The 57,671-nt window shown below is 28.2% G+C and carries 54 protein-coding genes, 1 tRNA gene, 1 other RNA gene, 1 pseudogene, 1 riboswitch and 1 other annotated feature (1 of these 59 running past the window's edge); of the genes and pseudogenes, 14 read left to right on the top strand and 43 right to left on the bottom strand.

What is annotated here, in order from left to right; all coding sequences use genetic code 11:
- Together rocF and HCG70_RS09565 are read left to right on the top strand one after the other, a co-directional pair.
- A protein-coding gene (rocF, locus tag HCG70_RS09570) for an arginase (protein WP_195951060.1) crosses the window boundary here: on the top strand, nucleotides 1–431 show its 3' portion. Its footprint begins 469 nt before the window's first position; 431 of the gene's 900 nt are visible here — the last part of the coding sequence; its start codon lies beyond the left edge, outside the window; the stop codon is at nucleotides 429–431.
- Between the two features lie 111 nt (nucleotides 432–542).
- Nucleotides 543–1,169: a 3'-5' exonuclease gene (locus HCG70_RS09565; protein WP_221697695.1), complete on the top strand. Its 627-nt coding sequence runs from the start codon at nucleotides 543–545 to the stop codon at nucleotides 1,167–1,169.
- 54 nt (nucleotides 1,170–1,223) lie between these two features.
- Here HCG70_RS09565 and pflA read toward each other — a convergent pair whose 3' ends face one another.
- Nucleotides 1,224–1,937 carry a pyruvate formate-lyase-activating protein gene (pflA, locus tag HCG70_RS09560; protein ID WP_042396321.1) on the bottom strand — a complete coding sequence of 238 codons (714 nt, stop codon included), beginning with the start codon at nucleotides 1,935–1,937 and terminating at the stop codon, nucleotides 1,224–1,226.
- A gap of 553 nt (nucleotides 1,938–2,490) precedes the next feature.
- Between pflA and HCG70_RS09555 the strand changes: the two genes are divergently transcribed.
- The 6 genes from HCG70_RS09555 to HCG70_RS09530 all read left to right on the top strand — a co-directional run bounded on the left by HCG70_RS09555 (nucleotide 2,491) and on the right by HCG70_RS09530 (nucleotide 7,292).
- Nucleotides 2,491–3,030, top strand: a complete 540-nt coding sequence (locus tag HCG70_RS09555; RefSeq protein WP_042396324.1) for a helix-turn-helix domain-containing protein — start codon at nucleotides 2,491–2,493, stop codon at nucleotides 3,028–3,030.
- Between the two features lie 74 nt (nucleotides 3,031–3,104).
- Entirely contained in the window at nucleotides 3,105–4,163 is a 1,059-nt protein-coding gene (gene potA, locus HCG70_RS09550) for a spermidine/putrescine ABC transporter ATP-binding protein (protein ID WP_055275772.1), read from the top strand.
- Nucleotides 4,147–4,974, top strand: a complete 828-nt coding sequence (locus HCG70_RS09545; protein WP_042396329.1) for an ABC transporter permease — start codon at nucleotides 4,147–4,149, stop codon at nucleotides 4,972–4,974. Before potA ends, HCG70_RS09545 begins: the two co-directional genes overlap by 17 nt.
- Nucleotides 4,975–4,991: 17 nt before the next feature.
- Nucleotides 4,992–5,804 carry an ABC transporter permease gene (locus HCG70_RS09540; RefSeq protein WP_042396331.1) on the top strand — a complete coding sequence of 271 codons (813 nt, stop codon included), beginning with the start codon at nucleotides 4,992–4,994 and terminating at the stop codon, nucleotides 5,802–5,804.
- Between the two features lies 1 nt (nucleotide 5,805).
- Entirely contained in the window at nucleotides 5,806–6,867 is a 1,062-nt protein-coding gene (locus HCG70_RS09535) for a PotD/PotF family extracellular solute-binding protein (protein ID WP_042396333.1), read from the top strand.
- A gap of 152 nt (nucleotides 6,868–7,019) precedes the next feature.
- Entirely contained in the window at nucleotides 7,020–7,292 is a 273-nt protein-coding gene (locus tag HCG70_RS09530) for an acylphosphatase (protein ID WP_042396335.1), read from the top strand.
- Between the two features lie 69 nt (nucleotides 7,293–7,361).
- On the opposite strand, the gene HCG70_RS09525 is transcribed toward HCG70_RS09530, so the two are convergent.
- The 16 genes from HCG70_RS09525 to HCG70_RS09450 all read right to left on the bottom strand — a co-directional run bounded on the left by HCG70_RS09525 (nucleotide 7,362) and on the right by HCG70_RS09450 (nucleotide 24,794).
- On the bottom strand, nucleotides 7,362–8,132 hold the full coding sequence (locus tag HCG70_RS09525) for a glycoside hydrolase family 73 protein (RefSeq protein WP_055291496.1): 771 nt from the start codon (nucleotides 8,130–8,132) through the stop codon (nucleotides 7,362–7,364).
- A 236-nt stretch (nucleotides 8,133–8,368) separates the two neighbouring features.
- A complete protein-coding gene (locus HCG70_RS09520; protein ID WP_042396338.1) occupies nucleotides 8,369–9,775 on the bottom strand; it encodes a sodium:alanine symporter family protein in 1,407 nt (468 codons plus the stop codon).
- Nucleotides 9,776–10,081: 306 nt separating this feature from the next.
- Nucleotides 10,082–10,178, bottom strand: a riboswitch (glycine riboswitch).
- 134 nt (nucleotides 10,179–10,312) lie between these two features.
- The gene (gene leuA, locus HCG70_RS09515; protein ID WP_042396339.1) at nucleotides 10,313–11,983 is read right to left on the bottom strand and encodes a 2-isopropylmalate synthase; all 1,671 of its coding nucleotides are present in this window, start codon (nucleotides 11,981–11,983) and stop codon (nucleotides 10,313–10,315) included.
- An 84-nt stretch (nucleotides 11,984–12,067) separates the two neighbouring features.
- Nucleotides 12,068–12,261 (bottom strand) — a binding site (T-box leader).
- Between the two features lie 59 nt (nucleotides 12,262–12,320).
- Nucleotides 12,321–13,280 carry a D-2-hydroxyacid dehydrogenase gene (locus tag HCG70_RS09510; protein ID WP_042396341.1) on the bottom strand — a complete coding sequence of 320 codons (960 nt, stop codon included), beginning with the start codon at nucleotides 13,278–13,280 and terminating at the stop codon, nucleotides 12,321–12,323.
- A gap of 83 nt (nucleotides 13,281–13,363) precedes the next feature.
- Nucleotides 13,364–13,450, bottom strand: a tRNA-Leu gene (locus HCG70_RS09505).
- A gap of 67 nt (nucleotides 13,451–13,517) precedes the next feature.
- On the bottom strand, nucleotides 13,518–14,282 hold the full coding sequence (locus HCG70_RS09500; protein WP_042396343.1) for a potassium channel family protein: 765 nt from the start codon (nucleotides 14,280–14,282) through the stop codon (nucleotides 13,518–13,520).
- Between the two features lie 116 nt (nucleotides 14,283–14,398).
- Nucleotides 14,399–15,895, bottom strand: a complete 1,497-nt coding sequence (malQ, locus tag HCG70_RS09495) for a 4-alpha-glucanotransferase (protein ID WP_042396345.1) — start codon at nucleotides 15,893–15,895, stop codon at nucleotides 14,399–14,401.
- 65 nt (nucleotides 15,896–15,960) lie between these two features.
- Nucleotides 15,961–16,980 (bottom strand): LacI family DNA-binding transcriptional regulator, encoded by a 1,020-nt coding sequence (locus HCG70_RS09490; protein ID WP_042396347.1) that lies wholly within the window; start codon nucleotides 16,978–16,980, stop codon nucleotides 15,961–15,963.
- A 251-nt stretch (nucleotides 16,981–17,231) separates the two neighbouring features.
- A complete protein-coding gene (locus tag HCG70_RS09485) occupies nucleotides 17,232–18,176 on the bottom strand; it encodes a CdaR family transcriptional regulator (protein ID WP_055275778.1) in 945 nt (314 codons plus the stop codon).
- Nucleotides 18,177–18,355: 179 nt separating this feature from the next.
- Nucleotides 18,356–19,297 (bottom strand): CdaR family transcriptional regulator, encoded by a 942-nt coding sequence (locus HCG70_RS17665; protein ID WP_042396349.1) that lies wholly within the window; start codon nucleotides 19,295–19,297, stop codon nucleotides 18,356–18,358.
- Nucleotides 19,298–19,322: 25 nt separating this feature from the next.
- A complete protein-coding gene (locus HCG70_RS09475; protein ID WP_055291494.1) occupies nucleotides 19,323–20,432 on the bottom strand; it encodes an ABC transporter ATP-binding protein in 1,110 nt (369 codons plus the stop codon).
- Nucleotides 20,433–20,658: 226 nt separating this feature from the next.
- On the bottom strand, nucleotides 20,659–20,976 hold the full coding sequence (locus HCG70_RS09470; RefSeq protein WP_042396353.1) for a hypothetical protein: 318 nt from the start codon (nucleotides 20,974–20,976) through the stop codon (nucleotides 20,659–20,661).
- Between the two features lie 23 nt (nucleotides 20,977–20,999).
- Nucleotides 21,000–21,485, bottom strand: a complete 486-nt coding sequence (tpx, locus tag HCG70_RS09465; protein ID WP_042396355.1) for a thiol peroxidase — start codon at nucleotides 21,483–21,485, stop codon at nucleotides 21,000–21,002.
- Nucleotides 21,486–21,612: 127 nt separating this feature from the next.
- Entirely contained in the window at nucleotides 21,613–21,759 is a 147-nt protein-coding gene (locus HCG70_RS09460) for a hypothetical protein (RefSeq protein WP_207743371.1), read from the bottom strand.
- An 18-nt stretch (nucleotides 21,760–21,777) separates the two neighbouring features.
- Nucleotides 21,778–22,548: a DUF2087 domain-containing protein gene (locus tag HCG70_RS09455; protein ID WP_055291493.1), complete on the bottom strand. Its 771-nt coding sequence runs from the start codon at nucleotides 22,546–22,548 to the stop codon at nucleotides 21,778–21,780.
- A 236-nt stretch (nucleotides 22,549–22,784) separates the two neighbouring features.
- Entirely contained in the window at nucleotides 22,785–24,794 is a 2,010-nt protein-coding gene (locus tag HCG70_RS09450; protein ID WP_055291492.1) for a molybdopterin-dependent oxidoreductase, read from the bottom strand.
- A 278-nt stretch (nucleotides 24,795–25,072) separates the two neighbouring features.
- Between HCG70_RS09450 and HCG70_RS09445 the strand changes: the two genes are divergently transcribed.
- Nucleotides 25,073–26,623: a ClC family H(+)/Cl(-) exchange transporter gene (locus HCG70_RS09445; RefSeq protein WP_221697694.1), complete on the top strand. Its 1,551-nt coding sequence runs from the start codon at nucleotides 25,073–25,075 to the stop codon at nucleotides 26,621–26,623.
- A 43-nt stretch (nucleotides 26,624–26,666) separates the two neighbouring features.
- On the opposite strand, the gene HCG70_RS09440 is transcribed toward HCG70_RS09445, so the two are convergent.
- Complete coding sequence (locus tag HCG70_RS09440) at nucleotides 26,667–27,329, bottom strand: TVP38/TMEM64 family protein (RefSeq protein ID WP_052330621.1); 663 nt, start codon at nucleotides 27,327–27,329, stop codon at nucleotides 26,667–26,669.
- A gap of 190 nt (nucleotides 27,330–27,519) precedes the next feature.
- On the opposite strand from HCG70_RS09440, the gene HCG70_RS09435 reads away from it, so the two are divergent.
- Together HCG70_RS09435 and rnpB are read left to right on the top strand one after the other, a co-directional pair.
- A complete protein-coding gene (locus tag HCG70_RS09435) occupies nucleotides 27,520–27,744 on the top strand; it encodes a hypothetical protein (protein ID WP_042396364.1) in 225 nt (74 codons plus the stop codon).
- A gap of 45 nt (nucleotides 27,745–27,789) precedes the next feature.
- An RNA gene (gene rnpB, locus HCG70_RS09430) (RNase P RNA component class A) lies at nucleotides 27,790–28,154 on the top strand.
- A gap of 122 nt (nucleotides 28,155–28,276) precedes the next feature.
- Here rnpB and HCG70_RS09425 read toward each other — a convergent pair.
- The 5 genes from HCG70_RS09425 to HCG70_RS09405 form a co-directional block, all read right to left on the bottom strand.
- Nucleotides 28,277–29,059: a Nif3-like dinuclear metal center hexameric protein gene (locus HCG70_RS09425; protein WP_172676148.1), complete on the bottom strand. Its 783-nt coding sequence runs from the start codon at nucleotides 29,057–29,059 to the stop codon at nucleotides 28,277–28,279.
- Between the two features lie 12 nt (nucleotides 29,060–29,071).
- Nucleotides 29,072–29,764 (bottom strand): class I SAM-dependent methyltransferase, encoded by a 693-nt coding sequence (locus HCG70_RS09420; RefSeq protein WP_042396367.1) that lies wholly within the window; start codon nucleotides 29,762–29,764, stop codon nucleotides 29,072–29,074.
- A 321-nt stretch (nucleotides 29,765–30,085) separates the two neighbouring features.
- A complete protein-coding gene (gene rpoD, locus HCG70_RS09415) occupies nucleotides 30,086–31,216 on the bottom strand; it encodes an RNA polymerase sigma factor RpoD (protein ID WP_042396369.1) in 1,131 nt (376 codons plus the stop codon).
- 8 nt (nucleotides 31,217–31,224) lie between these two features.
- On the bottom strand, nucleotides 31,225–33,006 hold the full coding sequence (gene dnaG / locus HCG70_RS09410; RefSeq protein ID WP_042396371.1) for a DNA primase: 1,782 nt from the start codon (nucleotides 33,004–33,006) through the stop codon (nucleotides 31,225–31,227).
- Between the two features lie 224 nt (nucleotides 33,007–33,230).
- Nucleotides 33,231–34,259, bottom strand: a complete 1,029-nt coding sequence (locus HCG70_RS09405) for a deoxyguanosinetriphosphate triphosphohydrolase (RefSeq protein ID WP_042396373.1) — start codon at nucleotides 34,257–34,259, stop codon at nucleotides 33,231–33,233.
- 160 nt (nucleotides 34,260–34,419) lie between these two features.
- On the opposite strand from HCG70_RS09405, the gene HCG70_RS09400 reads away from it, so the two are divergent.
- Nucleotides 34,420–35,472, top strand: coding sequence for a CotS family spore coat protein (locus tag HCG70_RS09400; RefSeq protein WP_042396375.1), 1,053 nt, complete (start codon nucleotides 34,420–34,422; stop codon nucleotides 35,470–35,472).
- A 56-nt stretch (nucleotides 35,473–35,528) separates the two neighbouring features.
- On the opposite strand, the gene ppdK is transcribed toward HCG70_RS09400, so the two are convergent.
- The 18 genes and pseudogenes from ppdK to HCG70_RS09310 all read right to left on the bottom strand — a co-directional run bounded on the left by ppdK (nucleotide 35,529) and on the right by HCG70_RS09310 (nucleotide 52,405).
- Nucleotides 35,529–38,162 carry a pyruvate, phosphate dikinase gene (ppdK, locus tag HCG70_RS09395; protein ID WP_221697693.1) on the bottom strand — a complete coding sequence of 878 codons (2,634 nt, stop codon included), beginning with the start codon at nucleotides 38,160–38,162 and terminating at the stop codon, nucleotides 35,529–35,531.
- Nucleotides 38,163–38,231: 69 nt separating this feature from the next.
- Nucleotides 38,232–38,870, bottom strand: coding sequence for a helix-turn-helix transcriptional regulator (locus HCG70_RS09390; RefSeq protein ID WP_042396378.1), 639 nt, complete (start codon nucleotides 38,868–38,870; stop codon nucleotides 38,232–38,234).
- A 187-nt stretch (nucleotides 38,871–39,057) separates the two neighbouring features.
- The gene (locus HCG70_RS09385; protein ID WP_042396380.1) at nucleotides 39,058–39,669 is read right to left on the bottom strand and encodes a DUF4342 domain-containing protein; all 612 of its coding nucleotides are present in this window, start codon (nucleotides 39,667–39,669) and stop codon (nucleotides 39,058–39,060) included.
- Between the two features lie 7 nt (nucleotides 39,670–39,676).
- Entirely contained in the window at nucleotides 39,677–40,426 is a 750-nt protein-coding gene (recO, locus tag HCG70_RS09380) for a DNA repair protein RecO (RefSeq protein WP_042396381.1), read from the bottom strand.
- Nucleotides 40,427–40,433: 7 nt separating this feature from the next.
- Complete coding sequence (era, locus tag HCG70_RS09375; protein ID WP_042396383.1) at nucleotides 40,434–41,324, bottom strand: GTPase Era; 891 nt, start codon at nucleotides 41,322–41,324, stop codon at nucleotides 40,434–40,436.
- Nucleotides 41,325–41,333: 9 nt separating this feature from the next.
- Nucleotides 41,334–41,735: a cytidine deaminase gene (locus tag HCG70_RS09370; RefSeq protein WP_042396384.1), complete on the bottom strand. Its 402-nt coding sequence runs from the start codon at nucleotides 41,733–41,735 to the stop codon at nucleotides 41,334–41,336.
- A gap of 78 nt (nucleotides 41,736–41,813) precedes the next feature.
- Nucleotides 41,814–42,515 carry a diacylglycerol kinase gene (locus tag HCG70_RS09365; protein WP_042396386.1) on the bottom strand — a complete coding sequence of 234 codons (702 nt, stop codon included), beginning with the start codon at nucleotides 42,513–42,515 and terminating at the stop codon, nucleotides 41,814–41,816.
- 21 nt (nucleotides 42,516–42,536) lie between these two features.
- Nucleotides 42,537–43,037 carry an rRNA maturation RNase YbeY gene (gene ybeY / locus HCG70_RS09360; protein ID WP_042396387.1) on the bottom strand — a complete coding sequence of 167 codons (501 nt, stop codon included), beginning with the start codon at nucleotides 43,035–43,037 and terminating at the stop codon, nucleotides 42,537–42,539.
- Nucleotides 43,038–43,158: 121 nt separating this feature from the next.
- Nucleotides 43,159–45,222, bottom strand: coding sequence for an HD family phosphohydrolase (locus tag HCG70_RS09355; RefSeq protein ID WP_221697692.1), 2,064 nt, complete (start codon nucleotides 45,220–45,222; stop codon nucleotides 43,159–43,161).
- 29 nt (nucleotides 45,223–45,251) lie between these two features.
- Nucleotides 45,252–46,391 (bottom strand): sporulation protein YqfD, encoded by a 1,140-nt coding sequence (yqfD, locus tag HCG70_RS09350; protein ID WP_042396390.1) that lies wholly within the window; start codon nucleotides 46,389–46,391, stop codon nucleotides 45,252–45,254.
- A 7-nt stretch (nucleotides 46,392–46,398) separates the two neighbouring features.
- The gene (gene yqfC, locus HCG70_RS09345) at nucleotides 46,399–46,677 is read right to left on the bottom strand and encodes a sporulation protein YqfC (RefSeq protein WP_042396392.1); all 279 of its coding nucleotides are present in this window, start codon (nucleotides 46,675–46,677) and stop codon (nucleotides 46,399–46,401) included.
- Nucleotides 46,678–46,737: 60 nt separating this feature from the next.
- Nucleotides 46,738–47,171 (bottom strand): annotated as a pseudogene (locus tag HCG70_RS09340) (GatB/YqeY domain-containing protein).
- Nucleotides 47,172–47,253: 82 nt separating this feature from the next.
- The gene (gene rpsU, locus HCG70_RS09335; protein ID WP_003441547.1) at nucleotides 47,254–47,430 is read right to left on the bottom strand and encodes a 30S ribosomal protein S21; all 177 of its coding nucleotides are present in this window, start codon (nucleotides 47,428–47,430) and stop codon (nucleotides 47,254–47,256) included.
- A 123-nt stretch (nucleotides 47,431–47,553) separates the two neighbouring features.
- Nucleotides 47,554–47,898: a histidine triad nucleotide-binding protein gene (locus HCG70_RS09330; RefSeq protein ID WP_042396394.1), complete on the bottom strand. Its 345-nt coding sequence runs from the start codon at nucleotides 47,896–47,898 to the stop codon at nucleotides 47,554–47,556.
- Nucleotides 47,899–48,057: 159 nt separating this feature from the next.
- Nucleotides 48,058–49,362, bottom strand: a complete 1,305-nt coding sequence (gene mtaB / locus HCG70_RS09325; RefSeq protein ID WP_042396395.1) for a tRNA (N(6)-L-threonylcarbamoyladenosine(37)-C(2))-methylthiotransferase MtaB — start codon at nucleotides 49,360–49,362, stop codon at nucleotides 48,058–48,060.
- The gene (locus HCG70_RS09320) at nucleotides 49,362–50,123 is read right to left on the bottom strand and encodes a 16S rRNA (uracil(1498)-N(3))-methyltransferase (RefSeq protein ID WP_042396396.1); all 762 of its coding nucleotides are present in this window, start codon (nucleotides 50,121–50,123) and stop codon (nucleotides 49,362–49,364) included. Before HCG70_RS09320 ends, mtaB begins: the two co-directional genes overlap by 1 nt.
- 21 nt (nucleotides 50,124–50,144) lie before the next feature.
- Nucleotides 50,145–51,086, bottom strand: a complete 942-nt coding sequence (gene prmA / locus HCG70_RS09315) for a 50S ribosomal protein L11 methyltransferase (protein ID WP_042396398.1) — start codon at nucleotides 51,084–51,086, stop codon at nucleotides 50,145–50,147.
- A gap of 140 nt (nucleotides 51,087–51,226) precedes the next feature.
- Nucleotides 51,227–52,405 (bottom strand): O-antigen ligase, encoded by a 1,179-nt coding sequence (locus HCG70_RS09310; protein ID WP_042396401.1) that lies wholly within the window; start codon nucleotides 52,403–52,405, stop codon nucleotides 51,227–51,229.
- Nucleotides 52,406–52,748: 343 nt separating this feature from the next.
- Here HCG70_RS09310 and HCG70_RS09305 point away from each other — a divergent pair, with 343 nt between their 5' ends.
- Complete coding sequence (locus HCG70_RS09305; RefSeq protein WP_221697691.1) at nucleotides 52,749–54,026, top strand: 4Fe-4S binding protein; 1,278 nt, start codon at nucleotides 52,749–52,751, stop codon at nucleotides 54,024–54,026.
- A 117-nt stretch (nucleotides 54,027–54,143) separates the two neighbouring features.
- On the opposite strand, the gene trmB is transcribed toward HCG70_RS09305, so the two are convergent.
- Nucleotides 54,144–54,800, bottom strand: coding sequence for a tRNA (guanosine(46)-N7)-methyltransferase TrmB (trmB, locus tag HCG70_RS09300; RefSeq protein WP_055275803.1), 657 nt, complete (start codon nucleotides 54,798–54,800; stop codon nucleotides 54,144–54,146).
- A gap of 328 nt (nucleotides 54,801–55,128) precedes the next feature.
- Nucleotides 55,129–56,679 carry a nitrite/sulfite reductase gene (locus HCG70_RS09295; RefSeq protein WP_042396407.1) on the bottom strand — a complete coding sequence of 517 codons (1,551 nt, stop codon included), beginning with the start codon at nucleotides 56,677–56,679 and terminating at the stop codon, nucleotides 55,129–55,131.
- A gap of 236 nt (nucleotides 56,680–56,915) precedes the next feature.
- On the opposite strand from HCG70_RS09295, the gene HCG70_RS09290 reads away from it, so the two are divergent.
- Nucleotides 56,916–57,590: a hypothetical protein gene (locus HCG70_RS09290; protein WP_042396409.1), complete on the top strand. Its 675-nt coding sequence runs from the start codon at nucleotides 56,916–56,918 to the stop codon at nucleotides 57,588–57,590.
- The last annotated feature ends 81 nt before the right edge of the window (nucleotides 57,591–57,671 follow it).

The following is a 57,671-nucleotide window of genomic DNA, read 5'->3' as shown; positions in this document are numbered from 1 at the left end:
TTTTCTTTGATAAAGCTAAAATCAAACCAGAAAATGTTTTTATTTTGGCTTGTCGTGATTTAGACAAAGGTGAAGTAGATTTAATAAATGAATTAAATATGCATGTATGGACTAATGAACAAATCAATAACTTAGGTACAAAAGAAGTATTAAATCAATTATTATCATTAATTAAAGAAAAGAATATAAAAAATATTCATCTCTCTTATGATATTGATTGTTTAGATCCTGATTATGTTCCTGGGACAGGAACTCCTGTAAGCGATGGATTAAGTTATTCACAAAGTAAAGAACTTCTTCAAGGAATTATGAGTACAAGCTTAGTAAGTTCTATGGATTTTGTAGAATATAATCCTGATTTAGATAAAAATAATAAAACAAAAGAAACATGTGTTGAATTACTAAAGTTAATCTCAAGTGAATTGAATTAATAAAAATGCTTTTTACTTTCAAGTAAGTAAAAAGCATTTTTTTATGAAAAATTGTTAATTAACATAACTTATGATATTATAAAATCAATAAAAATATTTTTGGAGGCACAGATGAAACTTTTATTTTTTGATACTGAAACAACTAGTGTAAGACCTGGCCATATATGTCAGTTAAGTTATATAACAGTTGATACTTCAACTAAACCCCAAACTACAACAGGGAAAAATTTCTTCTTTACAGTGGATGAAATGGATCCGGCAGCCGAAGAAGTTCATGGTTTTTCATTAGAAAAATTGTATGAATTATCAAATGGTTTAGAATTTCTTGAACAAATTCAAGATTTTATGTCTGACTTCTTTGATGCTGATTTTGTAATTGGTCATAATGTTCAGTTTGATGTTAAATTCTTAAAGCACGAAGTTAATTCTCTATATGAAGCTGGTATGATTGATTGTTCTTGGGAACCTAAAAAGACATTTTGTACTATGGCTTACTATAAAAACATTTGTCAAATTCCTTCTCCAAGTGGCAATGGCATAAAAAACCCTAAGCTTTCTGAAGTAATAAACTTCTTAGGAATCTCTGACGATACTATTGCAAAAAAAGCTAATGAATTATTCCAAGGTAGTGGGAATTATCATGATGCAAGATTTGATACTGCTGCCGTTTATCTTTTAGTTATAGAAGGTATGAAAAAGAAATATATTAAACCTGGATTTTTTTCTAGTCAACTTTAATTATAAACCTAAAAAGAGGATGTTAATTAAAACATCCTCTTTTATACATATTTTTTATATATCTAATAACTTGTATAGTTCTTTACATTTTTCTTTGTCCATTGCTGGAGTTCCCTCTAATCTATACTTTATTCCCATAGTTTCATACTTATTTACTCCTAATAAGTGATATGGTAATAATTCAACTTTTTCTACGTTATTTAAAGTTTTTATAAACTTACCTAATTCAGTAATATATTCTTCATTATCTGTTAAACCTGGAACAACTACTTGTCTTATCCATAATTTAGTATCACATTTTTTACATGCCTCAAGGAATTTTAAACTTTCATCAATATTAATTCCTGTCATATACTTGTACCCTTCTGCTGTTAAATGCTTAACATCAAAAAGAACTAAATCTGTATATTTTAATATTTCTTCATAATTTCCAGCCCCTACACCTGAAGTATCTAAAGTTGTATGTATTCCTTTTTCTTTACATAGCTTTAAACATTCCTTTAAAAACTCTGGTTGTCTTAAAGGATCTCCACCTGAAAAAGTAACTCCACCACCTGATCTTTCAAAGTAAGATCTAAATCTAACTATTCTATTAACTAATTCTTCTGGTGTTAATTCTAAATTATCTTCACCTTTATCGCTCCATGTATCAGGGTTATGACAATATTGACATCTTAGTGCACATCCTTGCATAAATACTACAACTCTTATTCCTGGTCCATCCACAAGGCCCATTGTTTCTATTGAATGTATTCTTCCTTTTAGCATTATACTTCCTCCAATTTATCTATAAGTTATTAACCAATTAATTTTACTTATATCTTTTTATTTAATTATTAAATTTTTTCTTTCTTTCATTATACACCTTAACCTTATATTTGTTAATACTTCATCATAATCATTATTTATTCATAATAATTATTATTTGTTTAAAATAATAATTCACATAATAATTAATTTAATATTTATTTATTATATTAGTATTTTTTTTGCTTAGTTTACTCATTATAACTTTATATAGTATTAGTTAAAGTAATTATTGTACTATCACTACAATTCTTTTTTTAAAATTTTTTATTTAAATTCTACAATTCTTAGTTTTACTAAACTTTTAATGTATAAATGTTAAACTTATGTTTATTTCTTTTACTTTAACCCCTTATTTTAAAAGGAAAATTCAAAATTATATTTTTAACATTTTTTTTAAAAATTATTGATTTTTTGTTTATATGTCTATATAATAACATTGTTTGTTTAGTAATTTTAAACCTTTAGTTTAGTAATAGTTATTATCAAACAAAATGAAAGGCAAGGTGAAATTGTGCAAATTGGTGATAAAATTAAACGAATGAGAATTGAAAAAGGATTAACACAAGAAGAACTTGCTAATAGATGTGAATTATCTAAGGGATTTATATCTCAAGTAGAAAATGATTTAACTTCTCCCTCTATAGCAACACTAATAGACATTCTTGAAATACTAGGGACAAACCTAAAAGAATTTTTTAGTGACGATAAGGATGAAAAAATAACTTATACATACGAAGATATGTTTGAAACTGAAAATTCTGACTTGAAATATAAATTAATGTGGCTAGTTCCTAATGCACAAAAAAATGAAATGGAACCTATAATGATAACAATTGAATCTGGTGGGAAATATCTAGAAGAAGAACCTCATGAAGGCGAAGAATTTGGATATGTATTATCTGGAAGTATAACTCTACATTTAGGAGATAAATCTTATAAAGTCCGTAAAAACGAAAGTTTTTATTTTAAACCTAGAGCAAATCACTATATCAGTAATGATGGTAAAACTACAGCTAAGGTTATTTGGATTTCTACTCCCCCATCATTTTAGATAAATTTATATATACTCATTAGAAAAATGTGATAAGGTGTTTCCTTTTAATATTAAAGAAAGAGGTGTTTTTTTTGAGTCAAAATATTATAGAAATACAAGGTGTATCTAAAGTTTATGGTGATAATACTGTCTTAGATAATCTTTCGCTGAATATAAGAAAAAATGAATTTTTAACATTGCTTGGTCCTAGTGGCTGTGGTAAAACTACGACTCTTAAAATAATAGCAGGATTTGAAACTGCTGACAGTGGAAAGGTTGTCTTTGCCGGAAATGATATTTCTGATGTACCTCCTTACAAAAGACAATTAAATACAGTATTCCAAAAGTATGCTTTATTTCCTCATATGAATATTTATGAAAATATTGCTTTTGGTCTAAAAATTAAAAAACTACCTAAAAATGAAATTGATAAAAAAGTTCATGAAATGCTAAAAATGGTAGCATTAGAAGGTTTTGAAAAAAGATCTGTAGACTCACTTAGTGGTGGTCAGCAACAAAGAGTTGCAATTGCAAGAGCATTAGTTAATGAACCTCAAGTTCTTTTATTAGATGAGCCTCTTGGTGCATTAGACTTAAAGCTTAGAAAAGAAATGCAATTAGAACTTAAAAAAATTCAAAAAAGACTTGGTATTACTTTTATCTTTGTAACTCACGATCAGGAAGAAGCTCTTACTATGTCTGATACAATAGTTGTAATGAACAAGGGAAAAATACAACAAATGGGATCTCCTGAAGATATTTATAATGAACCAGCAAATGCTTTTGTTGCTGACTTTATTGGAGAAAGTAACATCTTAGATGGAATAATGCTTGAGGATTATAAAGTTAAATTTGCAGATACTATATTTAAATGTGTAGACAGTGGTTTTAATCCATCTGAGGACATTGACGTTGTAATTAGACCTGAAGATATAGAAATAACTACTGCCGATAAAGGAATGTTAACTGGTAAAGTTAACTCTGTTACCTTCAAAGGAGTTCATTACGAAATTGAAGTTATTACAGAAAATAATACTTGGATTATTCATAATATAAAAAGCGCAACTGTCGGAAACACTGTTGGTTTAATAATAGATCCAGAATCAATACATATAATGAGAAAGGTGAAAGACTATGAGAAAGAAAAATAATCAAAGTGCTTTACCTGCAGCACCTTATGTTGTGTGGAGTTCACTTTTTATTGTTATTCCACTATTAATAGTAGTATTTTTTGGTTTCACAATAAAATCTGGAGATAGTTATCATTTTTCACTAGAGAATTTTCAAAGATTAATGGACCCTAAATACTTAAAAGTTTTTGGAAGAAGTATTCTTTTAGCTGTAGAAGCTACTTTAGGTTGCCTTATTTTAGGTTATCCCGTTGCGTATTTAATTTCAAAAATGCGTGAAGGTAAAAGAAATATTTTAATTATGCTATTTATAATACCAATGTGGATGAATTTCTTATTAAGAACCTATGCTTGGCTACCTATTCTAGGTAAAAACGGATTAATTAATTCTCTTTTAGTTACCCTAGGCTTTGCACGCGCTAATCTTCTTTATAATGATTTTGCAGTTTTATTAGGTATGATTTATAACTTTTTACCATTTATGATTTTACCTATTTATACTGTATTAATAAAGATGGATACTGATTTAATTAATGCAGCTTCAGATTTAGGTGCAAGTAGAAAGGAAATTTTCACAAAAATAATTTTCCCTCTAAGTATGCCTGGAATAATTTCTGGTATTACTATGGTATTTATGCCTGCTGTTTCTACCTTTGTTATTTCAAGAATATTAGGTGGAGGCCAATACATGCTACTTGGTAATTTAATTGAAACTCAATATACTTCAATGGATGATTGGAACTTTGGATCTGCAATTGCAATTTTCATGATGATAATAATTTTAATATCTATGGCCTTCATGAATAAATTTGAAGGTACTGATGATAAATAATAAGGAGGACGTATATTATGGTTAAAAAGCTTGAATCTTTCATTAAAAGATTTTATCTACTAATTATTTTTGTGTTTTTATATACACCAATAGTTACCTTAATGATATTCTCCTTTAATGATTCAAAATCAACTGCAAAATGGAATGGATTCACATTAAGATGGTATAGTGAGCTTTTCCAAAACACAAGAATAATGGATGCATTAAAGTATACATTAATAATTGCTGTACTTGCTTCAATTATAGCAACTATAATTGGAACTTTAGCTGCAATAGGAATTCATAGAATGAAAGGTGTTCCTAAAAAAACACTACTAAATATAAATAATCTACCTGTATTAAATCCTGATATAGTTACAGGTATTTCACTTATGAGTTTATTTATTTTTATATTTCCTATTTTAAATAAAATAGGGATAAATGCTCAATTTGGATTTGGAACAATGCTTTTAGCACATATTACTTTTAATATTCCTTATGTAATATTATCAGTATTACCAAAATTAAAGCAATTACCTCATAATATAACTGAAGCAGCTTTAGATTTAGGTGCAACACCTGGTTATGCAATGTGGAAAATAATACTTCCTCAAATAAAGCCGGGGATATTTGCAGGATTATTAATGGCATTTACTATGTCTATTGATGATTTTGTAATAAGTTTCTTTACAACAGGTCCTGGAGTTACTAATCTTTCTATAGAAATATACTCCATGGCTAGAAAAGGTATCAATCCATCAATAAATGCATTATCAACTTTAATGTTTATTACAGTATTAATTTTATTATTAATTGTTAATAGAAAAGAATTTACTTCAAGGGGTGTGTAGATTGAAAAAATTAAAATCTTTAGTTGCATTAGCAGCTGCTGCAATATTAACTGCTTCTCTTTTCACTGGCTGTGGAAATAGTAATGTTGGTGAAAATGGAACAATAAATTTCTTTAATGTAGGAGACTATATTGATGAAGCTCTAATTAGAAAATTTGAAAAAGAAACTGGAATTAAAGTTAATTACTCAACTTATGATACTAATGAAATCATGTATCAAAAGGTAAAAACTAATCCTGGTACATACGACTTAGTAGTTCCTTCTGATTATATGATTGAAAAAATGATACAAGAAGATTTGCTAGAAACAATAGATTATAACAATATTCCTAACTATCAATATATAGGTGAAAATTATAAAAACTTATCTTACGATCCAACAAATGAATACTCTGTGCCATATATGTGGGGTACTATTGGTATTATCTATGACAGTTCTAGAATTACAGAACCTGTAACTAGTTGGGATATACTTTGGGATAGCAAATATAAAGATGAAGTATATATGTTTAATTCTTTAAGAGATTCTTTAGCTATAGCTTTAATTAAAGCTGGATATTCTATTAATTCAGATGTTCCTAGTGAAATAGATGCAGCTAAAGATGAATTATTAGAACAAAGAAAATTAACAAATCCTGTTTACGTTGTTGATGAAGTCAAAGATAATATGATTACAGGTGAAAAAATGCTTGCTGCTGTTTGGTCTGGAGATGCAATATATATAATGAATGAAAATCCTGACATGAAATATGTTATTCCAGAAGAAGGCTCAAATAAATGGGTTGATGCTTTATGTATTCCTAAGGATGCTCCTAATAAAGCTGGTGCTGAAGCATTTATCAACTTCTTATGCGATCCTGAAAACGCAAAAGAAAATGTTGATTATATAGGATATTCTACTCCTAATACTGCAGCATATGATTTACTTGATGATGAAACTAAAAATAATCCAGCTGCATATCCTTCTGATTCTATATTAGATAAATGTGTCTTATTTACTAATTTAAATCAAGAAACTTTAAAATTATACGAATCAGCATTTACTGAAGTGCTTTCTCAATAGTATTATAAAAAACAGAATTATATACATTCATAGTATATAATTCTGTTTTTTTATAAATATTATAATTTAAAATTATAAATAAACATATTATTAACATCAAAATCACATATGATATAATCTATAATAGATTATATTATTTTTAGGAGGATTTTATGGTTAGATATTACATAATAGTAGATGGTCGTGTCCAAGGTGTTGGATTTAGATTTTTTTGTACTATGACTGCAAGAAAGTATGATTTAACTGGTTGGGTAAGAAATATGGAAAATGGTATGGTTGAAATGGAAGTTCAAGGAGATGATTCTTCTATAACTAAATATATTAAAGATATAAAAAAAGGTAATAGGTTCATTAGAGTTGATGAACTTTACCAAAAGAAAATTGAAATTCTTCCAAATGAGCGTACATTTACAGAAAAATATTAATTATATTCACATAAAATAAGAGTTAAATGTTTATAAATCCTTAATCATTTAACTCTTTTATTAATATTACTATTTAACTTTATTATCATATTCCATTAAATTATATTTTTCTATTAATGCAATTAATTTATCTGCATAAACTGCTACCCCATCTGCATTTCTAACTGTACTATACCCTGCATTTTCTAATGCTTGCGCCTGTTCTTTATAATTCTTTCCTGAAAATAATCCTGATTCCGCATATCTTGAATTTTCATATAGAAATCTTCCATGATCTTCAATTGAATCTTCAATATTATCATACTTTCTAAAGTTAGCTATAGTAGTATCATTATAATTTTCACTTGTAGAGACTGTTGCAATGGCTCCGCTCCATCTAGAATCTGCTTTTATTCCAAATAAATTATTATGGGTAACTGCAAGGTCTGATTGCCCCCATCCTGATTCTAATATGGCTTGAGCTATAGTAATTGATGGTAAAATCCCATACTCCTCATAACTTTTAATAGCGCCATGAGATATTTTATTTAAAAATTCTATCTTATCATCATCCAAATTAACATTCAAATTTACCTCTACTACTTTTTCATTACTTATATCTGAATTTACATCTGCACTATTTTCCTCTTCAATACTATCGTTTATGTTATCATTTCCTGTTTCTTCACTTATATATCTTACATTTGTAACACTTTGAGAAATTTTAATTTTTATTGTACTAAATATAGTTACAATCATCAATGAAGATAAAATAATTATCATAGCAAATTTATAAAGCATAGTTTTCTTATCAGATAAAACATAACTATTTAAACCTCTGTATTTAATATTACTTTTCATCTTAAACTCTCCTATAATTTTAAAATACTCTTTAGTGGCTTCACTTTTCCATCTATATTTTAAAGCTACACCTTTGGATATTTATAAATCATATTTACCTCCTATACTTTATTTTACCTTTTTAAGTATATTTTTATTACTAAAGTAACCATAATTTTAAAAATACATATATAATAAAAAAATCTGTTATAGGCTAAATTTATAATCTAAAACCTATAACAGATTCAACTTTTTCATTATTCTATTTCATAAACTTTCTCTAAAGCATTACTTTGTTCCCTCTTAAATTCTTGAAAAAACTCATTAGTTTCATTTATTACTACATTTCTTAATCCAATTAATCCAACTAAATTAGGTAATGCCATCAATCCATTTACTATATCAGCTATTATAAATACTAAATCTAGTGATAAGAATGGACCTACTGCTACAAAAACAATAAATATTATCTTATAAAATATAATGCCCTTTACACCTGTTAAATATTGAATACATCTTTCTCCATAATAATTCCATCCTATTATAGTAGTAAATGCAAAGAAAATTAATCCTATATTTACTATATACTTTCCTATAACTGCAAATGGTAATCCTTGTTGAAATGCAAATGTAGTCATTTCAGCACCCTCAAGACCACTGTTAAAGCTTCCTGTTAATACAATTGCAAGACCTGTCATAGTACATATTATTATTGTGTCAATAAATGTACCCGTCATTGAAATTAAACCTTGCTTAACTGGTGATTTTGTTTTAGCCGCAGCAGCTGCTATTGGTGCACTACCAAGACCTGCTTCATTTGAAAACACGCCTCTTCCAACACCTCTTTGAATGGCTAAAGCTACAGTAATACCTGCTGTACCACCTAATGCTGCCTTTGGATTAAATGCACTATTTATTATTAACATTATTGCTGAAGGTATTTCTTTTAAATTAAATCCTAATACTAATAATGCACCTAATATATATAATATAGCCATTGATGGTACAATCTTTTCAGCAACATTTGATATTCTTTTTATACCACCTAAAGTTACTAATGCAACTAATACAGTTACTATAATAGCAGTACACCATAAAGGAATATTAAAAGATATTAATGCTGCTTTAGATATAGAATTTACTTGTCCAAATGTACCTATTCCAAGAAGTGCTACCCCTACGCCAAACACAGCAAACATTTTAGCTAAAAATTTATTACCAAGACCTTTTTCTATATAATACATAGGTCCACCTGACATTTGTCCATTTTCATCTACTTCCCTATATTTTATAGCTAAAACTCCTTCTGCATATTTAGTTGCCATTCCAAAAAATGCAGCAATCCACATCCAAAATAAAGCTCCTGGTCCCCCTGCTGCAATAGCCGTTGCTACACCAACGATGTTTCCTGTCCCTATTGTAGCTGATAAAGCAGTACATAATGCCGCAAAACTTGATACATCACCTTTTGCCTCTTCATCACCTTCTTCATCATCTTTAACAAATAAATATTTAAGTGCTAGTGGTAATTTAAATACTTGTATTAACTTTAATTTAAAAGTAAAGTATATTCCTGTTCCTACTAATAATATTAGCAAAGGTGGCCCCCATACTATCCCATCAATACTATTTAATACTTTTTCAACTCCATTTAAAAATTCCATAAAAAAATCCTCCTTAAAATTATAAATTTATAGGAGGAGATTAGAGTTAGTTTTTAGTTAAGAGTTTTTAGTTAGGCGCTAAGGTAAAATTCAGGTAACCTGAATTTTTTAATATAAAGTGAATTTCTAATATTAAGATTAAATTTTTATGCAATCTTAATATTAGAATTCGTTATCTAAATCTTATTCCTTGTTATCTCTAACCTAAAAATTGGTTGTAAATTACTATCCATAAGATAAAACTAATAAACTCAATAATGAGTTTAAACCTTAACTACTAACTATTAACTATTAACTTTTAACTAATCTTAATCCCCTGTCCTTTTACCTGAGAGTTTCAGTTTAACTTTAAATTAAACCTTGCTCCTTCGGTGCTCTTATGAGTCTCTCCAGAGGCTCGTCCAGTAACGGTCCTAATACCTGAAAGATTTACTTCTTCGGTGGATCTAAATCGCTCTCCCATTACCTTCAACCGAACATATTAACTTATAAAGCTTATTATATACATAAATTTCAAATCAATCAATATAAAAATTTTTATTTACTTCCATACAATCTATTTAAAGCACTTATTATAGACTTTATTGAAGCTCTCGTAATATTACTATCAACTCCAACACCAAATGTCTTTTTGTTAGTATCATTTCTACTCATATAAACATATGCTGCTGCTTCAGCTTCAGAACCTGTACTCAATGCATGTTCCTTATAATCAATTATACTAACATCTATTAATTTACTATTAGATAATGCTTTACCTAATGAATCTATTGGTCCATTACCTATACCTTCTATTTCACGTTCTTCTCCTTTATAATTAATAACAGCATTTACTTTCGTTGTTTTCTCTGTATCACTATTGATATCTGATATAGAAATACTTATTAATTTAAAAGGTTCCTGTAAAGATAAATACTGCTCTTTAAATGCATCCATAATTTCGTTTGGCTGAACTTCACCTTTTTTCTCAGAAATTTTTTGTACCACTTCTGCAAATTCCTGTTGCATTGATTTAGGTAATTTAAATCCAAAACAATGATCCATTACAAATGCAACTCCACCTTTACCTGATTGACTATTAATTCTAACTAATGGTTCATATTCTCTTCCAAGATCACTTGGATCAACAGGCAAATATGGTACTTGCCATATTTTTGAGCCTCTTTCTTCATATTTCTTCATCCCTTTATTTATTGCATCTTGATGTGAACCTGAAAATGCAGTAAATACTAAATTTCCTGCATAAGGATGTCTAACCGGTACTGGTATTTTTACACATCTTTCATAAATCTCAATTATATCATTTATATTTTCAAGATTTAACATTGGATTAACTCCATGTGAAAACATATTATATGCAACCGTTAATATATCTACATTACCTGTTCTTTCTCCATTACCAAATAATGTTCCTTCAACTCTATCTGCTCCTGCTAATAAAGCTAACTCAGCATCAGCAACACCTGTACCTCTATCATTATGCGGATGAACACTAACAATAATTCTATCTCTATTCTTAAAATTTTGACACATATATTCTATTTGATCAGCAAATACATTTGGTGTATCCATTTGTACTGTTGATGGTAAATTTATAATAATCTTATTTTCACTAGTTGCACCCCAAGCATCAGCAACTGCATCACAAACTTCTAATGCATATTCTACTTCTGTTCCAGTAAAACTTTCAGGTGAATATTCTAAAAATATTTTCCCCTCAAAATCAGAAGTATATTTTTTTACAAGCTTTGTCCCCTCAACTGCAATATTCTTTATTTCTTCTTTACTCATATTGAATACTACATCTCTTTGTAAAACTGAAGTTGAATTATATATATGAACTATAGCTTGTTTTACTCCTTGTAAAGCTTCAAAAGTTCTTTCTATTAAATGTGGCCTTGCCTGAGTTAATACTTGTACTACTACATCATCAGGAATACAATTATCCTCTACTAATCTTCTTAAAAAATCAAATTCAATCTGAGATGATGAAGGGAAACCAACTTCAATTTCTTTAAACCCCAATTTAACTAACATATTAAAGAATTCTACTTTTTCATCTATATTCATTGGATTTATAAGAGCTTGATTTCCATCTCTTAAATCAACACTACACCAAATTGGTGCTTTTTCAATAACATTATTTGGCCATGTTCTTTCCTTCAAACTGATTGTTTCAAATCTCCTATACTTACTGTAATTTAACATGTATAAATGCCCCCTTATATATAAATAAAATAAATTAGTAACATATTATTGTAATAAATAAAAAAAACGCGTAATATTACCCTCCATTGGAGCGTATTTACGCGGTACCATCCAAAATTTATACTTAATTAAAATAACGGTATTAACCGATAAGAGCTACTAAAAGTTCACCCTTATAGCTCATGAGCGAGTTCAAAAATATAATTTATAGACTCGCAGCAACCGTCTACTCTCTGAAAAACCATGGATTCTTTACTACTCTCATTCCTAGCAATATTTATTTTATTTTCTATAATATTACTATATTGCTTTATATTTGTCAATGAGCATAATTATTTTATTTATCAACTCTATTTCTATCTTTTCCATTATAAAAAGCTTTAATATTTTCTACAACTTCATTAAATAATCTTTCACGCGCCTCTATGCTTGCCCATGCAATATGTGGTGATAAAAGAAGCTTATCTTTATTTTTTATTGATAATAAAATATTATCTTCACCAACTGGCTCTGTCTCATAGACATCTAGCGCAGCCCCTCTTATTTGCTCTTCCTCAATAGCCCTAGCTAAATCCTTTTCTACAACAATAGGCCCTCTGCCCATATTTACTAGTATTGCACTACTCTTCATCTTAATTAATGCTTCATAATTAATTAATCCCTTTGTATTTTCATTTAATGGAGCATGTATAGAAATAATATCACTTTTTTCTAATAACTCTTCAAAAGATACTTTTTTAAATTGAGTAGAAGAGTTTTTGCCAGAAGTAGAATAATATATTACCTCCGCACCAAAAGCTTCTGCTATCTTTCCTACCCTATTTCCTATTGCTCCTAGACCTATAATTCCCCATACTTTATTTTCAATTTCATAATAAGGTTTATTTAAACATGTAAAAGATCCTGATTTTGAATATTCACCCTCCTTTACATACCTATCATAATATACTACTTGATCTAATAGTCCTAGTGCACTAGCAAATGTATGTTGAACTACAGCATTTGTTGAATATCCAGCTACATTAGCTACCCCTATTTTATGCTCTTTAGCATAATCTATATCTATGTTATTAAATCCTGTAGCTGTTTCTGCAATGAATTCAAGATTTTTTGCATCTTTCATGTTATTTCTATTTAACACTACTTTATTAGTTAATATTATATTAGCATCCTTTATTCTTTCAACTACTTGACTTTCATCTGTAGCTTCATAATATTGCACTTCTCCAATTTCATTAAGTTTTTCTATACTAATATCTCCTAAAGTTTTACCATCAAGTATTACTATTTTTTTCATTTATAAATCCTCCCGAAAATTTCTATAAAAAAAGAGCCACATCAAAAATATATTCACATATACCTTTGATGCAGTTCTATTATTGGTGCAGATGGTGGGACTTGAACCCACACGAGGAATCCCTCAATAGACCCTCAATCTATCCTGTCTGCCTATTCCAGCACACCTGCGCAAAATTTAAAAACTATAATATAATTTTATGTTATTAATAAATTAATTTCAAGTATATTTTTCCATTTATTTCTTTAAAGCCTTTAGTATCTTTACAATATTGTCTAAATCCTCATTACTTAAATCATCAAAATTATCAAGCATACTCTTAATATCTTCAATGACTTTTTCCTCATATGTTTTTTCTATCTTTTTACCGCCATTTATTATGTATAATGTAATACTAGTTGTTATAACTCCTATAACACCTATACCTATAATCATTAATAAAACAGCAATTGCTTTACCTAATTGAGTTTTTAATAAAATATCACCATACCCAACCGTAGTAAATGTTACAAAACTCCACCATAAAGCATCTCCTATTGACATACCTTCAACTATAGATATTAATACAGCCCCTATTACTATAAAAATAGTAGAAACAACTAATAAAAAATTTAACCTACTTTTTCTAATTTCATCCTTGACTCTTATTTTAAATTTTATTGCACAAATAATTAACATAATAGATTTAATAGCTTTTATACAATATGAAGAATTAACTTTTGAAGGAATAATAGTAAAACCTAAAACTCTAACATAAAATCTTATAGAAAATATTGAAAACAAATCTATTAAATTTTCTTTTATAAATTTCCTTTTTTCTTTACTTATTGCAAGTCTTGTAACGTAATCACCTATAAATATCAATCTGACTATATTATCAATATAATAAAATGTCCAACTTACCTCTTTGGGAATATTAATGAAAATTTCTATAATCAACATTAACGTTAACATAAGCGCAAGCAATCCTATAAAAAAATCATATACACATTTCTTATTCATACCCTTGCCTCATAAAATATAAATTTATATATTTATATTTATGTTATATGTAACTGATATATGATGAATAAAAAATCAAAGGACTATTGCATTTACGCAATAGTCCTTTATTATAATTAACATCTTCCATACATTTTTGTATACTTGTAAATTTTATCTGCTAATTCAGTATTATAACTACCTTCTTTAGCTCTCCATTTCCAGTTATTTCCTAAAGTTGATGGGAAGTTAACCCTTGTCTCATTTCCAAGATTTAAGAAGTCTTGCATTAATGCTACTGAAACATTTGCAACACTACTCCATGCTCCTCTTATAAAGCCCCAGTTATATCCTTCTTCTTCTGATAATGCTAAATACTCTTTACAATACTCAACATCACTCTTACTTCCTGTTAACTCAAACCATCCTCTAAAAGTATCATTATCATGTGTTCCTGTATATGCTATACAATTTCTTGTATAAGTATGAGGTAAATAATTACTTTCTTCTCTTGCATCAAAAGCAAATTGTAATACTTTCATTCCTGGGAATCCTGTTTCTTGTAAGAAATCAATAACCTCATCTGTTAAATACCCTAAATCTTCTGCAATAACATTTATTTCACCTAATGTTTCTTTAATTGCCTTAAATAATTTAATTCCAGGTCCTTTAACCCACTTACCATTAATAGCAGTATCTTCACCATAAGGAATTTCCCAATAGCTTTCAAAACCTCTAAAGTGATCAATTCTAACTACATCATAAAGCTTTAAGCTTTCTTCTACTCTTTTAATCCACCACTTATAGCCTGTCTTCTCCATATAGTTCCAATCGTAAAGAGGATTCCCCCATAGTTGTCCTGTTTCTGAAAAAGCATCTGGTGGACATCCAGCTACTGATATTGGTTTTAACGTATCTTCATATATTAAATATGCTTCTGGATTACTCCATACATCAGCACTATCTTCTGCCACATATATAGGAATATCACCTATAATATTTATTCCTTTTTCATTAGCATAACTCTTTAATTCATTCCATTGTCTAAAGAATAGGAATTGAATAAAAGACCAAAATCCTATTTCATCAGACAATTCGTCTTTGTATCTATTAATTGCTTCTGGTTCTCTCTTCTTGATATCTTCATCCCATTCTTGCCAACTAACTAGTCCAAATCTACCCTTAACTGCCATATAAAGCGAGTAATCATCTAACCATGAATCATTTTCTTTTGTAAACTCTTCAAATTTGGCTTTTAAATCTATATTATTTAGCTTTTTAAAATTTTCATAAGCTCTTTTTAATACTATATATTTAACTTCATATAAACGCCCATAATCAATATATTCTTCATTATCTCCATAATTTTCATTTACATAATCTTCTTTATTAAGAATTCCTTCTTTATTTAAAATATCAAAGTCTATGAAATATGGGTTTCCAGCAAATGCTGAAAATGATTGATAAGGTGAATCCCCATATCCAGTTTGTCCTAAAGGCAATATCTGCCAGTATTTTAACCCTGATTTAAATAAAAATTCAACATATTCATACGCTTCTTTACCAAAAGTACCAATACCAAACTTCCCTGGTAAAGATGCAATATGCATTATAACCCCTGCACTTCTTTCCATATAATTCTGCTCCTTTTATCACGATAATTTTAATTGATTATATTATATTTACGTTAATAAATATTTTATTTTTTATTAATACAAGAACTTGATTCTCTCTCTAAAAGTTCTGTATCTAATAAAATATGTTTATTCTCTCCGTTGCCCTTTAAAAGTTCGAATAATATCTCTACACTCTTCTCAGCCATTTCTTTTTTAGGTTGCTTTATAGTTGAAATTCCTGGGTTATAATAACAACTAATATCCATACCATCAAACCCTAATATAGATACATCCTTACCTACAACTAATCCACTATCTACAACTGCTCTAGCTGCACCTATAGCCATAAAATCTGAAATTGCAAAAATTGCAGTAATATCTTTTCTACGTTTTAAAAACTTTAATGTTTCTTCGTAAGCTTTTTTAGTGTCATAATCTCCAATAAGTAAATTATCATCATTTACTTCAATATCATATTCCCGTAAAGCCTTTATATATCCCTTATATCTCCACCAACTAACACAAAAGTCATTTTCCTCACCTATCATTAATGCTATGTTTGTATGGCCTTTTTTTATAAGATATTCTGTAGCAGAATAGGAAGCTTGAAGATTATCTATCCCCACAGTAGAATATTTATCTCTACCTAAAGGTGATACAGTATTAACTGACGTTAAGACTACTGGAACATCAATATTCTTGAAACTATCTTCATCTAAATCAATAAAGTTACCTCCAAGGCAAATTATCCCTTGTAATCTCTTTTCTTTTACAAATGAAATTATGTTTTCTACTTCATGCTCTAACACATAATCATTTTGTTGTAAAATCATTGTATAATTTTTTTCGTTAATTTTGCTTCCAATAACATTAATAAGCTCAGAGAAAAATGGATTAAAAACCCCTTTTACTAAAACACCTATATTTTTAGTATTATTTTGTTTTAATATTCTAGCACTATTATTGGGTACATAATTACTTTCTCTAATAACTGCTAAAACTCTTTCACGAGTACTTTCTTTAACATCAGGATGATTATTTAAAACACGGGATACAGTACTAACTCCAACCCCGGATATTTTCGCGATATCCCTTATATTCATCAATATACCTCCTCAAAAAAATATTTATGGTATCGTTACCTGTAAAATCTAAAAAAATACGATATGGACCACACCAAAAACATTTTTTATATTGGAGTGATTCATTAATCTTACTAAATATTACACCAATGAGTCACTTATGTCTATACATGATTAAATAATACTTTCACTAAATATATTTGTTTTAAATACCCTCCATTCGGTACCGTTTCCAAATATAATTGTATCTTATAATTTTAATATTTTCAATATTAAAATTGCTTTTTTATTCCTAAATAAAAAAACATTATCCTCATTAACATTGCATTGTTAAATTCCCTTATATCATAGGACGTTATTTTTTGTATCTTATCTAATCTATATAACAAAGTATTTCTATGAATAAACAATTCTTTAGCTGCTTCACTTGTATTTAAACCACACTTGAAATACGTTTCTATAGTTCTTATCATTTCTCCATCTAAATTCGATATTTTCGATGCAAATTTGTCATACATTCTAAGTTTCATCTCATCTGAAATTGAATCAACTATCACTTCTAATATTAATTCATTGTCATCAAAAATTTCACAATTAACTTTATACTTAATTGCTATTTGAATTTTTTTAAGATTTTCAATATATGCTTGTCTTATCTTTTTGTAATTACTTACTTCACAATAACTAATATAGCATTTTTTATTAAATTGTGTATTTATAATTTCTTTTATTTTTTTTGCATGATTAATAGTCTCTTGTAAATCACCTATTACTATTATATTTCCATTATATAATACAACTTCTACTTCGGTATTTATATAACTTTTCTTAATACATGCTAATATATTGTTAGTGTCTCCTTCAACAAATATATTCATTAATTGAAATGTTCCATTTAACCGTGGCCATATATCTAATATTATTGACTTTTCCACCTCATTATCATCTAAGAGCATAGAAATTAAATTTTCTTTTTCAATAATTATGCTTTTAAGTGCACTTTGTAAACAAAACATTAATAAATCAATTGCTAAATTGTGTTGATTATTTACCATAACCTTATAATCTACACCTTTATATTTAATAGCTTTTTCCACAGTACTATTTGCATTTTTAAATTTTGGTGTAGTATATTTACCAATTCCTTCAATATTCAATTGAAATGGTATTTGTGAATTATTATATATTTCATTAACTAAGGTATCAATATTTCTCAAACTATCTCCTCCTAATACCCCATATACTATTGGTGTTTTGATAAATAATTCCCACTCATTTTAAGGATATTTCCACCAATTAAATAAATTGGTAGAAATATTAGGAGATTCTAATTACCCTTAAATTTACAGTTTCGGTATCGTTTTCAATGTTATTATATACTATTTTCAAAATATTCTCAAGATTTTTTTTCTTTCCAAATAAAGAATATGATCTTTAATAGTACAGCATCATTAAAATCTCTTATATCATAATTTGTATACTTTTGAATCTTATCTAATCTATAAATTAATGTATTTCTATGAATATATAATTCTTTTGCAGCTTCACTTAAATTTAATCCACATTTAAAGAAAACTTCCATAGTTCTTATCATTTCATTATCTAACTTTGATATTCCTTTTTCAAACCTATCATATACATCTTTTTTCATTTCTTCCGAAACTGAGTCTATTATACCCTCTAAAATAATCTTGTTTGCATCAAATATTCCATCAATAATATTATATTTAAATGCTAAATCAATTTTATATCTTGTATCGTCATAATGTTTTTTTAATGTTAAATAATTTTCAACATTGCAATAACTAATATAACACTTACAAGTAATTACACTTTGTATAGTATCCTTAATGCTTTTAGCATGTTCTAGCATGTCTTCAAATTTTCCAAACATAAGGATTTGACCTTTATAATTTATAATATCTACTTTACTACATGAATATCCCTGTTTAAGATATGATATTATTTCATCCTTATAATTATCAATATATATATTTATTAAATCAAAATCTTTTGTTAGCACTGGCCAACTAGCTTTAATTATTTCTTCTTCAATTTCCTTACCATCTAACAATGCTGAAATAATACTCTTTTTACTTAAAAATACTTTATTTAACCTTTCTTCTACATAAAGTTGTAATAAATCAAGTGTAACACTAAATGCTGCATTTATTTTGATGCAGCACTCAGTGTTATTATAAATAAATCTCTTATTAACTTCATTTTGAGCAATTTCAAATTGCGGTGTAGAATATTCCCCTACATCGTGCATTATTAATTGGAAAGGTATTTTACAACTGTTATACACTTCATTTACCAGTTTCTCAATACATTTCACAATATCTCCTCCAACGAATTAATTATTATACAACTCTTAATTCTGTTTCCTTATCAAATACATGTAACTTTTCTGCCTTTAAGTAAAGACTTGCTACTTCACCAATCTTTAATTCTGTACTACCTTCAATTTTAATGTTCAGCGGATTATTTCCACATTTTGTATATATATAACTTTCTGAACCCATAAGTTCAATAACTTCTACATGCCCTTTTACAATGCTTCCTGGATTAGCTGCAATTAAATCTGCATCATCACTCAAGTGTTCTGGTCTAATACCAAATGTTACTGACTTACCAACATATCCAGATTTTGTTAATATTTGAGCCTTTTCAGCTGGTAATATTATTTTATTTTCACCAAATACCGCACAAACATCATTTCCATATTTTTCTACTTTTCCTTCTAAGAAGTTCATTTGAGGGCTTCCTATGAATCCAGCTACAAAAAGGTTAGCTGGATTATTGTAAATATTTATTGGAGAATCGACTTGTTGAATAACTCCATCCTTCATTACAACGATTCTAGTACCCATTGTCATAGCTTCTACTTGGTCATGTGTTACATATATAAATGTAGTTTGTAACTTTCTATATAACTTAGTTATTTCTGTTCTCATTTGAACTCTTAATTTAGCATCTAAGTTTGATAAAGGCTCATCCATTAAGAATACTTTTGGATGTCTTACGATAGCTCTTCCTAATGCAACTCTTTGTCTTTGACCTCCTGATAAAGCTTTTGGCTTTCTCTTTAATAGGTGTTCAATATCTAATATTTTAGCTGCTTCAGTTACTTTTTGTTCTATTTCAGCTTTTGGAACTTTTCTTAATTTTAATGCAAATGCCATGTTATCGAATACTGTCATGTGTGGATATAATGCGTAGTTTTGGAAAACCATTGCTATATCTCTTTCCTTTGGTTCAACATCGTTAACTAGCTTGTCCCCTATATATAATTCCCCTTTAGAAATATCTTCTAGCCCTGCAATCATTCTTAAAGTTGTTGACTTACCACATCCTGATGGTCCAACGAATACAATAAACTCTTTGTCTTCAATTTCTAAATTAAAATCTTTAACTGCTGTTACATCCCCTGGATATATTTTATAAATATGTTGTAATGATAAATTTGCCATTTTTTATTCCTCCCATAAATCAACTTCTAAATTTATTAACTTCATTTGATATATTTATTGTACAACCTGTAACTGTTTTCATCCATATGCAATATTTACAAATATGTTACCTTTATTTTGTATATTTATCTAAAACTATTATTAAAATGATATTTTTTACATAATATATAATAAACTAAAAGACATATAGAAAACAACTCTCTATATGCCTTTATGCTAATTTCTTTTATTCAGTTTCTTTTTCCATTTGCTTTTTTAATTCATGAGCAAATTCTTTTTGTTCCTTTCTTTCTTCTTTTTCATACTTTCTTATTTCTTTATCTAAATCCTTTGCTATCTTTTCAGCTCCTTTTTCTTCTTCTTTAAATTCCTTCTTTAATTCATGTTGTTTTTCTCTTTGTGCCTTTTTTTCTTCTCTTTCCTCTTCTTTCATTTGATGTTTTATTTCATGAGCAAATTTTTTCTCTTCATGTCTTTCATGTCTCTCTTCTTTTCTTTCTTCATGATGAATTTTCATTTCTTCGATTGATTCTTTTATACTCATAATAAAATCTCCTTTTATAAAAATTATTTTACAGCATCCAATACCTTTTCATAATTGGGTTCATTTATTACATCATTACAATATTCAACATATGTAATTTTATTATTTTCATCTACTACAAATATAGCCCTAGTTAAAAATCCAAACTCTTGTATCAATGTTCCATATTGTTTACCAAAGCTTTTTTGTTTAAAATCTGATACTGTTTTTACTCTATCAACACCAGCATTTCCACACCATCTTACTTGTGCAAATGGTAAATCCATTGATACTACATATACTGTAACATCATTTAATTTTGAAGCTTCTTCATTAAATTTTCTTACCTCCATATCGCATACAGAAGTATCTATTGATGGTACAGTTACAAATATTCTTTTTCCTTTTGTGTCATTCAACTTTACATCTTTTAAAGTGTTATCTACCACTAAGAAATCAGGTGCATCATCTCCTACTTTAAGCATGTTTCCAACAAGAGTAATAGGATCACCATTAAATGTTATTTGCATAAATTACACCTCCCTTAAACTTATTAATACTTGCTACATTAATATAGTTCCCCAATAGTATGTAATTTAATTATTTCAATAACAAAATCCAAAGATATATTAATTACATCTTTGGATTTTATTATATTTATAGTTCTATCCACTCAATTATGGTATTTTCTTTTATAAATCCTCTCTTTTTATATAGTTCATAAGCTACCTTATTTTTCTCAATTACTATTAGTCCTATTTTATCAACATTTTTATCAACTAGAAATTTTATAGCAGTTTCCAAAAGTTTTTTCCTAATCCTTTATTCCTTTACCCAATACTTGCTACAATCCTTTGATCTATCTAAAAATCCATATTCAATTAAATATCTTCTTATAGTAGCATTATCTTCATATATTCTTTTTAATGTTTTATTTATATCTTTTTCAGAATAGATTTTACCCTTACGAAAATTTTTCATTATTTCTTCTAAAATTATAATTTTCTTTTTTTCCTTTGCAGGGAAATTTTTAAGTGCTCCTTCTTCTGTCATATAACTTTTAACAGTTTGTAATTTTTCTTTATCTGTAATGTTATACCTATCATCTAATGTTGTTGCACCAGCATGTGAATCACATATTTCTTCATTATCCATTTTACAAATATTTTTACTTGTATGAGACGCTAATAATTCCATCATTGATAAGAATAATTTTGCTTGCTTTTCCTTTTCTCTTAGCTTATATCTATGATTTCTAACTGTAGATGCAGCTACACCAAGTTTATTAGCTATTTCTTTATCACTTAATCCTTGTACAATTAAAACAATTAACTCTCTCTGCACTTCAGTAATACCTGTATATGCTGTATTCATATTTAACAAATAATCTAACATAGACTTATGATATTCTTTTATATGCAGTTCCATAGCTTTTTTAGCTTCATATAAATATGAATTAACTTCATAAATCCTCCCCTTTGTATAAACTTCATTACAAATTAAACATTTATAATACTCATCTCTTTCTATATAGCCCTTTTTTATATCTTCTATCTTTGAATCCCATAACTCATTTTTATTTTCATTGCTCATTTTCTCTTACTCCTTTTCTTGCTCTTAAAATTATTATATAGATACTTTCTATTTTTGTCTATTATTTTATAGATATTTTTATCTTTTGTTTATTATATTGTTGCTTTATATTGATTTCATAGAGAAGCTCATAATCATATTGAACCATATTAGTAATTTCAATTATCAAAATTATAAATTTGCAACTTTACTTAAAAGAAAAAGTCAGCATAAAATGCTGACTCATAAATTAATCACTATATTTTAATTATATCCACAAAAGTTTCATTATAAGTAATTTGTCCACCAATATCTGAAATACCACTATTAGTTAAAACATTAGGATTACCATGTTTTTCCCACCAACCAACAAACATCATTACAACTTTATCACTAATTGAACTATCTATTTTTATCCTTACTTTTATTTGTCCATTCTCTGACTTTAAATATACTATTTCATCATTATCTATATCTAAACTTTTTGACATATTTTCATTAATATATGCAATAGACATTCCCTCTTCATCTATAAAATGTTGACTTGATAAACTATCTCTTCCATGATTAGTTAATAATCTTATCTTTGCTTTATTTTCACTACATTTAACTTTATTATTAAGATCATATAATCTTATAATTTCAAATTTCCTACTTTTAGTCATAAACTTTTTATCTTCCCAAGCAATATTTTTATGTAAAGTAAGATAGTTACTTTTTATAAACTCTAAATTTATATTACTATTAATATGTTTTAATGGCTCTATTACTTTTTCTAAATAATCTGTCTTTTCTACATAGGGATAATCATTTAAGTTCATTTCCTTTGCTAATTCCATGAAGAAATAATATTCATCCATTAATTTTTCCCTAGGTTCTATTAATTTCTCATTGTATATTAAATAAGGATTCATCATTGAACTAAATAATAAATCTTCACTTTCAAGTTGACTACTCGTTGGTATAATCAAATCGCATACCTTTGCAGTATCAGTCATAAACATATCAAAGCACACCTTAAAATCTATCTTAGATAGGGACTTTTTCAATTTATTTACATTTGGAAGCTGATTTACTAAATTGCTTTTAGTTATTACAGCCATTTTTATTGGAATGTTTAAGTCATAATCACTTTCCTTATCTTTATTACAGATAAAAATATCATTCTTGTAATATGTTTTACCTAAAGAACATTTTTCTATAAACTCATTAATCTCACTAGTATAAAAATATCTATTAGAAGCTGCTTTTTCACTATTATAAGGATCACTATTTAATATTTTAGGATAAACTTTATTAGCATAATTTACTCCCCCACCACTAAATCCTATTTGTCCTGTTATAGCGCCTAAAGCATCTATTGCTCTAATAGTAATTCCGCCATTTTTATATTTCTGCATTCCAAAACCTAATAAAATAGTAGAATACTTTTCACAATATAATCTTACTAATTCATTAATTTCATTAATTTCTACTCCACATTCAAGACTTAACTCTTCAATATTTAAAGATAAAACATATTCTTTATATTCTTCAAATCCATTAACATATGATTTTATATACTTTTCATCAAAAAATTCATTTTCAATTATTACCTTTCCTATTGCTAATGCTAGGGCTAAATCTCCATTTGGCTTAATTCTAATATATTTATCACTTAAGGTTGCAGTTGCAGTTTCTATTGGATCTATAACTATTATTTTGCTTCCATTTGCTTTAGCTTTTCTTATCATTTGCATAGTATGTATTGTTGTATTAGCAGGGTTTTTACCCCATACAAAAATATTATTACTATTCATCATATCTTCTAATGAATGACTTTTAGAATCTCCAAAATCTAATTTTTGTGCCGCAATTCCTGCACTCCAACAAGGTCCACCCTTGGCTAAACTAACACCACCATAAAAATTAAAGAATTTTTCACCTATACTTTTTAATAATGAACCATTTCCATATTGCTCATAATATAAAATAGATCTGCTTCCAAATTCATTTTTATAATCTTTTAATCTTTTTGCCATAATATCTATGGCCTCCTTAAAAGATATTTCTTTCCATTCTCCATTTACTTTCAATAAAGGATTATATAATCTTTTCTCATGATTTACTCTTTTTAAATGCGCTAAACCTTTCTTACATATAAATCCCTTAGTATAAGGATGTCCTTCATCTCCTTCTATTTTTACTACTTCATTTTTATCTATATATACATTAAATTTACAACAATCTGCACAATCTAATGTACAACCATGACTTAATTTTTTCATTTGCTTCCCCCTCAATTATTGCTTAATTAATGGCCTTTATTCAGAAATTCTAATTATACTTTATTTATTTTTATTATAACCTTTATTATTTATATAAAAAACTTTTTTATTATTAATAGTATTTCTTTATCCAATAACTGATAATAATAAAACTATTGAAGTTGCAATAATTTATATTCTAATAATTTCCTCTTATATTTATTTTATTTATATTTTCATGAAAACTTTTACTAATGCTATACTAGTATTATATCAATTTAATTGGAGGTGATAATAAAATGAAAAACTTTGATATAATCACTAACGATAGAGAACATCATTCTAAACTAGTCCTTAAAGGTCTTCTCGTTGGAATTATTGCTGCTTTTGTAGTTGTATTATATAGATTTGCATTATCCTATGCAGAAGATTTTTCATTTTTTATTTATTCATTTATTAAAGATAAAAAATATCTTATACCAATATGGTTCATCATTTTAATACTATTAGCCTTTTTTATAGGAAAACTAATAGATAAAGAACCCTACATAAGTGGAAGTGGTATTCCACAAGTTAAAGGTGTAATGGGAGGATATATAAAAAATAGACCTCTCTCAATTATAATCAATAAATTTATTGGAGGCACACTTTGTATTGTCTCTGGTTTATCTCTAGGAAGAGAAGGTCCTTCTGTACAACTTGGCTCCAGCGTAGGTGATATAGTAAGTAAAAAATTCAAAAGTACAAGACTTGAAAGAAGACTTCTTATAAGCAGTGGTGCTACTGCTGGATTAGCTGCAGCATTTAATGCCCCATTATCAGGTGTCTTATTTTCTCTAGAGGAAATTTATAAATATTTTTCACCTCTTGTATTAATATCAACAATCACGGCTGCGGTTGTTGCTGATTTTATTTCAAAACAGTTTTTCGGATTAAATCCAGTATTTAACTTCTCAACCTCTCAAGCTATTCCTTTAAATAATTATTGGATATTATTAATATTAGGAATTTGCTTAGGAATTTTCGGTGCTTTTTATAACTGGATAACATTAAAGACGCAAGATTTATATACTAAATTAAAATGTTCTACTTCAATAAAGCTAATGATACCTTTTTTACTTGCAGGAATCTTAGGCTTATTATTTCCTATAGTTTTATGTGGTGGTCATGCAATAGTTGAAGAATTGTCTTTAACAACAACTTTAAGCTTACTTTTATTAATGCTTGTAGCAAAATTTTTATTTTCTATTATATCCTTTGGTTCTGGTGCTCCTGGTGGTATTTTCTTTCCACTTCTAATTATTGGTGGAACCTTTGGTGCAGTATTTGGTTATATTGCAATTAATTATCTTGGAATAAGTCCTACACTATTTAATAATTTTATTATAATTTCTATGGCTGGGTACTTTACTGCAATAGTTAGAGCTCCTATTACAGGAATAATTCTTATTACAGAAATGACTGGGTCATTTACACATTTATTATCACTTTCAGTGGTATCTATAATTTCATATATAGTTGCTGATTTACTAAAAAGTACTCCTATATATGACTCATTACTTAAAAGACTTTTACTTAAAAATAATATTAATGAATATCACAGTAAAAGTACAAAAAAAATTATTATTACTAACGTAGTTCACTTTGGTTCCAAAATAGAAAAAACATACTTAAATAATCTTAAACTACCTGAAAACACTCTTATTGTTTCAATTAAGCGTGATGAAGTTTCTATTGTTCCAAAAGGAAATACTCTTATTAAAGCTGGCGATACGATTCTTACTATGACTGATTTAAAGAATGAATGGAAAGTTAGAGAGCTAATGGATTCATTAACAACTATAGAATAGAAAAAGGCAAATTAATCTTTATAAGGTTAACTTGCCTTTTATATCAATTATCTTTTATTAATTTATATTTCATTTCATTCCATAACTTTATAGAAAAAACTCCTGTTATTATCAAAGTAATAACTATCATTACAGTATTAATAATAGAGCCATCAAAACTTTCCCCTAAATAACTATATAAAAATATAGCAGGCATATTTGACACTGTAAATATTAAGGTAAATTTCTTAAAACTAATCCCCATATATGATGATACAAACACTATTATATCTGTAGGCGCCACAGGGCACAAAACACCTACTGCAAGTATCTTATAATTGTATGAATCAATAAGTTCTATTATTTCTGGATGCTTTTCGCTGATTTTTTCTTTCAATCCTTTAAATAAATTAATTCTCGCAACAAAAAAAACTATTATATCACTTATTAAAACTCCCACTAATGATAGTATAACTGCCTTTTCTGGTTCAAAAATCAATCCTCCTAATATCATTAATGTAACACCGGGAATAAGACTAATTAATCTAATACACCATAATATTACAAATATAAATTCTGAATATTTCATAGAATCAATCAACTGCCTTAAAGAATCTACACTAAAATCTATATTTAAATTACTAGCTAAAGTTTTAACCCCTATAATACTCAATGCAATTGCTATAATAATAAAAATAGCTATATAGGATTTTTTATTTTTATTCACTATTTATAATCCACTCCTCTTATATGAATTAACTTTCTTATCATTTATTTATTATAAAATAACTTTTCATAATTTCATATTAATTTACTATTAAATTTCTATTAACGTAATAAAGTATTAATAATTTTTTGTTATTGTCACAATAAAAATGCATATATTATAGTAATATAAATTTCTGGAGTTGAAATAATTGTCAAAGAAAACTGATTGGGGTAAAGTAGTCAGGGAAACTGTTAATGATATAATTTGTGCTATTAAAACACCTTCTTCAAAACCTAAACAACCGAATTGTCCAAATCCTAAAGCTCGAATATGTATTTTAATACTTATTGGAATTACATTACTTTTTTCTGGAATTGGTATCTATAGTTGGATAATAATAATCATGTTGTTTATTATTTTATCTTTTGTCTAAAAAAAAATTTGTATTATTAAAAAATTTATGTTATTATAAATCCTGCGAGTAATACATGCAATCGCTGCTAGCTTTAAGCTAGGAGAGGAAAGTCGGAGCTCCATAGGGCAGGGTGCTGGTTAACGGCCAGTCAAGGCGACTTGAAGGATAGTGCAACAGAGATATACCGCCAGAAGTTTTTTAACTGAGTTCATTTTATATGACTGGTAAGGGTGGAAAGGCGAGGTAAGAGCTCACCAGCATGGTGGTGACATCATGGCTATGTAAACCCCACCTGGAGCAAGACCGAGTAATGGCATTATGGGATTGCCCGTCCCGCCATGTGGTGTGTCGCTTGAGCTTACTGGTAACAGTAAGCCTAGATAGATGATTGCTTAATACAGAACTCCGCTTACGGATTATCTCGCATCATGAAAAACACTAGGTTTGAGTCTAGTGTTTTTTCTTTTTTACTATAAAACTGACAATTTAATTTCAAATAAAGAAAAAAGGTATAAGTCTTACATTTTAGTAAAACTTATACCTTATATTTTTAATAAAAACTAAATGGATCCTCTTCAACTTTAGAAGTTATGAATTCAACATCAGAAAACTTTTCCTTTAATCTTTCCATTACGTTAAAGAAAGTAACTTGCTCAGATGCGAAATGTCCAACATCTAATATGTTTATTCCCATTTCCTTATAATCAGAAGCAAAATGATATGTTGTATCACCAGTAATAATACAATCAGCTCCCTTTGAAACTGCTTTAGCAATAAAATCTTGACCACTACCATTTATTATTGCAATTTTAGAAACTTTATCTTTACCTTTAACAACTCTTAAATTAGATATATTTAAAGCACCTTTAATTTTACTTACTAGCTCTTCTAAAGATATTTCTTCATCTAAAGATACTAATCTCCCTAATCCAGCACTATCATCTCTATTATTCTTTTCTAATATTATAGAGTCATTAAATCCTAATATAGAAACAATAGTATGATTTAATCCATTTTCTACTGAATCTAAATTGGTATGGCTTGCATAAAGAGAAATATCATTTTTTATAAGTTCTATTATTTTTTTACCTTGCAAAGTATCAGTTGTAATACTACTAGGCTTTCTAAAAATAAGAGGATGATGAGTTATAATTAAATCAACATTTTCGTCTTTTGCTTCTTCAATTACCTTTAAAGTACAATCTAATGCTAATAACACTTTTTTAACTTCTTTATTTCTATCCCCAACCATTAAACCAACATTATCGAAATCTTCTTTTAAGCATATTGGTGCTAATGTTTCCATTTCTTTAATAACATTATTTACTTTTATCATAAAATCACCTTATAAATAATTTAACATACTAGTTATAATACTAATTTTCTCTTTTATTTCTTCTCTTCTCTTATTTGCACTTACAGTTGCTTCAGTTATAAATCCTAAAATTTTATTATATTCATCTATTTTATTTTGTAAGAAATCTTTCATTAATGAATGTTTACTTCTTAATAATATTGGACTTATTTCATAATATATACTATCAAGTTCAGTTGTTTGACCTTCTGCACTTCTTACTTTAAATAATTCATAATATATTCCTTCATCAAGGCATAAGTCTTCCTTTATAATCTCATAATTATTTTTATATAAATACTCTCTTAATACCTCTGGATTTTGTGCTGGCACTAAAATTAAATATTCAGCAGATTTTACTTTTTCTAAATCAGCTTCTAATATATCTCTGATTAAATTACCACCCATACCTGCTATTACAACTTCATTAGCTTCATTTACTTCTAGTGGCTCAAACCCTCCACCTAATCTAAATTCTAATTCGTCTCCAGCACCTTCAAGTATTGCATTTAATCTCGCCTTATCTAATGGGTCTTTATTAATATCACAAGCAATAGCTTTATTACATATTCCTCTTTCTAGTGCTATTAACGGAACATATCCATGATCAGTCCCTATATCTGCAAGTACTTCTACATTTTCTAAATTTTCGATTATAAATTCTATTCTATTACTAACTTCCATTTTAACTACCTCTATATATATTATTTAATCATTTGCTCTAATATTTTATATTATTTTTAAATCCAAGCTTATTATTTATATTATGGCTAGCTCTTATAACACTTCTACCTGTTTTTAGGTTGGATGTAATAACAGATAAGCCACTAGACTAGTTTCCTTGGGACATAACAAATTTCAATCTTCACATAGAGTTAACACTCTATGCTAAAGCTAAAAATTCAGTTTATCTTGACTTTATTAAGTTATGCTATTTTAAAAATTTTATTTAATTAAATTTACCTACTTAATGCAAAAATTAGCACCAACTCTGGTGCTAATTAACTAATCTAAGTAATCTTTTAACTTCTTACTTCTAGATGGATGTCTAAGCTTTCTTAATGCTTTTGCTTCTATTTGTCTAATTCTTTCTCTTGTAACATTAAACTCTTTACCAACTTCTTCAAGTGTTCTTGCTCTTCCATCATCTAATCCAAATCTTAATCTTAATACTTTTTCTTCTCTAGGAGTTAATGTATCTAAAACGTTAATTAATTGTTCTTTAAGCATAGTAAATGCGGCTGCTTCAGCTGGTGCAGGAGCATCATCATCAGGTATAAAGTCTCCTAAGTGAGAATCTTCTTCTTCACCAATAGGTGTTTCAAGTGAAACTGGCTCTTGAGCAATCTTTTGAATTTCTCTTACCTTCTCTACTGGAAGATCCATAACTTTAGAAATTTCCTCAGGGAAAGGATCTCTACCTAATTCTTGTAATAATTGTCTTTGAACTCTTATTAACTTGTTAATAGTTTCTACCATATGAACTGGTATTCTTATTGTTCTTGCTTGATCAGCTATGGCTCTAGTAATCGCTTGTCTTATCCACCATGTAGCATAAGTAGAAAATTTAAATCCCTTTCTAAAGTCAAACTTTTCTACCGCTTTAATTAATCCAAGGTTTCCTTCTTGAATTAAGTCTAAGAATAACATTCCTCTACCAACATATCTTTTAGCTATACTAACAACAAGTCTTAGATTGGCTTCAGCAAGCTTCTTTTTAGCATACTGACTTCCTTCTTCAATTTGCTTAGCAAGCTCCATTTCTTCTTCAGATGATAATAGTGGAACTTTACCTATTTCCTTTAAATACATTCTTACTGGGTCATCAATTGCAATACCCTCTGGTACTGATAAATCAATCTCCTCTTCAATAATGTCAACATCATTGGCTACACCTTGAACTTCGATTCCCATTGATTCAAGTACCTCATAAATTTTTTCAATTTGTTCTGGACTTAAATCTATATTTTCTACCTCATCTAATATTTCTTGATATGTTAGTACCCCATTCTTTTTACCTTTGTCAAGTAAATTCTTTACGATACTCATTCTATTATTTCTATCTTGACCATCCTTAGGCTTATTCTTATTTACTTTTGTTTTTTCTTCCACTAGCTGACTACCTCCTTTCGTTATATGACCAACTACACTCTCTTACTCTCTTTCAACTTTTTTGTAATACTTGCTAATTCAATGGCTAATTTAATTGATTCTTCAATTTTACCTTGATTCTCAAGTTCTTTTTGCTCTTTTCTCAGTTGATCGATTCTTTGCTTCAATTTATACGAATGTATTTCATTAATTAAATCATCAATTTGTACTTTTATATTATCAGCAAAGAATATATTCTCTTCTTTAATCTTAACTAATTCTCCAATACTTTTTGCATTGCTTAGTCTTGATTCTATAAATGATTCTATGTTATTTATATTTTCCCCTTTTCCCAATATAATAACAGTGAAAATTTCTTTATGTTCTAGCAAAATAAAGTCGTTTTCTGATATTCTTTCCTCTATATACTGTAAATACTCTTCATTTTCAAGCATCATTTTTAATAGTGTTCTTTCTGCTTTTAAAAATCCAGGTTCTACATATAATTTTGACCTATCTTCTTCCTTATTATTCCTAAAATCATTTTCTCTATTATCTTTCATTTTAATTTTAAGGATATCATACAACGCCTGCTCTTTTATGCCAGTATTTTCAGATGCCTTTTTAATATAAACATCTTTTTCTATAGGATCCAAATCTGAAATTATATCCATTATTCTCTTTGAATATAAAATTACGGATTGACTATTTTTAAAATCAATTCCTTCTTCAGCCTTCTTAATTCTATAGTCTATTAATGGCTCCGCATTATTTATTAATTTTAAAAATGCCTCTCTTCCATTACTTCTGACATATTCATCAGGGTCTTTTCCTTGAGGGATACTTAATACCCTAACATCAAAACCTGCAGTCCTTAAAATTTCAAGACCTCTTAATGTTGCCATCTGCCCTGCTAAATCAGCATCGTAAGAAATTACAACCTTATCTGCATATCTCTTTAGTAATCTTGCTTGATTAATTGTTAAAGCAGTTCCTAAAGATGCAACGACATTAGTTATACCATATTGATGCAATGATATTAAATCCATATATCCTTCTACGATAACAAAATACCTCTCGCTCATATTATGCTTTAAAGCAAAATTTAATCCATATAAATTAGTACCTTTTTGGAAAACTAAAGTTTCAGGTGAATTTAAATACTTAGGCTTTGAATCATCTAATACTCTTCCACCAAATCCAATTACCTTACCTTGATAATCAAACACCGGGAACATAACCCTATTTCTAAACCTATCATATTTTCTACCTTTTTCTTTATTAACAGAAATAAGACCTGCTTCTTCTAATAACCCATCATTAATGCCTTTTTTTCTTAAATAGAACATTAAACTATTCCAACTATCATTGGCATATCCTAAGCCAAACTTTTTAATTGTTTCTTCTTTAATTCCCCTATTTAAAAAGTATTCTTTTGCATTTTGGTTATTCATAAGATTTGAAAAGAAGAACTTTGCTGCCTCAACATTTACTTTATATAACAACTCTTTTTTTCTATTACTTTGGCTTTGTTCTCCATTTCCTAATTTCAAAGGAATATTCGCCCTATTAGCTAAATATTTAACAGCTTCAATAAAAGGTAAATTTTTATCTTTCATCACAAAGGAAATGACATTTCCAGCTTCTCCACATCCAAAACACTTATAAATTTGCTTTTCTTGAGATACTGAGAAAGAAGGTGTTTTTTCATTATGAAAAGGGCATAGTCCCGTGAAGTTTCTACCAGCCTTCTTTAGTCTAACCCTTTCAGAAATTACATCTACAATATCATTTTGTGATTTTATTTTTTCTAAAATCTCTTCAGAAATCTGCAAGGAGATCCCTCCTTACCTAATATTTTTTCCCACTCTATACATTTCGACATATTATTATAAATTCCTTCTAACTTTTTTAATTAAATTTATTTTATTATGTCATACTCATAGAATTTTTATTGTTATTCTACCCTAATATTATTAATTCTATCTCAATTCTTAAAATCCTTTTTCTTCTACAAAATTTATTGTTCCCAATTTTTTTGTATTATACAACTTTTTTACTAATAAATTACAAACTTTGGAACATATATTTTATTAAATGTTGAAATACAATAATCATCTGTCATTCCTGCTATATAATCTGCAACGCCTCTTTTTAATCCTTCTTCATTTGCAATTTCTTTATAAAGATTAGGCAATTCTTCACTATGTTTATAAAAATAATCTATTACATGTGTCAATATAAATTTTGCTTTACCACGCTCCTCCTTTAAAACATCGGCTAAATAAATATTTTTAAACATATATCTTCTTAATTCAATCATTGCTTCCTTAACTTCATCACTTTGCTTAATATCGTATTTACCATTTTTTAAATTTTCTGTTGTTTCATTTATCATATCATTAATAAGTACATGTATTCTCTCCGAATGATTTTTCCCTAATACTTTAATAATCTCCTTAGGTAATTGTTCTTCATGTAATAATCCTGCCCTAATTGAATCATCAATATCATGATTTAAATATGCAATCTTATCACTATACTTTACTATTCGACCTTCTAATGTTTTTGCTATATTTTCTTTTTGTCCTAATCCACTATGATTAAGTATACCATCTATAACTTCTTCAGTAAGATTTAATCCTTTTCCATCTTTCTCTAGCTTCTTTACCACTCTTACACTTTGTTCATTATGCCTAAATCCACCATCTAAAAATTCATTAAGTACCTCTTCACCATTATGGGCAAAAGCAACATGTCCTAAATCATGGCCTAATGCAATTGCTTCAATAAGCATTTCATTTAATCCTATACCTGCACCTATAGTTCTTCCTATTTGTGCAACTTCTAAAGTGTGAGTAAGTCTAGTTCTATAGTGATCTCCAAAAGTTCGTATGTATACTTGTGTCTTATGCTTCAATCTTCTAAAGGATTTACAATGTATAATTCTATCCCTATCCACCATAAAACAAGTTCTAATATTATCAGCTTCTTCTTTTATCTCTCTCCCCATACTTTTATTACTATGAATAGCTTCTGGAATTAATGTCAAGTCTTCGTTATTTTCTATTCTTTCTCTTATTTCCATATAACTCACCTCAAAATAATCTATTCTATATTTTTCTCATAAATCCTCTATTTTATAATAGGTATCACATTATTATATTTTATTCTCTCTCCTAGCTATGTATATTTATATATTTTCCATAATATTATTATAATAAGAAAATTTAATAAGGAGATTTATAATGAACAATGAAAATAACGTCATTGATATTGATAATATAAGGAAAAATATACTTCCTAAATTTTTTTTAGATAATGCTGATATTACTATGATTAAATTTAAAGATACTGACAAGCAAAGAGCGGTATTTAAAATAAGCTCAAATAATAAGAATTATTGTTTAAAAAAAGTATATTATGATGAAAGGAATTTACTATTTGTTTATTCAGCAATGGAATGGTTATATAGAAATAATATCAAGGTCCCTAAATTGCTACCTTCATATGATAAGTGCAGATATATTATTTATGAAGGTATGCTTTTTATTTTAACTCCTTGGGTTGAAGGTGAAAAATGCGATTTTGATTCACTAAGTGACTTAAATTTGTCTATTGAAACTCTTGCAAAATTACATAAATGTTCTAAAGACTTCAGCCCAATTGATGGTAGTGAAAAAAGAATTGGATTAGAAGATTATTATCTTTCTGTAAATAAACACTTTAATGAACTCCTAGAAAATGCAAATTTAGCTTTTTCATATAAAGATAAATTTTCTAAAATATATTTAAAAAACTTTGATAATAACTTAGCACTTGCAAAATTATCTCTTGAAATATCTTCATCAATAAACAATAATGATTTAAGTATATCCCTATGTCATGGTGATTATGTAAATAAAAATATATTAATAAATAAATCTAATAATGATGTTTGGATTATTGACTTTGATAAATGTAAAATAGATTATTCCGCTCATGATATTTCTTATTTTTTGAGAAGATTACTTAAGCGTAACACAACTAACTGGAATTCCGCTTTAACTGTTAATATTCTTAATACTTATAGAAAGTATAATAATTTGAGCAAATCAGATTTAAAGTATATTTTAGCTTATTTAGCATTTCCTCAAAAATACTGGAAAATTTCTAGAGATTACTATAAAAACATTGATAAGTGTAATAAAAATTCATTTATTTCTTTATTGACCAAAGGGTTAAATCATTCAGAAGCGCAACTTGATTATATTAATAATATGATTGACATATATAAACGTTACTATGATATAAAATTTTAAGAATAAAAATAAAGGAGTGTTTTCACACTCCTTTATTTTTATTCTTATTTTAATTTTTAATTTCTTGGATTCTTAACTTGTGCTTGTGCAGCTGCAAGTCTTGCAACAGGCACTCTAAATGGTGAACAAGATACATAATTTAATCCAATATCATGACAGAATTCAACTGATGATGGATCTCCTCCATGTTCTCCACAAATACCTAATTTGATATTTGGTCTTGAAGCTCTACCTTTTTCAGCTGCAATCTTAACTAATTGCCCAACGCCTTTTTGATCAAGCTTAGCAAATGGATCTTGTTCATATATTTTTCTTTCATAATAATCTGATAAGAATTTAGCAGCATCATCTCTTGAGAAACCAAATGTCATTTGTGTTAAATCATTTGTTCCAAATGAGAAGAATTCAGCTTCCTTAGCTATTTCATCCGCAGTTATAGCAGCTCTTGGAATTTCAATCATTGTACCAACATGGTATTCTAATTTAACTCCCTTTTCTTTCATAACTTCCTCTGCTGTTCTAACAACTATATCCTTAACAAACTTTAATTCTTTTACTTCACCAACTAAAGGAATCATTATTTCTGGAACTATATCATATCCCTTATTGTTCTTAACTTCTATTGCAGCTTCAATAACTGCTCTAGTTTGCATTTCAGCAATTTCTGGATAAGAAACAGCTAATCTACAACCTCTATGACCCATCATAGGATTAAATTCATGTAAACTTTCTACTGTTCCCTTAAGTTCATCAAATGTTAATCCCATTGTTTTTGCAAGATCTGCAATTTCTTCATCAGTATGAGGTAAGAATTCATGTAGTGGTGGATCTAAAAATCTAATTGTAGCTGGCATTCCCTTTAATGCTTCATACATTCCAATAAAGTCTTTCTTTTGCATTGGAAGTAATTTAGCAAGTGCAGCTCTTCTTTCCTCTTCATTCTTAGCTACTATCATTTCTCTCATAGACATAATTCTATCTTCTTCAAAGAACATATGCTCTGTTCTACAAAGTCCTATACCTTCTGCTCCAAATTCAACGGCTTGCTTTGTATCTCTTGGGTTATCTGCATTAGTTCTAACTTTAAGCTTTCTAATATCATCTGCCCATCCCATAAATGTTGCAAAGTGCCCTGAAATTTCTGGAGTAACTGTTTTTATAGCTCCACCAAATACATTTCCTGTAGATCCATCTATTGAAATATAATCTTCATCAGTATAAACTTTTCCGTTAGCTTCTAAAGTTCTAGCTTCTTCATTAACTTTTAAGTCTCCACAACCTGCAACACAGCAAGTACCCATACCTCTTGCAACAACTGCTGCATGAGATGTCATACCACCTCTTACAGTTAAAATACCTTCAGCTGCAATCATACCTTCAATATCTTCTGGTGAAGTTTCAAGTCTTACTAATACTACTTTTTCTCCTTTTTCAGCTCTTTCCTTAGCTTCTTCTGCAGTAAATGCAATTTTACCGCAAGCTGCTCCTGGTGATGCTGGAAGGCCCTTAGCTATAGCATTTGCATTTTTCAATTCATTAGCATCAAAAGCTGGATGTAATAAAGAGTCTAATTGCTTAGGTTCAACTTTAAGTATTGCTTCCTCTTTAGTTAACATACCTTCTTCAACTAAATCAACTGCAATCTTTAATGCAGCTTGAGCTGTTCTCTTACCATTTCTTGTTTGTAAAAAGTATAATTTACCTTCTTCAATAGTAAATTCCATATCTTGCATATCTCTATAATGATTTTCAAGAGTATGAACTATATCCATGAATTGTTTATATATAGCTGGATTTTGTTCTTCTAATTTAGATATTGGAAGTGGTGTTCTAATACCTGCAACAACGTCTTCACCTTGTGCATTCATTAAATATTCACCATAAATTTCTTTTTCACCTGTTGCAGCATTTCTTGAGAATGCAACACCAGTACCTGAAGTTTCTCCCTTGTTACCAAAAACCATTTGTTGAACATTAACAGCAGTTCCCCATTCACCTGGAATATCATTTAATCTTCTATAAACGATGGCTCTTGGATTATCCCATGATCTAAATACAGCCGTAATAGCTTCTGTTAATTGATCTATTGGGTTTTGTGGGAAGTCTTCACCCTTTTCTTTCTTGTATAATTCATTATACTTTACAACTAATTCTTTTAAATCATTTTCATCTAATTCAGTGTCATATTTAACACCTTTTGCTTCTTTAGCTTCATCTATTAAATTTTCAAATAGTCTCTTTTCTATTCCCATAACAACATCAGAGAACATTTGAATAAATCTTCTATATGAATCATAAGCAAATCTTGGATTATTTGTTGACTTTGCAACAGCTTCTACAGCAACGTCATTTAATCCTAAATTTAATATTGTATCCATCATACCTGGCATTGATACCCTTGCACCAGATCTTACAGAAACTAATAATGGATTAGTGTTGCTTCCAAATTCTTTTCCTGTTATTCTTTCTAGTTCTTTGATGTTTGCATGGATCTCTTCTACAATTGAATCTGTAATTTGTTTTCCATCCTCGTAATACTTGTTACAAGCTTCAGTTGTAACTATAAATCCTTGAGGAACTGGAATCCCTATTCTAGTCATTTCTGCTAAATTTGCCCCTTTACCTCCAAGAAGGTTTCTCATTGACCCGTCACCTTCACTGAAAAGATAAACATACTTTTTATTCTCCATCTCAATACTCCTCCGTTCATACAATAAATATATACTAACAAGATTATAATCTTGTAGTTACCCTTTAATTTACTTTGCCTCTCCTAGATTAACAAATAACTTAGTTATGTTAGTCTTAGAAATTTTACCCACTATTTTTAAATTAAACTTTCCATCGTCTGAATCGCAAGATTTCTCTACTATCGGTATACTATCAATTTCATGTTCTATTATTTTCTTTGCTAAAGAATAAGCACTATCATCTGGTGAACCATAAATTATATTAGGCATTCTAGTCATGATTACTCCAACTGGGACCTTATGTATATCAGTTCCCCCTATCGCAATCTTTAAGAAATCCTTTCTAGAAGCTGCACCAACCAAATTACCATTACTCTCAACAAATAGTGTTCCTACATCATGTAAAAATAAATGAACAATTGCATCATAAACCGTCGTAGCATCGTTAACGGTTACAGGCTTTGACATAATGTCTCCCACCCTTATTTTGGATATATTTTCTAATATGTCCCCGTCAACCTTTTTACCTAAATAAACATAACCTACTTTTGGTCTAGCATCTAAAGTACCAGTCATTGTAAGTATCGCTAAATCAGCTCTTAAAGCTGCTCTTGTTACGCCTAGCTTTTCAGCTATCGCTTCACTTGTAACCGGCTCACCGGCTTTAACTATTTTAATTATTTCCTCTTGTCTGTTTGTAAACTTCAATGCTACCCCTCTTTTCGACTATTAAAGGAATATTCAGACAATTAAGAATTTTTTCTATTTACAGTATAATTATAACATTTTATAATCTTTTTACTATACCTAATTTTAAGAAAATTCTTTCATTTCGTTTGAATATTCCCATTCTTTTCTAATTATCTATATTATATCTTTGTTTTTCTTCGATTTGCTATTTTTTATCATCTTCATCATCAAAATTTACGGTATAAGTAAATGTGTTACTATCATCCTCTTCTTTGGCATTACCTTTTCCATGCATTTTAATACTATCGATATTAACATCTTGCACTTTTTCTTTTACCTTATCTGCAAAATCACTTGCTTTATCTTTTGCCTCATTTACAGCTGCAGAAATATATTTGTTAACTACTTCAACACTTCCATCAGCTTTAGTTATTTCTATAGTTACTTGTGTAACTACGGCTGCAACAACTACAAATGCTAGTATAGGTGGAATAACAATAGCAATAACTCCTGCTGCTATTCCTGCATTTACTGGTACATCAACTAACTTTTTCCCATCCTTACTTACTTTAATTCTAGTAACATTCCCTTTGTTTATTAAATCTTTTAACCAAACCTTTAATTCATCTATAGTTTCAGTTTTCTTGTTATATTCCATATTTTCATTATTATTTGCATTATTTTTAGATTTTTCTTCTAAAAATATTATTGCATCTAAAACACTTCCATTAGATATTTCTAATGCTTCCTTTGCTTCACTATAGCTAACTCCAGTTCTTTCCTTTACTTTATCAACTTTTTCCAATGTAATATCCATACTCTCTCTACTCCTTTATATATTTTAACATTTCTAAACTTTTAGGCTTTCTTGAGTAATTTGAATTAATTATAAACGTTGTTACTTTTTCAATTTGTTGCTTAACCTCTTTTGTAACATTTAGTCTATATATCTTATCCATTGGTGTATTACTTAAAAATCTAAGAGCATTATATCCCGCCCTTGATATATATATTCCATGTTCTTTATTACATGTATCACAAACTCCACCAAAATATGACAAAGAAATATAATCACTTGTATTAATTGCTTTTTTACATATAGAACACTTATCAAATTGCAAACCGTATCCAGTAGCATTAAGCAATCTTAGTTCAAAAGCTCTTATTAATAATTCATACTCCATAGCATCTGTATTTAATAAATATATGCATGTGATGAAATCTCTAAATAAGTTTTTATTTACTTCTCCTTCTTGTACACAAATATCTATTAATTCACAAATATATGATGAATATGTTAATTTATCTAAATTATCTAACAATCCTTGAAATGAATTTATAATTCTTCCTTCTTGTAAATTATATAAATTTCTTCCCTTGAAAAATATATAATCTGCAAAACATAATGGTAATGTAAGTGCTAAGTTTTTACTTTTACTTTTCTTAGCACCTCTTGCTATGAATGTTATTTTCCCTAACTCTTCACAATATGCCCAAATTAGCTTATCATTTTCTTTATAATCTATCGATTTAATTATTACACCTTTAGTTTTTGTAATAGACAGAATAATCAACTCCTATCTACTTATTTTTTTTATATCCTAATTCTCTAAGTAGAAGTCCGTTATCTCTCCATTCCTTTCTTACCTTAACCCAAATCTTTAAATTAATTTTAGCACGAAGGAATCTTTCTATTTCATATCTTGAAGTTTCACCTATCTTCTTTAAACTTGCTCCGTTTTTACCTATTATTATTCCTTTATGTGAATCTTTTTCACAAATCAAGTCTACCTCAATATGATATGTACCTTTCTCGTTTTGTTTCATTTGAATAACATCAACAGCTATTCCATGAGGTACCTCATCTCTTAAGTTCTTTAAAGCTTTTTCTCTTACAATTTCAGCTACAATAAATCTTTCTTGAACATCAGTAATCATATCTTCTGGATAGTATTGTGGTCCTTCTGGCATTTTATCAACCATTAATTTTACTAATGAATCAACATTTTTCCCCTTTAGTGCTGATATTGGTATTAATTCTTCAAAATTATATTCCTTAGAAAACATTTCTAAAGTTTTTGCAACCTTATCATGTGAATTTTCATCAACCTTATTTACAACTAAGAAAACTGGTGCCTTTTGAGCTTTTAAAGCTTCTAATATAAACTTATCTCCTCTACCAATTTCTTCACATGGATTAACTAAAAACAATACTAAATCTACTTCTTTTATTGAATCTTTAGCTGAATTCACCATATATTCACCTAATTTATGTTTAGGCTTATGTATACCTGGAGTATCTACGAAAACTAACTGATAATCATCCCCAGTTAATATAGTTTGAATATTATTTCTTGTTGTTTGAGGTTTATTAGATACTATTGATAATTTTTCCCCCATTATTTCATTTAATAATGTAGATTTTCCTACATTTGGTCTTCCTACTATTGTTACAAATCCTGATTTAAACATTTTATCCTCCTAGCCTTTTAAGTCCTTCTTCGAAAAAACACCTGGAAGTATTTCTTCAAAAGTTTTCACTATATAGTCATTTTCATTCTTTATAATTATTACTGGTATCTTTTCATCTTTAGCAAATTCAGCAATGACCTGTCTGCATATTCCACACGGATAAGTATATGCTTTTATATCACCAACTACTGCTATAGCCTGAATTTCTCTATTCCCTTCATGAACACCTTTAAAAATAGCTGTTCTTTCAGCACAATTTGTTCCACCAAAAGAAGCATTTTCAATATTACTTCCATCATATATTTTTCCATCCTCAAAAAGTACAGCAGCACCTACCTTAAAATTTGAATATGGACAATAAGCTTTTTCCCTTGCTTCTAATGCACTTAAAATTAATTCTCTATATTCCATTCTTATTCCTCCATTTAAATAGTATATCATATATATTAATTTTAATATCTCATAAAAACTAAATATTTATAACTAACTTTATAATTTAAATATAGTAAATATTAATAATGTTAATAAAATTCCTAACACACCACCAACAATTACTTCAAAAACAGTATGAACTTCTGAATCAACCCTACTTTGAGCTGTAATAAATGCCATTAAATAAGCTAATATAATACAAATAGGTTTTTCAGTTATAAGCGAAATAGCTGTTGATATTGAAAATGCCAATGCACTATGCCCACTTGGCATTCCTCCTTTAAGGGGTGTACCTTCACCAAATATAGCCTTAATTATTAATACTGCTAATATAACTATTACTAACGCAATAAAAATCATATATGGCTCTGAATGTTTAATCTTATATACTACCTCATAAGAAAAATTCGATAATTTATCCCAAAACACAATATATCCTACTAACAATGCATTTATTGCTGTTACCAATACAGCTCCTGCCGCAGTGTTTTTAGCCACCTTTGCTAATGGGTGATAATAATTAGTATTTAAATCTACAGCAGCTTCTACTGCTGTATTTACAAGTTCAGCACTAATTACCATTGTAATTGTAATTGCTAATGCTAAAAATTCTGCCTTAGAAATATCAAAGAAAAAACATGCTATAAGTACTCCTATTGAAGCTACAATATGTATTTTCATATTCCTTTGTGTTCTAACAGCATCAATTACCCCATTAATTGCATGATTAAAGCTCTCTAACAACTTTTTCATCTCCATAAATTCACCCTCTTACCATATCTATCTCTTTATATTTAATTTACCTAATATCTCTTCTTCCCTAGTTCTCATTTTAGCTTTATCTTCATCATTCATGTGATCATATCCTAATAAATGAAGTATTGAATGTACTACTAAATAACAAACCTCTCTCTCAAAAGAATGATTATATTCTATACTTTGTTCTTTAGCTCTTTCTAATGATAAAACCATATCACCTAGTACTAATTCTTCTCCATCTAAATATATTTCATTAAATTTTTTATTTTTATAAACATTTTTAAATACCATATTTTCAGGATAATCTAGCATAGGAAAAGATAATACATCCGTTACTTTATCTATCCCTCTCGTTTCATTATTTATTTCTCTTATTTCATTATTATCTACAAACAAAAGTGAAATTTGATATGGGATTGTAACTTCTTCATCTTTTAATGCCACATCACACACTTCATTAATAATATTAATTAAGTCATCTGTTACCTCAATTGAATTTTGTCTATTATCAGTATATAACATACTTTCTCCCTTCCTTATACTTATCATATAATATGTGTACTATTATTGCTTGCGTTTATTCATTATACGTCTTTTATTTGAACTTCGCAACTTATATAAAAAGGGAGGTTTCCCTCCCTTTTTACTCTTTCCCCTTTTCAGTTGGATATTCTATCCTATGATGATAAATACCTTTTAAAACTCTTAAGAAACAAGCTTTAATAACTTCTAGTTCTCTAAATGTTAAATCACACTCATTTAATTGATTAGAGTTCATTTTATCCTTAACAATATTATTTACCATATCTTCAATTTTCTCTAATGTTGGTTCTTGAATTGATCTTACAGCAGCTTCAACACTGTCTGCCATCATAATAATTGCAGCTTCTTTACTTTGAGGTTTTGGTCCTGGATATCTAAAATCTTCCTCTCTTATCTCATCTGGATTCTCACTACTATTTTTTAAAGTATAATAAAAATACTTTACTAATGTAGTTCCATGGTGCTGAACAATCATATCACTTACTACCTTAGGAATATCATATTCCTTAGCTAACTCTAAACCATCCTTAACATGTGAAATTATTATTGTAGTACTTAATGTTGGTGAAATTTTATCATGAGGATTTGTACCTCCTAATTGATTTTCTCCAAAGAAAAATGGCCTTTTGATTTTTCCTACATCATGATAATAGGCTCCTACCCTAACTAACATAGGATTAGCTCCTACCTCTTCCGCTGCAACTTCAGCCAAATTAGCTACCATTACACTATGATGATATGTTCCTGGTGCTTCCATTAATAATCTCTTTAATAATGGATTATTAGGATTAGACAATTCTAATAACTTCATATTAGTAACTAAACTAAAGCTTGATTCTAAAAATGGTAATAACCCCATTGCTAGAATTCCTGAAATAAATGCTCCAAATACAGCTAATATCACATCCAATAATATTTGTTTTATATTATTAGATAAAAGTATTCCACTAGATAAAATTACAACAGCAACAGCAGCTGCTACATAAACAGTTGAATATAGTATATCATTTCTTTGACTAACTTTCTTCAATGTAGTTGACGATACTATAGTTGATACAATCCCAATCAAAATCACCTGTGGATCAAATCCAACAATAACTGCTACAAACAATAAATTTAAAGAATTTATTACAATAGAAATCTTTGAATCTAAAAATACAGTCATAAGTATAGGAGCACAAGCTATTGGTATTATAAATAATGATACAAACGTAAATACTCTTGCCGAAATTACTGATAATAAATTTAATAATAAAATTAAAAATACTAATTTTGTATCTATTAAGATTTCTTTCTTTTCTTTTTTTAGATACATATACTGCATTCCTAATACAAATAAAACAAAAAAGGCTAATATTATATAAGTATAAATATAATCTTTACTTAAATCCTCTCCTACAAGGCCTAGTTCTGTCAAAATATTTATTTGTTGCTGAGTAATCGGCTCTCCTTCTTTAACAATAGTTTGATTCTTTTTAATCATCACCTTAGAAACACTTTTTAATGCTTCTTTTACAGCTTCGTCAGTTTTAGACTGATCAAAAAAATAATTAGCTTTAATTTGACTTTCACACATTTCTCTTAAAATAACTTCAATATTTGACTCTAACTCTTGACTCGATAAATAATCATCAACAATTGTTTTTGCTTCTGCTATATCCTCGCTATTATCTTCTTCTATTTGCTTTTCATAACCCTTATCTATAGCAGTTAATGCTATCCATTGTAATTCTGTGTCCTTATCTACATTTAAATCTAGCAAAGTTTTATACTCTGCATCTGAAAGCTTAAATGCATCTATTTTTTTCAACTCACTTATCTTACTTTTTTCGTCTATATCATTACTCTTCAAATTAATTAACTTATCAAAAAAGCTTTTTATATTCTCACTTGCTTCTATTTTAATTTCATTTTTAAGTGTAAATTTTTTTTCTACCTTTGCCGTAACCTCTTGTTCCTTAGCTTTAGTAGCTTCTTCATCAATTATATCTCGTGGTGCTTTAATATCTACTGTTGCAATATCACCTTCATTTAATTTATATCTCTTTGGTGTGACAACGGTCAACATTATAAAATAAATGAAAATAGCTGTAATAGTAAATAAAAATATTCTTTTCCACTTATCCATATGCGCCTTTTTTAAAACATCACTTTTATCTTTCATTTAGTTCACCTTCTCATCTTCCCCTAATTTTAATAGCCTACGGTTTCTTCACTAACTATGTTTTGCTCTACAACAAATACTACCTTTACTAATAAATTCTCTTCATCCTGCATTTCATTATCTATTAATTTATCAACTATCTTTGCATCTCTATTTAAATCATTTAACAATGAGTTTTCTAATTCTTTAACCGAATTTTCAATTGCCTCATCTTGAGATAAATTAATTTCTTTCTCTACTCTCTCATAATATAACACCTTATTAAATATTTTTCCACTCTTTTCTATTTTATCATATTGTTCAAAATCTTTTATAGCCTTTTTCAAGTATATTTTCTTACCAAAAATAGATATATAAATATCACTATCTTTTCTTCCACTTCTTTCTAAAGAAGTACCACTAACTTTTACATTTATAGATTTTTCATAAAACGTATTTGCAATCACTATTCCTCTTGGCGGCAAAATATATTCCCCACCTTCAGCCCCATCAATACCTTCAATTATAACATCACCTGCTTTTACTAATTGACCTGCTTTCACAGCACTTCTTCCAGCAAATGTATATACTCTCTTTATTTCTCCTTCTCTAGTGGCTACAAGATTCCCATATTCATAATTTTCAGCTTGTGGAGGATTAATCTTTTCCTCAACTGTAACTTTTAATGTAGAACCTTCAATCCTTACTCTAAGCCACAATATTTCATTGCTCATATTTTCTAATTTCTTTTCTATCTCTTTTACATCAATAGAATCTTTAGATATCCCAGGCTTTATTCCTATTTCACTTAATTCTTTTCTAATTTCAAATGGAGGAATATTTTTTTGAACTTCTACTTCTATAGACCATATGTAAGTAGATAAATAAAATATTATTCCTAAAAAAAGTACAGATCCAATTGCTAATGACATTCTTTTTTTGATACCACCTAAAAAAAATACAAACCCATTACTTTTTATAATATTTATTCTGCCACCTAAATTTACAACAATCTCCCTAACTTTAGCATAATCCAAATAATCTATTTCTAATACTAGTGTTGCTGCATCTTTTCTTTTTATTTTATATACTCTTATATTTTTACTCCAAAATACATTTAATAATCTTTCGGTATTTACGATTTTAATTTCAACTAATATTTTTCCCTTTTTTATCTTATCAAAAGCCATTTATCATTCACCTCACATATTCAATTGAATCAAAATAACCTTTAATAGTTATTGTAGCTGATGCTATATACAATATTTCAAAACTATTGCCCTTTATTTCTATAGGTGACATATTAGTATTAATCTTTATCCTATCTTTTTCAAATACCATTATTCCTTTGTGATTTTCTATAGTTATTTCATTTCTTCCTATAACAATAATCTTTGGTACATCTAAAATCACATCTTTAGGAAGATCTAGTTTTTCTACTAACATCTCTTTTCCTCTATTAAACTTCTTTTCCATAACTTCTCCCCTTTTTCAAATACTCTCTCATTGTACCTTATGATTTAATTTTAAAGAAAATCACAAAAATAAAAAAAAAGAACTCAATTTACATTGAGTTCTTTTTTTATATTTACTATTTAAATACTCTTTAACAATTTGACTTACAAGATTCTCATCTGCTCTATCTACAACCTTTGGTCTAACTGCTGACATAAGTTTACCCATGTCTTACATGCTATATGCACCCAATTCTGTAGCTGTTCTTTTACAATTCGTAAAATATCTTCTTCACTTAATTGCTGAGGAAGGTAACCTAGCAAGATTCCAAATTAAGATTTATCCTCTTTTATAGAATCCTGTCTATTTCCCTTTTCAAATTCAAGCATTAAATTACATTGCTTGACTTCTTTTGCTAATATCTCTATAACCTTATCGTCCTCAAGCGTAACACCGCAGGTCTTTTTACTAGCAATATGCAGAATATATACCTCTAAAATTAATTCTAAAATCACTTTAAAATTTAATATTTTTCGGTTTTCTTGCAGCCTTCTCTTATTGTTGGCATACTTAAATACCGTTTTTAAAAATTAAAAACTACTTGAATTTTCTCTTTCTTGCAGCTTCTGATTTTTTCTTTCTCTTAACACTTGGTTTTTCATAATGTTCTCTCTTTCTAACTTCTGAAAGAACCCCAGCTCTTGCGCATTTTCTCTTAAATCTTCTTAATGCACTTTCTAGTGTTTCGTTTTCTCCAACTTTGATTTCTGACATCTATTATCCCTCCCTCCGCTAGCTCAAATTAGTATCTTTAACTCAGCTACGGGCTTAATAACACATATTGTATTATACAATAATTATTACGAAAATGTCAATATTATTTATACTATTTTTCTATTAACCCGGTGGCCATTTCAATTCACGTGCACCTAAAACATGAAAATGTAAGTGATTTACTGTTTGACCGCCATCTGCTCCACAATTATTGACAATTCTGTAGCCTGAATCAGCAATATTTAGTTCCCTTACTATTTTATTGATAACCATGAATATGTGTGAAACTATATTGGAATTTTTTTCATCCAATTCATTAGCACTACTTATATGCTCTTTAGGTATAACTAAAAAATGAACAGGAGCAGCTGGACTTATATCATAAAAAGCTAAGACCTTATCATCTTCATATATTTTTTTTGATGGTATTTCACCTGCTACTATTTTACAAAATAAACAATCTCCCATAAACTCACCTCCTTTAACTGAAACTCCAAATTTTCAATTTGTCTAATTGAAGTTACTCCTTCGATTTCAAGAGAAGGAGTTTCCCTTTTAACCAGTTAATAGCTAATAGTTAATAGTTAAAATGAACTATTAACTATACACTCCTAACTCTTAACTATCCTAAACCATGCTTGCTATAGCATAATCTTTTACAGCTTCTTCTATCTTAACATCTACTATTTTACCAGTAATATTAGCTGACATGCAATGTACTATAACTTTAATATAGTTCCTTGTATATCCTTCGTAGAAATCTGGCTTATCTTTAACTTCTTTTTCTATTAATACGTCCATTACTCTTCCAATGAACTTTTCTGTAAATGCATGTTCATTAATATCATTTAATTCTATTAATGCCTTACTTCTCATTTCTTTAACAGTTCCATCTAATTGGTTTGGCATATCAGCTGCCTTTGTTCCCTTTCTTGGGCTATATTTAAATACATGAGTTTTAGTTAAATGAATTCTCTTTAAATATTCATATGTTTCATTAAATTCCTCTTCTGTTTCTCCTGGGAATCCAACAATTACATCTGTTGAAATAGATACATCAGGTAATGTTTTTCTTAACATATTAACTGATGCTTCATATTCTTCAGCAGTATATCTTCTATTCATTCTCTTTAGTGTTGCATCACATCCACTTTGAAGAGATAAATGGAAGTGTGGACATAATTTTTTAAATCCTTTAATCTTTTCAACTACTTCATCAGTAAAGAATGCAGGTTCAATAGATCCTATTCTTATTCTTTCTATTCCATCAATCTTTTCTATTTCTTCTATTATGTTAATTAAATTTATATTACCCTCTAAGTCTAATCCATAAGAAGCTGTATGTATTCCTGAAAGTATTATTTCCTTAAATCCATGAGCTGCAAGTTCTCTAACCTCTGATAACACCTTATCAGGATCCTTTGAGCAAACAGAACCTCTTGCATAAGGTATTGTGCAGTATGTGCAAAATCTATTACATCCATCTTGAATTTTTAAAAATGCTCTTGTTTTATCTTGATAATCTTCGATTTTTAAATCTTCGAACTTTTTATTTTGAAGTACTGGTTGTACGTGAACCTGTGGTTGCCCTTCATCTTTAGCTTTATTAACGTAATATACTACATCGCCCTTATTTCTCGTACCTAAAACTACATCTACTCCAGGTATTTCAGAAACTTCTTTTGGTGCCATTTGAGAGTAACATCCAACTGCTGCAATTATTGCATCTGGATTTGTTCTTCTAGCTCTACTTATTATCTGTCTAGATTTTTTATCTCCCATATTAGTAACTGTACAAGTATTTATTACATACACATCTGAAAATTCATTAAAATCTACAACTTCATATCCTTCTCTAATGAATTTTTCAGCCATAGCTTCTGACTCATACACATTAACTCTACAACCTAATGTAGCAAATGCAACTTTCATTAATCATTTCCTCCTAAATCACTTAGCTCATATTGTATTAACGCTGTTGCAACAAACCCAGCCGTTTCAGTCCTTAATATTCTTTTTCCAAGGGTTACTATATGAGCACCTTTTTCTTTTAGCTTTTCTATTTCTTCTTCTTCAATTCCGCCTTCTGGCCCTACAAATATTCCAACACTTTTTATATCGCTAGCCTTTTCTTCACTTCTGATTTTATTTATTAAAGTCTTAACACCAAAATTTTCTGCATTTTCGTAAGGAACTATAAATAAATCTAAGTCATTTATTTTTCCTAATACATCTTCAAATTCCAAAGGCTCAATTACTCTTGGAACAATACTTCTTTTACTTTGCTTTGCAGCCTCAAGTGCAATTCTATTTAATCTATCTAATTTTTTAAACTCACCTTTTAATTTAACATCTACTCTATGAGTAATTGTTGGTATAAACTCTGTTATCCCTAATTCTGTACCTTTTTGAACTATCAAATCCATCTTTTGAGACTTTGGAAGCCCTTGAAATAAATAAATTTTAATATCACTTTCATTATTTAAGTCAAGCTTTTCTATTATTTCAAGTAACACCTCTTGTTTACTTACATTTGTAACTTTCGCTAAATATTCTGCTCCCTCACAGTTATTTAATACTACTTTTTCACCTTCTGAAATTCTAAGCACTTTATATATATGCTTTACATCATCACCTATGATTTTAGCTACATCTCCATTAATTAATTCTTTTGGAGTAAAAAATTTATGCATTATTTTATTCTCTCCTAAAAACTATTTTAACTTGGCAACTATACAGTTCCATTCACCATCTCTATTTTTTTCCATAACTTCAAATCCAGTTGCTTCAAGCTTCTCACAAACCATATCAACTCTATCATGTATTATACCTGATGTAATAAATACACCACCATCTTTAAGTACTCTTTTAACATCATCAGTTAATATACAAATTATTTCAGCTAAAATATTTGCAACAACTATATCTGCTTTTCCATCTATAACTTCAACTAAATTTCCATGAAGTATTTCTATATTTTTTAACTTATTATATCCTACATTCTCAATAGAAGACTCTACTGCTACAGGATCCAAATCTACTCCTACAGCTAATTTAGCTCCTAATTTTGCAGCTGCAATCGCTAATATTCCAGAACCACATCCAACATCAAATACAGTACTATCTTCTTTAACATACTTTTCTAATGATTGAATACACATTCTAGTAGTTTCATGTGTACCTGTACCAAAAGCCATTCCTGGATCTAAATCAACTACTAATTCACCATCTTTAGCTTCATATTCTTCCCAAATAGGTTTAACTACTATTTTTTCTCCAACCTTTGTAGGCTTATAATATTGTTTCCATGTATTTGCCCAATCTTCTTCATGCATTTTTTCATGCTCAACCTTAGCTTCACCTAAGTCAAGACCCATTTCTTTAAGCTCTGTTAATCTTTCATTAACATACTCTAAAACATCTTCAATATTATCTTCTTCTGCAAAATAAGCTTTTACAACTGCAACCTTTCCTTTATGTTCTAAAACATTTATATCTGCAAAATCCCAAGTTAATGGTCCTTGTTCTCTTCCTAAAATATCCTCTGGATCTTCTATTGCAACCCCTTTGCAATCTAAGCTATAAAATATTCCTGATATTGGTTCTAATGCCTCACTCTTAGTTATTACTCTAACCTCTATCCATGTTCCATCCATCTATGAATCATCCTTTCAAATCTTTTCTCTTTGACTAATACTATATTTTACACATATGTTTACATAAAGTCTATAGAATTTTATATAGAAAAAGGATAACTATGAATTATTTATTTATAGTTATCCACTATTTATCCTTTTCAAGCAACAATATCTTTATTACTTTTCTTACTTTTTATGAACCTAGCTTTTCTTATCATTTTATCATTAGCCATATTATACGTAATTGCTCCTGTACATACAAATATTATCCCTAACTGTGGTGCATATAATGTACAATCAACAATTCCTTGAATAATTACCATAGCATTTATAGATGCAATTAACGGTAACAACTTATTATGCTGCTTATATAATTTTATCATATCTCTATATAAATTTAGTTTCACATATAAATAAATTCCTAATCCTACTACACCTACACCAACTAAAAAAGCAAGCCATAAATTATGTGGATGAATTAAAAATGAAATAATTTTATTTTGTAAAGTAGGATCATCTTTAAAAATAAAATTTGATCCATGTTCAAATGTTCCAAGCAAACCCCACCCTAAAATTGGTTTTACTAAAAACATCTGAATTGCACCTTTCCATATTCCAACCCTTGAATTAAATGATGTTACAATTTCTCCTATAGGCGTTGTTTTTGCAACTTTATTCTGAACTGTCATAAATAAAATTGCCAATATACTTACTGTTATAGAAATAGCAATTAATCCTTTAAAATCTTTTTTTTCCTTCATCAAGTAATATATAAATATTCCACCTACTAATGCTATAAAAGCACCTGATGATTCCGTTAACATCAATGCTATCACTATTAAAACAATTATAATATTATAAGTTACCCCTTCACTTTTATCCTTTTTTGTACCTTTAAGATAAAATATTATTAAAATTATATTACCAAACCATGCACCTGTCATATTAGGATTTCCAAAGGAACTAAAAATCCTATGTTCTGGCATTCCAACTAATGTAAATGCTATTTTTTCTATAATGCCTCCTATAGCAGCAATAGTGCTCAAATATACCGTTGTTTTTAATACTGTATTAATTCTACTTACTTTAACAAAATAATTCTGAGCAAATATACATAATGCAAAATACAATAAGAAACCAAATGATGCTATAAAAGATAAAATACTTTTATTTACTATTCCACTAACCATAGAATATATAAACAAACAGAACAACCCTATATTCCAATAATTCATTTCTACTTTTATCTTTCCTTTAATCAATAAATTCACAGCAAATACAGCTGGTATAATAGCTGTAAAAGGTGAAAAAACTATCATAATAATATAATATATCATAATTTACCACCAACTCTTATTATTTACAAAAAAAAAACATATAACTGCATAAGTATACACATAATAAATATTTAATTCAAAACCCCTAGATATCTTTTCAATAAATTTTTCTAATAAATATTAATATATAATTAGTATCTCCATTTAATTATTTTATTTATAAAAAAATACTTTCGTTTACATATACTTAACTGATAATAAAGTTGTTATAAATTAAATACATTTAATTTTTTATTACTTATATATATTTTTCAATTTAATCTTTTTATATACCTAATAGTTACAGTTTTATTTATATTATGGTAAAATTTTATAATAATTATTAAGTTAGGAGGTTATTAACTTGTCACATATAGTTGCTAAAGAAGCCTTTAAATCTTTAGAAGATAGATTAAACAAATTCCCTCAAGGTGTTCCACCCTCTGAAACACTTTATAAAATCTTAAGTGTTTTATATACTGAAGAAGAAGCTGCACTAGTAGCTAAACTTCCAATTAGACCTTTCAATATTTCCATGGCAAGTAAAATTTGGAATGTATCCCTTTCAGAGGCTGAATTTATGCTTGAATCTTTGGCTAGTAAGGCTTTAATTTTAGATACGGAATATAATGGTGAAAGAAAATTTGTAATTCCACCTCCAATGGCAGGTTTTTTCGAATTTGCACTTATGAGAGTCCGTGGTGATATTGATCAAAAATTACTGTCTAAACTCTTTTATCAATATCTCAATGTAGAAGAAGATTTTATTAAAGATTTATTTCTAGGAACAGAAACTAGATTTGGTCGAGTTCTTATATCAGAAGATATTTTACCAGAAACCATAGCTTCAACACCAACTCCTGAAAACTCACTATATATTTTAGATTACGAACGTGCCACCTATTTAATAAAAAATGCAAAACATATTTCTTTAAGCATGTGTTATTGTAGGCATAAAATGCATCACTTAGGTAAAGATTGTAGTAAGCCTATGGACACTTGTTTAACATTTGATTCAACAGCTTATTCATTAATAAAAAATGGTTATGGAAGGAAAATTGATTCATCAGAATGTATAGATATTTTAAATATGTGTTATGAAAATAATTTAGTTCAATGTGGAGAAAATGTTAGAAATGAAATTGGCTTTTTGTGTAATTGTTGTTGCTGTTGTTGCGAAGGTTTAAAGGCTGTAAAAAAATATGGTGCTTTACACCCAATAGCAACTACTAACTTCCTTCCATACGTTAACAATGATTCTTGTATTGGTTGTGGCAAATGTACTAAAATATGTCCAATTGAAGTAATATCATTAAAAAACAAAAAAGCAAGTATTGATGAAAGTATCTGTTTAGGTTGCGGTGTATGTGTTCGAAATTGTCCTACTAAAGCAATAAAACTAAAGACTAGATCACAAAGAATATTAACTCCCGCAAACACTACTCACCGAGTTATTATTCAAGCTATTGAAAAAGGAAATCTTCAAAATTTAATTTTTGATAATCAAGCTTTTGCCAGTCATAGATTTATGGCCTCTGTTTTATCAACTATTTTAAATGCTAATCCAATAAAGCAAGCCCTTGCAAGTAAACAATTTAAGTCTATCTACTTAGATAAATTGATTAGTAAGAAATATAAATAAAAAAACACCTTCACCTCTTTTAATAATTAAAACTTTCTGATTAAACTATTTAATTTTCTTTAACAAAAATACTCAAAGATTTTAGTATTTCACAGCACTAAAACCTTTGAGTATTTTTTATTTGTATTCTGCTATTAAAAACTTAGTTTTTATACCTTGAGCTGTAAACATTTCTTCATGTTCAGTAGTAACATTTCCTTCAAATCCACTAGAATGTAAATCATATGTAATATATTTAATTTCTAAATTTGATTCTTTAAAGTATTCAAGTGATTCTTCAAATAATTCATCATCATCTGTTTTAAACCAAATTTCTGCTCCATGTTTTAAAAACTTCTTATACTTTTCTAGCTGTCTTGTATGTGTTAATCTTCTTTTCTTATGTCTATCCTTTGGCCATGGATTACAGAAGTTTATGTATATTCTTTCTATTACATCTTTTTCATCTAACATTTCATCTATTAATAATATTTCCTGAGACATTAAGGCCACATTATTAATTTCATGTCCTACCTTTTCATAAGCTGCTTCAATATTTCTTTTAGCTAAAACTAAAACTTCATCCTTTATATCAACTGTTATATAATTAATATCTGGATTTTGTGAACCATGAACTGCCATAAATGTTCCTTTTCCACAACCTAACTCCATATAAATTGGGTTATCATTTTTAAAAAACTCTTTCCATCTTCCTTTATATTCACTTGGCTTTTGTATAAAAAAATTACATCCTTCTAATTCTGGTCTTGCCCAAGGCTTTCTTCTCATTCTCATAATTATGTTCACTCCAAATCATTCATTAAGTTCATAGATTAATTATACAGATAATTTCTTTTATTTCAACTAAATTACTTATCACAACTTTATGACATTATATTATTTAAAATAAAAATCCACAATATATCTATTATTAATAGATATATTGTAGATTTTAAACATAATATCTTATCTAATGGCCAAACATTATTAATTAATTTATATATATTTATGTTAAAGTTAAGAATATACTAGCCTCTAGACAATGAATTATAACCTTGATATAAAGCTAAGCACTCATCTCAATATTATAATTCAATTTATAAATTTATACTTAAAATATTGATTAGCAATTATATTTTTCTACTAAAGCTTTAAATTCATCTTCATTGCTATTTATATAATCACCAAATGCTATATTAGCTTCATTTAATTTATTACCTAGCTCACAAATGAACATTGGTATATCTTTTCTAGCTATATCACCATAAGCTTTACCAAGTCTTGTTTCTCCTTCTACACAGTTTCCATTTACATAAATTTCATAAGCTTCTTGTACAACATCATTGATTCTTTTCTTTTTACCAGTGAATCCTATTTCACTAATTTGGTGAACCCCACAAGAGTTTCCACATCCTGAAAAATGTAGTTTAGGTAATAAATCCGTATTAGAAATTTTTTCTTTAACATAAGATAGTACTTCACTTAAAGCAGCTTGGCTTTCAGCTATACCTATTTGACATGTAGGTACCCCTATACATGAAACACTATATTCAAAATCATTTGAACCTCCAATATGTTTAGTTAACTCTAATAACTCTTCTGCTTCTTTTCCATTTAAATTTCTAAAATACACACCTTCAGTCATTGATAGTCTTATTTCTGGATTATCAAATTTACTTAAAGTTTCATATATCGCCTTTAAGTCATTTACTTTAATTTGTCCGCCTACTGGATGTACATATACACTGTATAAACCACATTGCTTTTGTTCTACTAATCTACTATTTGAGATATTAGTTTTTATTCCAGCTTTATTATATTCTGTAGCCTTACAATCAACCTTATAATTACACTCTGATTTTACTTCATCTACATATTTTTTATATTCAGAAATAAAACCTTCTTCCCCTAATTTGTCAACAATATATCTTATACGAGCTTTAGCTTTATTTTCATAATTTCCTTCAGCTTTAAATAATCTAACCATTGCTTCTACATAATTTAAAACTTCAGATGGTTCAATTAATTCAGGATATAATAATGCAACCTTAGGATTTCTTCCAAGACCGCCTCCTAAATACACTCTAAAATAATCTTTTCCATCTTTCCTAACAGCTAAGAAACCTAAATCTTGTATTGTACAATGTGCTGTATCACTTGAACCATTTGAAAAAGATACTTTAAGCTTTCTAGGTAATTTGTAAGTAGTTATTCTTTCCATAAAATATTCACCAGTTGCTAAAGCATATGGAGTAGGATCAAATGCTTCATCCTTATCTACTCCAGACAATGGAGATAACGCAACATTTCTTGGGAAATTCCCACCTGCACCTCTTGTATATATATCATTTTCTAATGCATCATTCATTAAATTACATACATCATCAATTGAAATACCATGATATTGAATAGCTTGACGCGTAGTAAAATGTAATCCTCCTAATTTATATTTATCTGCCCAATCACATATTAATTTAAATTGAGGCATAGTAATTATCCCTGATGGTATTCTAAGTCTAATCATAAATTCTTTTCCACCACGATGAGCATATACACCCATACCGCCTGATTGACCTTTAAAATCCATTACAGATATTTCTCCATTTACAAACTTATGACCGACTTTTCTAAACTCTTCAATTTCCGGTAAAAGCACTTTTTTTATATCTTTCATCTTATCACCTCATAATTATTACTACTCTTTTTTAATATTCCTTATTTGATGAATTAATATTAACAATTTAATTATATTATTAATTACAATACATTTCTATTATTTAACTATTTGATTATTTAATGATTAGCATTATCTTTCTTAATGTTTACCAATTTTTAAGATTTATATCAATTGCTTTTTTTGTATTTTTTTCTTAAAATAAATATAATATGGTATATAAAAGGAGAATAACAATGAATGATAAAAAAATCAAACCTAGATTAGATTCAGAAATATCTACAAAAGAAAAATACAATACATTAAAAGGAAAGAAAAAACTAGAATTTATATTTGATTATTACAAACTTCCTATCTTCGGTACTATAGCCGCAATAATAATCGTATGTTACATAGGATATTCAATGTATACAAAACAAGATACTTATTGCAATTTAACTTATCTTAGTTCTAATATGGATACATCTCAATTAACAGAATTAAAAGATACATTAAATGAAAAGCTTTTAGATGATAATAAAAAAACCTCTATTTTTATTGATTCAATGACTATAGACCCAAATTCTAATTATGGCGATGACCCTACCACTACACAAGCATTTGCTGTTAAACTAGCTGCAAATGAAATTGATTTACTTTTCTTAAATGAAAACTATTTCAATTACTTTACTTCTAACAATATGCTAGCAGATTTAACTACTTTAGATGGATTTAACTCACTAAGCTTTAGTAAAGATGATTTAGTTAGATCTAAAGATTCTGATGGCAATGAGCATATTTATGGATTAAAAGTAGACAAGCTTAATCTTTTAGATAATATCAGCTTTCCAGAGAATACTATATTAACAGTTGCTATTAGCTCTGAAAGAACGGAAGAAGCTATTAAAATATTAAATGAATTTGTAAAATAAAAAAGGAGCTGTATCAGATTGAATTAATAAATTCAGTCTGAATACAACTCCTTTTTAATTGTTCAAAATTTTATACACTAA

This window comes from Clostridium sp. K04, from assembly GCF_019734375.1.
Classification (GTDB): domain Bacteria; phylum Bacillota; class Clostridia; order Clostridiales; family Clostridiaceae; genus Clostridium; species Clostridium saudiense.
Note: the sequence above shows the minus strand (reverse complement) of the source record. Positions and strands in the feature narration are given on the sequence as shown.

Excerpts from the sequence above, each read along its gene's own strand:
- HCG70_RS09565 (WP_221697695.1), top strand. The coding sequence starts at position 543 with ATGAAACTTTTATTTTTTGATACTGAAACAACTAGTGTAAGACCTGGC.
- pflA (WP_042396321.1), bottom strand. The coding sequence starts at position 1,937 with ATGCTAAAAGGAAGAATACATTCAATAGAAACAATGGGCCTTGTGGAT.
- HCG70_RS09545 (WP_042396329.1), top strand. The coding sequence starts at position 4,147 with ATGAGAAAGAAAAATAATCAAAGTGCTTTACCTGCAGCACCTTATGTT.
- HCG70_RS09540 (WP_042396331.1), top strand. The coding sequence starts at position 4,992 with ATGGTTAAAAAGCTTGAATCTTTCATTAAAAGATTTTATCTACTAATT.
- HCG70_RS09530 (WP_042396335.1), top strand. The coding sequence starts at position 7,020 with ATGGTTAGATATTACATAATAGTAGATGGTCGTGTCCAAGGTGTTGGA.
- HCG70_RS09525 (WP_055291496.1), bottom strand. The coding sequence starts at position 8,132 with ATGAAAAGTAATATTAAATACAGAGGTTTAAATAGTTATGTTTTATCT.
- HCG70_RS09520 (WP_042396338.1), bottom strand. The coding sequence starts at position 9,775 with ATGGAATTTTTAAATGGAGTTGAAAAAGTATTAAATAGTATTGATGGG.
- leuA (WP_042396339.1), bottom strand. The coding sequence starts at position 11,983 with ATGTTAAATTACAGTAAGTATAGGAGATTTGAAACAATCAGTTTGAAG.
- HCG70_RS09510 (WP_042396341.1), bottom strand. The coding sequence starts at position 13,280 with ATGAAAAAAATAGTAATACTTGATGGTAAAACTTTAGGAGATATTAGT.
- HCG70_RS09500 (WP_042396343.1), bottom strand. The coding sequence starts at position 14,282 with ATGAATAAGAAATGTGTATATGATTTTTTTATAGGATTGCTTGCGCTT.
- malQ (WP_042396345.1), bottom strand. The coding sequence starts at position 15,895 with ATGGAAAGAAGTGCAGGGGTTATAATGCATATTGCATCTTTACCAGGG.
- HCG70_RS09490 (WP_042396347.1), bottom strand. The coding sequence starts at position 16,980 with ATGAATATAAGGGATATCGCGAAAATATCCGGGGTTGGAGTTAGTACT.
- HCG70_RS09475 (WP_055291494.1), bottom strand. The coding sequence starts at position 20,432 with ATGGCAAATTTATCATTACAACATATTTATAAAATATATCCAGGGGAT.
- HCG70_RS09470 (WP_042396353.1), bottom strand. The coding sequence starts at position 20,976 with ATGAGTATAAAAGAATCAATCGAAGAAATGAAAATTCATCATGAAGAA.
- tpx (WP_042396355.1), bottom strand. The coding sequence starts at position 21,485 with ATGCAAATAACATTTAATGGTGATCCTATTACTCTTGTTGGAAACATG.
- HCG70_RS09455 (WP_055291493.1), bottom strand. The coding sequence starts at position 22,548 with ATGAGCAATGAAAATAAAAATGAGTTATGGGATTCAAAGATAGAAGAT.
- HCG70_RS09450 (WP_055291492.1), bottom strand. The coding sequence starts at position 24,794 with ATGAAAAAATTAAGTCATGGTTGTACATTAGATTGTGCAGATTGTTGT.
- HCG70_RS09445 (WP_221697694.1), top strand. The coding sequence starts at position 25,073 with ATGAAAAACTTTGATATAATCACTAACGATAGAGAACATCATTCTAAA.
- HCG70_RS09420 (WP_042396367.1), bottom strand. The coding sequence starts at position 29,764 with ATGGAAGTTAGTAATAGAATAGAATTTATAATCGAAAATTTAGAAAAT.
- HCG70_RS09405 (WP_042396373.1), bottom strand. The coding sequence starts at position 34,259 with ATGGAAATAAGAGAAAGAATAGAAAATAACGAAGACTTGACATTAATT.
- HCG70_RS09400 (WP_042396375.1), top strand. The coding sequence starts at position 34,420 with ATGAACAATGAAAATAACGTCATTGATATTGATAATATAAGGAAAAAT.
- ppdK (WP_221697693.1), bottom strand. The coding sequence starts at position 38,162 with ATGGAGAATAAAAAGTATGTTTATCTTTTCAGTGAAGGTGACGGGTCA.
- HCG70_RS09385 (WP_042396380.1), bottom strand. The coding sequence starts at position 39,669 with ATGGATATTACATTGGAAAAAGTTGATAAAGTAAAGGAAAGAACTGGA.
- era (WP_042396383.1), bottom strand. The coding sequence starts at position 41,324 with ATGTTTAAATCAGGATTTGTAACAATAGTAGGAAGACCAAATGTAGGA.
- HCG70_RS09370 (WP_042396384.1), bottom strand. The coding sequence starts at position 41,735 with ATGGAATATAGAGAATTAATTTTAAGTGCATTAGAAGCAAGGGAAAAA.
- HCG70_RS09365 (WP_042396386.1), bottom strand. The coding sequence starts at position 42,515 with ATGGAGATGAAAAAGTTGTTAGAGAGCTTTAATCATGCAATTAATGGG.
- ybeY (WP_042396387.1), bottom strand. The coding sequence starts at position 43,037 with ATGTTATATACTGATAATAGACAAAATTCAATTGAGGTAACAGATGAC.
- HCG70_RS09355 (WP_221697692.1), bottom strand. The coding sequence starts at position 45,222 with ATGAAAGATAAAAGTGATGTTTTAAAAAAGGCGCATATGGATAAGTGG.
- yqfD (WP_042396390.1), bottom strand. The coding sequence starts at position 46,391 with ATGGCTTTTGATAAGATAAAAAAGGGAAAAATATTAGTTGAAATTAAA.
- yqfC (WP_042396392.1), bottom strand. The coding sequence starts at position 46,677 with ATGGAAAAGAAGTTTAATAGAGGAAAAGAGATGTTAGTAGAAAAACTA.
- rpsU (WP_003441547.1), bottom strand. The coding sequence starts at position 47,430 with ATGTCAGAAATCAAAGTTGGAGAAAACGAAACACTAGAAAGTGCATTA.
- HCG70_RS09330 (WP_042396394.1), bottom strand. The coding sequence starts at position 47,898 with ATGGGAGATTGTTTATTTTGTAAAATAGTAGCAGGTGAAATACCATCA.
- mtaB (WP_042396395.1), bottom strand. The coding sequence starts at position 49,362 with ATGAAAGTTGCATTTGCTACATTAGGTTGTAGAGTTAATGTGTATGAG.
- HCG70_RS09320 (WP_042396396.1), bottom strand. The coding sequence starts at position 50,123 with ATGCATAAATTTTTTACTCCAAAAGAATTAATTAATGGAGATGTAGCT.
- prmA (WP_042396398.1), bottom strand. The coding sequence starts at position 51,086 with ATGGATGGAACATGGATAGAGGTTAGAGTAATAACTAAGAGTGAGGCA.
- HCG70_RS09310 (WP_042396401.1), bottom strand. The coding sequence starts at position 52,405 with ATGATATATTATATTATTATGATAGTTTTTTCACCTTTTACAGCTATT.
- trmB (WP_055275803.1), bottom strand. The coding sequence starts at position 54,800 with ATGAGAATGAGAAGAAAGCCTTGGGCAAGACCAGAATTAGAAGGATGT.
- HCG70_RS09295 (WP_042396407.1), bottom strand. The coding sequence starts at position 56,679 with ATGAAAGATATAAAAAAAGTGCTTTTACCGGAAATTGAAGAGTTTAGA.
- HCG70_RS09290 (WP_042396409.1), top strand. The coding sequence starts at position 56,916 with ATGAATGATAAAAAAATCAAACCTAGATTAGATTCAGAAATATCTACA.